The organism is Streptomyces sp. NPDC044106, assembly GCF_056433985.1.
Genome location: NZ_JBWKFZ010000009.1, coordinates 55,232 through 112,902 on the forward strand (window position 1 = coordinate 55,232; position 57,671 = coordinate 112,902).

The 57,671-nt window shown below is 71.4% G+C and carries 43 protein-coding genes and 1 riboswitch (1 of these 44 cut by a window edge); of the genes, 14 read left to right on the top strand and 29 right to left on the bottom strand.

The window, feature by feature from the left end:
* The 4 genes from sucC to AC07DI_RS17525 form a co-directional block, all read right to left on the bottom strand.
* Positions 1 to 901: the 5' portion of an ADP-forming succinate--CoA ligase subunit beta gene (sucC, locus tag AC07DI_RS17510; protein ID WP_478905141.1), read on the bottom strand. The gene continues 278 nt to the left of window position 1, outside the view; 901 of the gene's 1,179 nt are visible here — the first part of the coding sequence; its start codon is at positions 899 to 901; its stop codon lies beyond the left edge, outside the window.
* Between the two features lie 311 nt (positions 902 to 1,212).
* Positions 1,213 to 2,370 carry a VWA domain-containing protein gene (locus tag AC07DI_RS17515; protein WP_478905142.1) on the bottom strand — a complete coding sequence of 386 codons (1,158 nt, stop codon included), beginning with the start codon at positions 2,368 to 2,370 and terminating at the stop codon, positions 1,213 to 1,215.
* Positions 2,370 to 4,901 carry a DUF5682 family protein gene (locus AC07DI_RS17520; protein ID WP_478905143.1) on the bottom strand — a complete coding sequence of 844 codons (2,532 nt, stop codon included), beginning with the start codon at positions 4,899 to 4,901 and terminating at the stop codon, positions 2,370 to 2,372. The genes AC07DI_RS17515 and AC07DI_RS17520 overlap by 1 nt, the downstream gene beginning before the upstream one ends.
* Positions 4,898 to 5,998 (bottom strand): ATP-binding protein, encoded by a 1,101-nt coding sequence (locus AC07DI_RS17525; RefSeq protein ID WP_384250255.1) that lies wholly within the window; start codon positions 5,996 to 5,998, stop codon positions 4,898 to 4,900. The genes AC07DI_RS17520 and AC07DI_RS17525 overlap by 4 nt, the downstream gene beginning before the upstream one ends.
* Before the next feature lie 153 nt (positions 5,999 to 6,151).
* Here AC07DI_RS17525 and AC07DI_RS17530 point away from each other — a divergent pair, with 153 nt between their 5' ends.
* On the top strand, positions 6,152 to 7,504 hold the full coding sequence (locus tag AC07DI_RS17530) for an SWIM zinc finger family protein (protein ID WP_478905144.1): 1,353 nt from the start codon (positions 6,152 to 6,154) through the stop codon (positions 7,502 to 7,504).
* Positions 7,505 to 7,629: 125 nt separating this feature from the next.
* Positions 7,630 to 9,264, top strand: coding sequence for a DUF5691 domain-containing protein (locus tag AC07DI_RS17535; RefSeq protein WP_478905145.1), 1,635 nt, complete (start codon positions 7,630 to 7,632; stop codon positions 9,262 to 9,264).
* 44 nt (positions 9,265 to 9,308) lie between these two features.
* On the opposite strand, the gene AC07DI_RS17540 is transcribed toward AC07DI_RS17535, so the two are convergent.
* Positions 9,309 to 9,494, bottom strand: coding sequence for a hypothetical protein (locus AC07DI_RS17540; protein WP_478905146.1), 186 nt, complete (start codon positions 9,492 to 9,494; stop codon positions 9,309 to 9,311).
* Between the two features lie 468 nt (positions 9,495 to 9,962).
* On the bottom strand, positions 9,963 to 10,379 hold the full coding sequence (locus AC07DI_RS17545) for a coenzyme B12-dependent isobutyryl CoA mutase small subunit (RefSeq protein ID WP_384250266.1): 417 nt from the start codon (positions 10,377 to 10,379) through the stop codon (positions 9,963 to 9,965).
* A gap of 634 nt (positions 10,380 to 11,013) precedes the next feature.
* Between AC07DI_RS17545 and AC07DI_RS17550 the strand changes: the two genes are divergently transcribed.
* Positions 11,014 to 11,844, top strand: a complete 831-nt coding sequence (locus AC07DI_RS17550) for a lipase family alpha/beta hydrolase (RefSeq protein WP_478905299.1) — start codon at positions 11,014 to 11,016, stop codon at positions 11,842 to 11,844.
* A gap of 182 nt (positions 11,845 to 12,026) precedes the next feature.
* On the top strand, positions 12,027 to 13,523 hold the full coding sequence (locus AC07DI_RS17555; RefSeq protein ID WP_478905147.1) for a M23 family metallopeptidase: 1,497 nt from the start codon (positions 12,027 to 12,029) through the stop codon (positions 13,521 to 13,523).
* Positions 13,524 to 13,590: 67 nt separating this feature from the next.
* Here AC07DI_RS17555 and pcrA read toward each other — a convergent pair whose 3' ends face one another.
* Positions 13,591 to 16,083, bottom strand: a complete 2,493-nt coding sequence (gene pcrA, locus AC07DI_RS17560) for a DNA helicase PcrA (protein ID WP_384250274.1) — start codon at positions 16,081 to 16,083, stop codon at positions 13,591 to 13,593.
* A gap of 253 nt (positions 16,084 to 16,336) precedes the next feature.
* Positions 16,337 to 16,492, top strand: a riboswitch (cyclic di-AMP (ydaO/yuaA leader).
* Positions 16,493 to 16,500: 8 nt separating this feature from the next.
* Here pcrA and AC07DI_RS17565 point away from each other — a divergent pair.
* The gene (locus tag AC07DI_RS17565; protein WP_478905148.1) at positions 16,501 to 17,700 is read left to right on the top strand and encodes a C40 family peptidase; all 1,200 of its coding nucleotides are present in this window, start codon (positions 16,501 to 16,503) and stop codon (positions 17,698 to 17,700) included.
* A 147-nt stretch (positions 17,701 to 17,847) separates the two neighbouring features.
* Here AC07DI_RS17565 and AC07DI_RS17570 read toward each other — a convergent pair whose 3' ends face one another.
* Entirely contained in the window at positions 17,848 to 18,201 is a 354-nt protein-coding gene (locus AC07DI_RS17570; protein WP_384250279.1) for a hypothetical protein, read from the bottom strand.
* A 345-nt stretch (positions 18,202 to 18,546) separates the two neighbouring features.
* On the opposite strand from AC07DI_RS17570, the gene AC07DI_RS17575 reads away from it, so the two are divergent.
* Together AC07DI_RS17575 and AC07DI_RS17580 are read left to right on the top strand one after the other, a co-directional pair.
* Positions 18,547 to 19,629 (top strand): C40 family peptidase, encoded by a 1,083-nt coding sequence (locus AC07DI_RS17575; RefSeq protein ID WP_478905149.1) that lies wholly within the window; start codon positions 18,547 to 18,549, stop codon positions 19,627 to 19,629.
* Between the two features lie 120 nt (positions 19,630 to 19,749).
* The gene (locus AC07DI_RS17580; protein WP_478905150.1) at positions 19,750 to 20,391 is read left to right on the top strand and encodes a hypothetical protein; all 642 of its coding nucleotides are present in this window, start codon (positions 19,750 to 19,752) and stop codon (positions 20,389 to 20,391) included.
* A 40-nt stretch (positions 20,392 to 20,431) separates the two neighbouring features.
* Here AC07DI_RS17580 and AC07DI_RS17585 read toward each other — a convergent pair whose 3' ends face one another.
* A complete protein-coding gene (locus AC07DI_RS17585; protein ID WP_384250286.1) occupies positions 20,432 to 21,163 on the bottom strand; it encodes a LuxR C-terminal-related transcriptional regulator in 732 nt (243 codons plus the stop codon).
* Positions 21,160 to 22,449, bottom strand: a complete 1,290-nt coding sequence (locus AC07DI_RS17590; protein WP_478905151.1) for a PspC domain-containing protein — start codon at positions 22,447 to 22,449, stop codon at positions 21,160 to 21,162. The genes AC07DI_RS17585 and AC07DI_RS17590 overlap by 4 nt, the downstream gene beginning before the upstream one ends.
* Positions 22,450 to 22,633: 184 nt before the next feature.
* On the opposite strand from AC07DI_RS17590, the gene AC07DI_RS17595 reads away from it, so the two are divergent.
* Positions 22,634 to 24,022, top strand: a complete 1,389-nt coding sequence (locus tag AC07DI_RS17595; protein WP_478905152.1) for a PspC domain-containing protein — start codon at positions 22,634 to 22,636, stop codon at positions 24,020 to 24,022.
* Positions 24,009 to 24,248 (top strand): hypothetical protein, encoded by a 240-nt coding sequence (locus tag AC07DI_RS17600; RefSeq protein WP_384250296.1) that lies wholly within the window; start codon positions 24,009 to 24,011, stop codon positions 24,246 to 24,248. Before AC07DI_RS17595 ends, AC07DI_RS17600 begins: the two co-directional genes overlap by 14 nt.
* Here the strand turns inward: AC07DI_RS17600 and AC07DI_RS17605 are convergent.
* The 3 genes from AC07DI_RS17605 to AC07DI_RS17615 form a co-directional block, all read right to left on the bottom strand.
* Positions 24,245 to 24,814: a DoxX family protein gene (locus AC07DI_RS17605; protein ID WP_478905153.1), complete on the bottom strand. Its 570-nt coding sequence runs from the start codon at positions 24,812 to 24,814 to the stop codon at positions 24,245 to 24,247. The two genes, AC07DI_RS17600 and AC07DI_RS17605, sit on opposite strands and share 4 nt — an antisense overlap.
* A gap of 174 nt (positions 24,815 to 24,988) precedes the next feature.
* On the bottom strand, positions 24,989 to 26,254 hold the full coding sequence (locus AC07DI_RS17610; RefSeq protein WP_478905300.1) for a hypothetical protein: 1,266 nt from the start codon (positions 26,252 to 26,254) through the stop codon (positions 24,989 to 24,991).
* A gap of 151 nt (positions 26,255 to 26,405) precedes the next feature.
* The gene (locus AC07DI_RS17615; protein WP_478905154.1) at positions 26,406 to 27,191 is read right to left on the bottom strand and encodes a class II aldolase/adducin family protein; all 786 of its coding nucleotides are present in this window, start codon (positions 27,189 to 27,191) and stop codon (positions 26,406 to 26,408) included.
* A 118-nt stretch (positions 27,192 to 27,309) separates the two neighbouring features.
* Here AC07DI_RS17615 and AC07DI_RS17620 point away from each other — a divergent pair, with 118 nt between their 5' ends.
* Entirely contained in the window at positions 27,310 to 27,810 is a 501-nt protein-coding gene (locus AC07DI_RS17620; protein WP_478905155.1) for a pyridoxamine 5'-phosphate oxidase family protein, read from the top strand.
* 71 nt (positions 27,811 to 27,881) lie between these two features.
* Here AC07DI_RS17620 and guaA read toward each other — a convergent pair whose 3' ends face one another.
* A complete protein-coding gene (guaA, locus tag AC07DI_RS17625) occupies positions 27,882 to 29,468 on the bottom strand; it encodes a glutamine-hydrolyzing GMP synthase (RefSeq protein WP_478905156.1) in 1,587 nt (528 codons plus the stop codon).
* Between the two features lie 423 nt (positions 29,469 to 29,891).
* On the opposite strand from guaA, the gene AC07DI_RS17630 reads away from it, so the two are divergent.
* Positions 29,892 to 30,218, top strand: coding sequence for a chorismate mutase (locus tag AC07DI_RS17630; RefSeq protein WP_478905157.1), 327 nt, complete (start codon positions 29,892 to 29,894; stop codon positions 30,216 to 30,218).
* A 692-nt stretch (positions 30,219 to 30,910) separates the two neighbouring features.
* Here AC07DI_RS17630 and AC07DI_RS17635 read toward each other — a convergent pair.
* From AC07DI_RS17635 to AC07DI_RS17645, 3 genes are all read right to left on the bottom strand, one after another.
* Positions 30,911 to 31,621 carry a hypothetical protein gene (locus AC07DI_RS17635; RefSeq protein ID WP_478905158.1) on the bottom strand — a complete coding sequence of 237 codons (711 nt, stop codon included), beginning with the start codon at positions 31,619 to 31,621 and terminating at the stop codon, positions 30,911 to 30,913.
* Positions 31,622 to 31,758: 137 nt separating this feature from the next.
* Entirely contained in the window at positions 31,759 to 32,640 is an 882-nt protein-coding gene (locus tag AC07DI_RS17640) for a hypothetical protein (RefSeq protein WP_478905159.1), read from the bottom strand.
* Positions 32,641 to 32,759: 119 nt separating this feature from the next.
* Complete coding sequence (locus AC07DI_RS17645; RefSeq protein WP_384250314.1) at positions 32,760 to 33,125, bottom strand: hypothetical protein; 366 nt, start codon at positions 33,123 to 33,125, stop codon at positions 32,760 to 32,762.
* Between the two features lie 291 nt (positions 33,126 to 33,416).
* On the opposite strand from AC07DI_RS17645, the gene AC07DI_RS17650 reads away from it, so the two are divergent.
* Positions 33,417 to 34,475 (top strand): LPXTG cell wall anchor domain-containing protein, encoded by a 1,059-nt coding sequence (locus AC07DI_RS17650; RefSeq protein ID WP_478905160.1) that lies wholly within the window; start codon positions 33,417 to 33,419, stop codon positions 34,473 to 34,475.
* Positions 34,476 to 34,661: 186 nt separating this feature from the next.
* On the opposite strand, the gene AC07DI_RS17655 is transcribed toward AC07DI_RS17650, so the two are convergent.
* The 8 genes from AC07DI_RS17655 to AC07DI_RS17690 all read right to left on the bottom strand — a co-directional run bounded on the left by AC07DI_RS17655 (position 34,662) and on the right by AC07DI_RS17690 (position 50,979).
* The gene (locus tag AC07DI_RS17655) at positions 34,662 to 36,485 is read right to left on the bottom strand and encodes a GMC oxidoreductase (protein WP_478905161.1); all 1,824 of its coding nucleotides are present in this window, start codon (positions 36,483 to 36,485) and stop codon (positions 34,662 to 34,664) included.
* 76 nt (positions 36,486 to 36,561) lie between these two features.
* Positions 36,562 to 38,178 (bottom strand): succinic semialdehyde dehydrogenase, encoded by a 1,617-nt coding sequence (locus tag AC07DI_RS17660; RefSeq protein ID WP_478905162.1) that lies wholly within the window; start codon positions 38,176 to 38,178, stop codon positions 36,562 to 36,564.
* Between the two features lie 205 nt (positions 38,179 to 38,383).
* Entirely contained in the window at positions 38,384 to 40,138 is a 1,755-nt protein-coding gene (locus tag AC07DI_RS17665) for a serine/threonine-protein kinase (RefSeq protein ID WP_478905163.1), read from the bottom strand.
* Between the two features lie 88 nt (positions 40,139 to 40,226).
* A complete protein-coding gene (locus AC07DI_RS17670) occupies positions 40,227 to 41,897 on the bottom strand; it encodes a serine/threonine-protein kinase (RefSeq protein WP_478905164.1) in 1,671 nt (556 codons plus the stop codon).
* A 104-nt stretch (positions 41,898 to 42,001) separates the two neighbouring features.
* The gene (locus tag AC07DI_RS17675) at positions 42,002 to 43,723 is read right to left on the bottom strand and encodes a serine/threonine-protein kinase (RefSeq protein ID WP_478905165.1); all 1,722 of its coding nucleotides are present in this window, start codon (positions 43,721 to 43,723) and stop codon (positions 42,002 to 42,004) included.
* A 132-nt stretch (positions 43,724 to 43,855) separates the two neighbouring features.
* Entirely contained in the window at positions 43,856 to 46,546 is a 2,691-nt protein-coding gene (locus tag AC07DI_RS17680; RefSeq protein WP_478905166.1) for a protein kinase, read from the bottom strand.
* A 125-nt stretch (positions 46,547 to 46,671) separates the two neighbouring features.
* Complete coding sequence (locus AC07DI_RS17685; RefSeq protein ID WP_478905167.1) at positions 46,672 to 48,837, bottom strand: serine/threonine-protein kinase; 2,166 nt, start codon at positions 48,835 to 48,837, stop codon at positions 46,672 to 46,674.
* Between the two features lie 432 nt (positions 48,838 to 49,269).
* Entirely contained in the window at positions 49,270 to 50,979 is a 1,710-nt protein-coding gene (locus tag AC07DI_RS17690) for a glycerol-3-phosphate dehydrogenase/oxidase (RefSeq protein ID WP_478905168.1), read from the bottom strand.
* 228 nt (positions 50,980 to 51,207) lie between these two features.
* Here AC07DI_RS17690 and AC07DI_RS17695 point away from each other — a divergent pair, with 228 nt between their 5' ends.
* Positions 51,208 to 52,461, top strand: coding sequence for a nucleotide sugar dehydrogenase (locus AC07DI_RS17695; RefSeq protein WP_384250338.1), 1,254 nt, complete (start codon positions 51,208 to 51,210; stop codon positions 52,459 to 52,461).
* 89 nt (positions 52,462 to 52,550) lie between these two features.
* On the opposite strand, the gene AC07DI_RS17700 is transcribed toward AC07DI_RS17695, so the two are convergent.
* The 4 genes from AC07DI_RS17700 to AC07DI_RS17715 all read right to left on the bottom strand — a co-directional run bounded on the left by AC07DI_RS17700 (position 52,551) and on the right by AC07DI_RS17715 (position 56,889).
* Positions 52,551 to 53,675, bottom strand: a complete 1,125-nt coding sequence (locus AC07DI_RS17700) for a GuaB3 family IMP dehydrogenase-related protein (RefSeq protein ID WP_150171160.1) — start codon at positions 53,673 to 53,675, stop codon at positions 52,551 to 52,553.
* 113 nt (positions 53,676 to 53,788) lie between these two features.
* Positions 53,789 to 55,291, bottom strand: a complete 1,503-nt coding sequence (guaB, locus tag AC07DI_RS17705; protein WP_384250342.1) for an IMP dehydrogenase — start codon at positions 55,289 to 55,291, stop codon at positions 53,789 to 53,791.
* A gap of 165 nt (positions 55,292 to 55,456) precedes the next feature.
* Positions 55,457 to 56,032 carry a sigma-70 family RNA polymerase sigma factor gene (locus AC07DI_RS17710; protein ID WP_055563244.1) on the bottom strand — a complete coding sequence of 192 codons (576 nt, stop codon included), beginning with the start codon at positions 56,030 to 56,032 and terminating at the stop codon, positions 55,457 to 55,459.
* A gap of 245 nt (positions 56,033 to 56,277) precedes the next feature.
* A complete protein-coding gene (locus tag AC07DI_RS17715; RefSeq protein ID WP_003948568.1) occupies positions 56,278 to 56,889 on the bottom strand; it encodes a response regulator transcription factor in 612 nt (203 codons plus the stop codon).
* Positions 56,890 to 57,278: 389 nt separating this feature from the next.
* Between AC07DI_RS17715 and AC07DI_RS17720 the strand changes: the two genes are divergently transcribed.
* On the top strand, positions 57,279 to 57,614 hold the full coding sequence (locus AC07DI_RS17720; RefSeq protein WP_384250344.1) for a WhiB family transcriptional regulator: 336 nt from the start codon (positions 57,279 to 57,281) through the stop codon (positions 57,612 to 57,614).
* Positions 57,615 to 57,671 lie beyond the last annotated feature (57 nt).

The following is a 57,671-nucleotide window of genomic DNA, read 5'->3' on the forward strand; positions in this document are numbered from 1 at the left end:
CCAGGCCGTTCGCCATGACCTCGGCGGAGGCGCCGCCACCGATGTCGAGGAAGTTGGCGGGCTTCACGCCGCCGTGCGCCTCACCGGCGTACGCGACGACGTCCAGGGTCGACATGACCAGACCGGCACCGTTACCGATGATGCCGACCTCGCCGTCGAGCTTGACGTAGTTGAGGTTCTTGGCCTTGGCGGCAGCCTCGAGCGGGTTGGCTGCGTCCTTGTCCTCGAGGGCCTCGTGGTCGGCCTGGCGGAAGTCGGCGTTCTCGTCGAGCGAGACCTTGCCGTCCAGGGCCAGGATGCGGCCGTCCTTGGTCTTGACGAGGGGGTTGACCTCCACGAGGAGCGCGTCCTCGGCGACGAAGGTCTCCCACAGGGTCACCATCGCCTCGGCGACGCCCTCGGCCACCTCGGCCGGGAACTTCGCCTGGGCCACGATCTCGCGGGCCTTCTCGATGTTCACGCCCTCGACGGCGTTGACCGGGACCTTCGCGAGGGCCTCGGGGGTCTTCTCCGCGACCTCCTCGATGTCCATGCCGCCCTGCACCGACGCCATGGCCAGGAAGGTGCGGTTGGTGCGGTCGAGGAGGTACGAGACGTAGTACTCCGCCTCGATCTCCGGAGACAGCTCGGCGATCATCACCTTGTGGACCGTGTGGCCCTTGATGTCCATGCCGAGGATGTCCGTCGCGCGAGCGACGGCCTCGTCCGGGTTCGCCGCCAGCTTCACGCCGCCGGCCTTGCCGCGGCCACCGACCTTCACCTGCGCCTTGACGACCGACTTGCCGCCCAGTCGCTCGGTGGCCTCGCGCGCCGCCTCAGGCGTGTCGATGACTTCACCGGCCAGCACCGGTACACCGTGCTTGGCGAAGAGGTCCCTCGCCTGGTACTCGAACAGGTCCACGCGCGTCCGTCCCTAATCCGTGATCTCGCTGCGATCTCGCTGCTTTGGTGTCAGCTGTCTGCGTGGGCGTGCCGCGGAGGGCAACGTGACTGCGCTGTCACAAGGGAGGCGTAGGACGGAGTCCGGTACGCGGCATGTCCGTCTCGCAGGTTATCGCCGTGGGCCGTGCCTCCCTAAATCGCAGGTCACATTTGGGCGGTGATGACGGTCACAGGTCGCGTGGTCACCGCGGCAAAATCCGCGGCAGCCGTGGTGACCGGGCGGTCTCTGTGGCGTCGGACACCTCTTGTTCGCTCCGGTTGCTCCCGCGATCAGGTGACCGTGTCCGGTATGAGCAGGGGGCGCTTCTCGATCGCCGCCGCCATCACCTCCGGGAAGAGGTCCGGGGTACAGGCGAAGGCGGGTGCGTCCAGCGCGGCCAGCGCCGCCGCGTGCTCGCGGTCGTAGGCCGGTGTCCCCTCGTCGGAGAGCGCGAGCAGCGTCACGAACTGCACTCCGGACGCCTTCATCGCCGCGACCCGCTTCAGCATCTCGTCGCGGATGCCCCCTTCGTAGAGGTCGCTGATGAGGACGACGACGGTCTCGGCGGGCCGGGTGATCTGCGACTGGCAGTACGCGAGCGCCCGGTTGATGTCCGTGCCGCCGCCCAGCTGCGTACCGAAGAGGACGTCGACCGGGTCGTCGAGCTGGTCGGTCAGGTCGACGACGTTCGTGTCGAAGACGACGAGCCGGGTGTCGAGCGACCTCATGGACCCGAGCACGGCGCCGAACACGGAGGCGTAGACGACGGAGGCGGCCATCGACCCGGACTGGTCGATGCAGAGGATGACCTCCTTCTTCACCGACCTGGACGCCCGCCCGTACCCGATGAGCCGCTCGGGGACGATCGTCCGGTACTCCGGCAGGTAGTTCTTGAGGTTGACCGCGATCGTGCGGTTCCAGTCGATGTCGTGGTGGCGCGGCCTGCTGACGCGGGCGCTGCGGTCGAGCGCTCCGGTGAGGGCGGAACGGGTGCGGGTCGCGAGCCGCTTCTCCAGCTCCTCGACGACCTTGCGCACGACAGCACGCGCGGTCTCCTTGGTCGTCTCGGGCATCGCCTTGTTGAGCGAGAGCAACGTGCCCACCAGGTGCACGTCGGCCTCGACGGCCTCCAGCATCTCCGGTTCGAGGAGCAGCGCGGAGAGTCCGAGACGGTCGATCGCGTCGCGCTGCATCACCTGGACGACAGAGGAGGGGAAGTACGTCCGGATGTCCCCGAGCCAGCGCGCCACGGACGGCGCCGACGCCCCGAGCCCCGCCGAACGGTCCCGCCCCCGGCCGTCCTTCTCACCCGCCCCGCCGTACAGCGCGGTCAGCGCCCCGTCCATCGCCGCGTCCCGGCCACCGAGCGCGCACCCCGTCCCGTCAGCGCCGTCACCCCCCAGCACGAGCCGCCACCGCCGCAGCCGCTCCTCATTCACCTCAGCCATCACGCCACCCCCTCGAACTCATCCCCACGGCGACCGGCACGGCCACCGTCGCGACCGCGACGGGTACCGCCACTGTCGGCACGGACCCCTCCCGCCGCCTCTCCCTCCGCTTCCGCTTCCCCGTGCGGCACGACCGAGAGGCCGAGCAGCAGGTGCACGAGCGGCACGACGGCGTCCGCGCGCGTGGGGTCGAGCTCCGCGGCGTAGCCGGGTATGCCGCCGGCGCCGCTCGGCACCGCCGCGTTCGCAGCCACCGGCCCGCGCCGCACCAGTTCCCCCAACGTCCGCCGCACTCCCGGCTCGTACGCCGAGAAGGTGCGCCGCAGCAACGGCAGTACGTCGGTGAAGGCGCCGTCCGACACCCCGCACAGCCAGTCGTCGACAAGGCCGAGCAGCCGCTCGTCGTGCACCAGCAGCATTCCGCCGCCGGTGCCGCCTCCGACGAACCCCTGGATCCAGGCGGCGCCTTCCGCGGGCGCGTTTCCCCGGGAGAGCGCGAGCCCCATGAGCCGGGCCACCTCCTCGTCCCCCAACTCCCCGCCGTCCAGGAGCAGCCGCACGCACCGCCCCCGAACGACCCCGGCGAGGCCCTCGCGTTGCGCGAGCACGCGCAACACGGAAACCCACCGGGCGCGCACACCCTCCCGAGCCGCCGGTGCCGAAGCCGGTGGCGCCGAAGCCGGTGGCGCCGAAGCCGGTGGCGCCAACTCCCCCAGCAGGCCCACCGCCTGGTGCACCGCGTCGACGTGCCCCCGCATCTCCAGAGCCGCGTCCGCGTCGAGCCCCGCGCACGCGGGCGGCAAGCCGACGAAGATCCGCTCGGCGAGGCCGAGGGCCACTTCGCCGAGAGCCTCCGTATCGGTCCCCCGGACGTCCCCGTACCTGAGGGACCGTACGAGCGCGGGCAGGGCCTGCGCGAGGTGCCCGACATCCGTGTCGAGCGCGGCCCGGTCCGCGAGGACCCGCATCACCACGGGCAACGCGTCCGGCAACTCCGCCAACAGGCACCGCTCGGCGAGCGCGGTGACCTCGGCGAGGGCCCGCGCTTCTACGGCGTCGGACGAGGCCTTGCCCGTGGCCGCGCCCAGAACCGTGGTCCCCCACACCCCGGCCTCCGCGACCCGCACGGACAGCTCCGGCTCCCACCGCAGCCGCCACGTCTCGCGGAACGTCCCCGTGCTCCCCCGGGACACCATCGGCTCGCCCCAGCCGATGCCGAGCAGTCGCAACCGGTGCAGCAGCCTGCTGCGCGCGGCGTCGTTCTCCTTACGGAGGTCGAGCTCAAGCTCCCGCTCCAACGCCTCCGGCGCCAGGCGCAGCCTGCGCTGGAGCCGCGTCAGGTCCCGCTGCAACGGCACCGCGGGCGCCGCCTCCGGCACCTCCCCCAGCACGTCCCCGACGACGAGCTTGTCGTGCACGAGGGCGAGCGGCACGTCGGACCCCTCGCACATCACCGCCCGCACCGCGTCGGTCGTCTCGGTGAGCCCGGCCAGTGGCCTGCCCCGCATCGCGGCCAGCGTGTCGGCGAGCCGTACCGCTTCGATGACGTGCGCGGACGAGACGAGCCGGTCCTCGTCGCGCAGCAGCCCCGCGACCTTCGTCATCCAGCGTTCGAGGGGCCGGTCGGGTGCGCCGAACAGGTGGCCGTACCACCCGGGGGAGTCGATCCCCGCGCCGTACCCGCTGGCGCGGGAGAGCCTGCGGTGGGTCCAGGGCACCCACGTCATCTCGGCCTTCACCTTGGGAAGCCCCTTGAGCAGCGCCCGGTCGGCGGCCACGGTGGTCCTGCGGCGCAGCGCCGGGACGTGCCAGGCCCCGCACACCACGGCGACCCGTCCGGCGCCGAACTCCTTGCCCGCGGCCCGCACCTGGATCCGCATGTACGCCTCGCGCACCAGGTCACGGCCGTGCCCGCCGTCCCCGTAGGCCTCGCGCAGGGCTTCCATCGCCTCGCTCAGTGCCTCGAACGGAGCGAACGCGTCGCCCCCCGACCCCCGGTGCTCGACCACGTCCTCCCACCAGCGCTCGGGGTCGTCGTACCCCGCGGTCCCGGCGAGCACGGCGATGGGATCGATCCGCACATCACCCCCACCGCCCCCCTTCTCGCCCTCCTTTTCGCCCTCCTTTTCGACGCCCCTCCCCTCACCACCGCCATCGCCATCGTCCTCACCCTCCTCCGCCTCCTCCTCCGCACGCAGGGCGAGCGAGTGCGCCGCCGGGAGGTCGATGAAGCGCACCGGCACCCCCTGCGCGAGCGCCCACCGGATGGCGACCCATTCCGGGGAGAACTCCGCGAGCGGCCAGAACGCGGAACGGCCCGGCTCGCCCACCACGTGCGCGAGCAGCGCGACGGGCGGCCGCATCCCCTCGTCGGCGGCGAGCCCCACCAGTCCGTCGGCCTCCGGGGGCCCCTCCACGAGGACGACGTCCGGCCGTGCCTCCTCCAGCGCGGCCCGCACCGCGCGCGCGGAGCCCGGCCCGTGGTGTCGCACCCCGAGCAGCAGCGGTTCCCGCGCCCCCGCGTTGGTCATGCGCTCACCTCGCGGCACGCGCGGTAGAAGTCCTTCCAGCCGTCGCGTTCCCGCACGACCGCCTCCAGGTACTCCTGCCAGATCACCCGGTCCGCCGCGGGATCGCGCACGACGGCGCCGAGGATGCCGGCCGCCACGTCACCGGCGCGCAGCACGCCGTCTCCGAAGTGGGTCGACAGCGCGAGCCCGTTGGTGACGACGGAGATGGCCTCGGCGGTGGACAGCGTGCCGCTGGGCGACTTCAGCTTCGTACGCCCGTCCGCCGTGACGCCGTCGCGCAGTTCGCGGAAGACGGTGACGACGCGGCGTATCTCGTCGATGCCCTCCGGGCCGGTCGGCAGGTCGAGGGAGCGGCCGATCTGGTCGACCCGGCGCGCGACGATGTCGACCTCGGCGTCCGCGCTCTCCGGCAGCGGCAGGACGACGGTGTTGAAGCGGCGGCGCAGGGCGCTCGACAGGTCGTTGACACCGCGGTCGCGGTCGTTGGCGGTGGCGATGAGGTTGAAGCCGCGGACGGCCTGGACCTCCTGGCCGAGCTCCGGGATCGGCAGCGTCTTCTCCGACAGGATCGTGATCAGCGTGTCCTGCACGTCGGCCGGGATGCGGGTCAGTTCCTCGACGCGCGCCGTCATGCCCTCGGCCATCGCCCGCATGACGGGGCTGGGCACGAGCGCGTCGCGGCTGGGGCCGTGCGCGAGCAGCTGGGCGTAGTTCCAGCCGTACCGGATCGCTTCCTCCGGTGTGCCCGCCGTGCCCTGCACGAGCAGCGTCGAGTCACCGCTGACGGCGGCGGCGAGGTGCTCGGACACCCATGTCTTGGCGGTGCCTGGCACGCCGAGCAGCAGCAGGGCGCGGTCGGTGGCGAGCGTGGTGACGGCGACCTCGACGAGGCGGCGCGGGCCCACGTACTTCGGCGTGATCACTGTGCCGTCCGGCAGGGTGCCGCCGAGCAGGTACGTCGCGACGGCCCACGGCGAGAGCTTCCACCGCTGCGGCCTCGGCCGGTCGTCCTGCGCGGCGAGCGCGGCCAGTTCGGCGGCGAAGGCGTTCTCGGCGTGCGGCCGCAAGGCCTGCGCACCGTCGACGGAAACGGTCATGGAGCGATCCCCCTCCAGCTCGTCCGGGCGCATCTGGCCCGGATGTGTCTCCACCGTGCACCACGCCACTGACAATCGACCGCCGCACGGCTCTGACCTGCCCAGATACCGATGGCAAGGTCGATTGTCAGTGGCAGCGCCTACCTTCGAGACATGACTCAGCAGGGGGTGCGCTGGACGGCGGATCAGGTGCTCGCACTGGCTCCTGACGCTCCGTCACGCAAGGCGGGGAGCAAACTCGGCGTTGCCGGCCCATGGTCGGAGGCGGGCAGTACCGACGAGGGGACGGTGTGGGGGCTGTGCAAGGGCAGTGGCAGCAAGCCGTATCAGACGGTCGTCGACCTGGCGGACGCGACGGGCCCGGCGTACAAGTGCAGTTGTCCGAGCCGCAAGTTCCCGTGCAAGCACGCGCTGGGACTGCTGCTGATCTGGGCGGGGGCGGACGGCACGGTTCCGGAGAACGCCGAACCGCCGGCCTGGGCCGGGGAATGGCTGGCCGCACGCTGTAAGAGAACGGAGACCGACCGGAGTTCCGCCCCGGCGCCCACCGCCCCCGCCGACCCGGAGGCGGCACGCAGAAGGGCGGAGAAGCGAGCCGCACGGATCACCGCGGGCGTGACGGAGCTGGAGCAGCGCCTGTCCGACCTGCTCCGCGGCGGCACCGCGTCGGCGGAGCAGGCGGGGTACGGACTGTGGGAGGAGACAGCGGCCCGCATGGTCGACGCCCAGGCCCCGGGGCTGGCAGCGCGGGTAAGGGAGTTGGGGGCCATACCGTCGTCCGGTCCTGGCTGGCCGGTGCGTCTCCTGGAGGAGTGCGCGCTGCTCCACCTCCTCGACCAGGGCTGGCTCCACCGCGACCGGCTGCCGGCCGAGCTGGCCGCGACGGTCCGTTCCCGTGTGGGCCTGCCCGCCCGGCCGGAGAGCCCACCGGTGCGGGACCGCTGGCTGGTCCTCGCGCAGTACGACACGGCGGACAGCAGACTCACCACTCGCCGCATCTGGCTGTACGGCACGGAATCCGGCCGCACCGCGCTCCTCCTCTCCTACGGGGCGGCGGGCCGCGCGCCCGACCTCGCCCTCCCCGTCGGCCTCGCGCTCGACGCCGAGGTGACCGGCTATCCAGGCGCGGGGCAGCTCCGCGCGGACCTGGGCGAACAGTTCACGGCGCCGGCGCCCACCTCGCACCGCCCACCGGGCGTACGGACGGACGAGGCAGCCGCCAGGTACGGCGAGGCATTGCGCGGGGACCCGTGGCTGGACTCGTGGCCGGTCACGCTCTCCGAGGTGATACCGACCCAGGCCGAGGGGGCCTGGCAACTGGCGGACGCCGGAGGCGGCTCGGCGCTGCCGCTGACGCCGTCCGCCCTGTCGAGGCCAAGCCTGTGGCGCCTGGTAGCCGTCTCCGGAGGCGCACCGCTGACCGTGTTCGGCGAGTGCGGTCACCAGGGCTTCACCCCGTTGGCGGCCTGGCCGAAGGAGTCGGAAGGGACGGTGTCGCTGTGCTGAGGGCCTGCCTTTGACCCCCGCCTGCGCCCCGGCGCAGGCACGCTCTCGCCCAGGGCGGACCCTCATGCCACACGAAGCCCCAGGACAGGCAACTCTGAGGAACGCACCCCAGGAGACAGACGGACATGACCACCACACCCGCCGCCCCCGCCCCCCACCCGTCATGGGACGACCTGGTGACAACGGCGCTGCTGGGCACCGACCGGCGCGCCCTTCCGGCCGCACTGCACCCGCCCGGCAAGGAGGCGCCGATCGCCCTCCTGGACGCGGCGGCGGTGCAGACGGTGCGCCGCAGGGCCGGACTGCGCCCGGCTCCGGCCGCCGCCCCGCCCGAACCGGCGGCGGACGACCCGAGGCCACCGGTGCCGTCCGCCGCAAGGCGCAGGCTGGCGACGCTCCTCACCGACCAGCCCGGAACCGGCAGCGGCGGCCGCCGGGGCGCGGCGCCGGACCTGATGGAGCTCCTCCCCCAGTGGCTGGCCCTGGCCAACTCCCGGGGATACGGAGCGCCGCCCGAACTGCTGCCCGCCCTCCTGAACGCGGCACGCGGTCGCACGGACCTCCGCCCCCAGGCCCTCACCTTCGCCGGCCCGCGAGCCCTGTGGCTGGCCCGCCTGAACTCCGACTGGAAGTTCGCACTCCGCGCGACCCCCAGCGGCGGCGTGGCGCTCCCCTCCACCGACGACGAGCTCGAAATCCGCCGGCTCTGGGAGGAGGGCCTCTTCGCCGAGCGCGTCGCCCTCCTCACGGCGCTGCGCGCCCACGACGCCCGTACCGCCCGTGACCTGCTCACCTCCACCTGGTCGACGGAGCGGGCGGAGGACCGTCTGATGTTCCTGGACTCGCTGCGCACCGGCCTGTCGGCGGAGGACGAGCCGTTCCTGGAGCAGGCCCTCACCGACCGCAGTCGCAACGTCCGCTCCACCGCGGCGGAGCTGCTCTCCGCGCTCCCCGGCTCGGCCCTGGCCGGCCGGATGTCCGCACGCGCGGCCTCCTGCGTGGCCCTCGACCACACATCGGACACGCCAACGCTCACCGTCGAGGCCCCGCACGAGTGCGACGCGGGCATGGAGCGGGACGGCGTCACGCCGAAACCCCCCACCGGCCGCGGCGAACGCTCCTGGTGGCTCGGTCAGTTGGTCGACGCGGCCCCGCTCGCCACCTGGCAGCCCCGGCTCGGCAACCGCACGCCCGCCGAGATCGTGGCACTCCCGGTGGCGGACGACTGGCGGAGCGAACTGCACGCGGCCTGGTGCCGTGCGGCGGTACGGCAACGGGACGCGGTCTGGTCCAGAGCGCTGCTCGGCGTCCCCGCGTCTCCCGACGCAGCGGGACCGGGCGCCGTGTCGCTCGCGGAACGCGCCAAACTGCTCGCCTCGCTGCCCGCCGCCGAACGGGCCGACTGGGTGGCCGGCTTCATCGCGGCGCACGGCCTGTCCGAGGCGTTCCAGCTGCTCGGCGTCTGCGCGGTGCCGTGGGCCGGACCACTGGGCCGCGCCGTGGTGGACGCCTTGAACATCGCGCGCGACGCGGGCAGTTACCCCTGGAGCTTCAGCGGAGTGATGGGCCTCGCCGAACGCTGCCTGGACCCGGCGGAGGCGGTCCGCCTGGAAGCGCTGACGGCCGTCCCCGACGAGCCGGAGGACGCGTCACCCGGCGCGGGAAGCTACTGGTCCGAAGCGTTCCAGCGCCTGGTGACCACGCTCCGCCTCCGCGCGGCGATCCACGACGAACTCACCCCGCGACACGAGGCCCCCTAGGGCCTGTCTTTCGGATCTGTCCGGGGTCGGCGCTCCGGTCTGCATCATCTTGGGGCGGCGCGGTCTACCTGCTGCGACTCCACCGCTCCCCCCGGCACCAGGACAGCAAGGGTGCTGCGCGCTTCACGCCGCAGCGTGCCACGCCGCGCAAAGGTCGCAGTCAGGGCGAGGATCGAGACCGTGCCCCCGTAGAACACGGCAGCAATCGTGGAGAGGAGCCCGACCGTCATCGGGCACGCACCTTTCTTCCCCCGCTCGGCCCGCCCGGCTCACAGCCTTGACGGGCGTTGATGCGTTTCCTCTCCACCATACGCGCGACGTCAACTCCCCCTGCGGGCAGGCTACCTGGCCTACCCGGCGAACCTTCGAGGTCACGGCCCTGGCCGACCGGCAAAAGCAGACCCCACCGGCCCGCAGCCGAGAACGGCCCCCGGGGCCAGCAGGTGCACCCCCACCGGCTCGCAGCCGCGAAACCGGCCGGAGGGGACGTGGGGGTATGTGCGAACGGAGCACCGAGCACGCTGTAGCCCCGTTGTTCGTGCAGCGTGACGCAGGGATAACGAGTACGCACATACCCCCGCGGCCCCGCCCCACAGACGCAGAACCGGCGCAGACCCGAGCCCAAACAAACCCGCCCACGCCGCCGCGAGGCCCCGCCTCGGCCGACCCCAAAGCGCCCCCCGCCCAAGCGCAGCCGCCTACGCCCCCGCAGCCTGCCGCACATTCCCCCGGACCCACTCCACGATCGAGGTGGTCGTGGCCCCCGGCGTGAAGATCTCCGCGACACCCTTCTCCTTCAACGGCGCGATGTCCGCCTCCGGGATGATGCCGCCGCCGAAGACCTTGATGTCCTCCGCGTCCCGCTCCTTCAAGAGCTCCAGCACCCGCGCGAACAGGGTGTTGTGCGCACCGGAGAGGATGGAGAGACCGATCGCGTCGGCGTCCTCCTGGATCGCGGTGTCCACCACCTGCTCGGGCGTCTGGTGCAGCCCGGTGTAGATGACCTCCATACCGGCGTCACGCAACGCCCGCGCGATCACCTTGGCCCCGCGATCGTGCCCGTCGAGCCCCGGCTTGGCGACCACCACGCGGATCGGCCCGGCTGCCACACCCATCACTGCCTCCATGTACCGATGTCCGTACCGTCGACCGACAACAGCCGGTCCCGGTACAGATACCCCGCACCGCACCGGCCGGGGAAGTGAACGAACGTTATCTACAGCATCGCTCAAGCGGCAGTTTCACGGTGTGGAGCGAGGGGGAAATCACACGTTGGGACACGTTCGCTGCGCGCCCGTCCGTTGCCCAGGGGCTCACGCTCCGCTTCGGGCCAAGCGCGAGGGGAGCCACATCGAGATCGCCGGACCACCGCGCCGGCAGCCGCACGGCGTGGTGACACCGCACGTCGGCGGGGCAACGGGGGCACGGGGGCACGACTCCGCGGAGCCCGGATCGCCGACGCTCAGCCGACTCCTCGACCGCGACTCCCCCTAGGGCACACGGGGGACAGAGCCGTCCTTCCGTGCGCCAATCGGGAGGTCGACGATGCCGGTCACAGGGGCCCGCCCCTTTCGCCCACTCACCGCCCTGCTGCCGAAACTCCTCGGCCTCGGCCCACCCTCCACACACTCATCCCCCACACGTCCACCCTCCACACGCCCATCCCCCGCACGCCCGTCCCCAGCGAACCCACCCTCCGCACACCCACGCCTCCTCCCCCTCGCGCTCCCCCTCCTCGCGCTCCCCCTCCTGGCACTCCGCCTCCCCGCCCTGCCGACGAAGGTCGCGGGCCTCTCCGTGGCCCTCCTCAAAGCGACGGCTCTGGAGCTGACGATCCTCACGGGCCACCTCCTCCTCTACCCCTCGGGCATCACCCAGGAGCGCAGGGCCGCGCCCGTCCAGCCGCCCCCGGACGCTCCGCGCCTCCCGCCGAACGGCAGGCCGCCGGTCCTTCTCCTGCACGGTTTCATCGACAACCGCTCCGTCTTCGTCCTGCTCCGCCGCGCCCTGTCACAACACGGCGGCCGCCGTGTGGAGTCCCTCAACTACTCGCCGCTGACCTGCGACATCCGCGTCGCCGCCGAGCTGCTCGGCCGGCACATCGAGGAGATCTGCGAGCGCACGGGCCACGCCCGGATCGACGTCGTCGGGCACAGCCTCGGCGGCCTGATCGCCCGCTACTACGCGCAACGGCTCGGCGGGGACGCACGGATCCGCACCCTGGTCACGCTGGGGACACCGCACTCCGGCACCCGCGTCATGCCGCTCGCCGACGCGCACCCGATCGTCCGCCAGATGCGACCGGGCTCCGACGTGATCGAGGAGCTGAGGGAACCGGCGCCCGGCTGTCGCACGCAGTTCGTCAGCTTCTGGAGCGATCTGGACCAGATCATGGATCCGCTGAAATCAGCCTGCGTCGACCACCCCGACCTGACCGCGCAGAACGTCCGGGTAACCGGAATCGGCCATCTCGCACTGCCGGTGCATCCGGCGGTCGCGACCGGCATACGCCAGGCGCTCGACCTGGCGAACCCGGGAGCCGATGCCCGGAGCGCACCGGGCGGGCTGACGGTCGCCTGACCCGCGGAAACATCGAACGCAGATCGAACGCAGGGCCAAGGCTGCGCCCGCAGTCCCCCGAAAGACGGCCGAATGCCCGTTTCCTGAAACCATGAAACCTGCCGAAGATTGTCGTGTCCGTATACCGCCGGGTACAGTCACCGCACTGCTCTGCCCCTGCTGCCGAGGCGAAAGAGAAGTTGGTGAACGACCGTCACCCGTCGGGGAGCTCGACTCCCCCGTCCTCGGCTCCCGGCGCCGACTACGCGCACTACGCGCCGTACGACCAACAGAGCGCCCAGCACGGCGGCTACGACTCGTACTCCGCCGGCGCCTACGACACCGGCACGCTCGACACCGGCACTTTTGACACCGGCACCTTCGCGACCGACCCCCTTTTCGGCGACCTGCCGGGCGACCAGCAGGACACGGGTCAGTGGGCGACCACCACCGGCCCGCAACAGACGCTCACCCACGACGCGTACGCCGCGCAGTACTACGCCGCCACGTACGACGGCGGCGGTCATGGCACGGGCGGTTTCGACACCGGCAGCTACGAAACCGGCAGTTTCGACACCGGCAGTTTCGACACCGCCTCGATGTGGGCGACCGGCGGCCATCGGCAGCTCGCCGACATTCCGTCGCAGCCGGGCCCCGAACCGGCCGGCCAGTGGGACACCGCCGCCTGGGACCAGGGTCCGGGAACCGGCCAGTGGGACACGCAGACCTTCGACACGGGCGCGTACGACGCGACGACGTGGAACTCGGCGGGCGAAGCGCAGGACATGGACCCGTCGTCCGAATCCACGCACCCCGAGGACGCCCCCGAGACCGACCCCAATGCCCGGAGCGCCTCCCCCGACGCGGCCGAGGAGCCCCGGACCCCCGGCCGCCGCGCCTCCCGAGGCAAGGGCAGCGGCACCCCCGGCGCAAACGGAAGCGGAAGCGGAACCGGAGGCGGATCACGCACCCGACGCCGCTCCCCCGCCAAGCGCTCCGCACTCCTCACGGTCGCGGTGCCCTCGGCCTGCGTGATGGGCGTGGCCGGCGTGGCCGCCGCCTCCGTCGGCAACTTCAGCGGGGACGAGACCAAGGACACGACGGCGTCGGCCCCGGACCCCACGTCCGTGCAGCCCTCCGCCGCCAACAACAAGCTGGACACCCAGCTGGCGAACCTCTCGGCGGACGCGGGCGACTTCGCGGACCGCGCGAGCCGCACCCAGGAACGCATCGACCTCAAGGCGCAGAAGGTCGCCGCCCAGAAGAAGGCGGCCGCCGAGGCGGCGCGCAAGGAGCGGCTGCGACCCAAGTTCGTCCTGCCGGTGAAGCAGCACGGCCTGAGCGCGTACTACGGACAGGCGGGCGTCAACTGGATGTCCGCGCACTCCGGCATCGACTTCCCGGTGTCGTACGGCACGGAGGTCCTGGCCGCGACCGACGGCACCGTCTCCACGAAGTGGAACAGCGCCTACGGCAACATGGCGATCGTGACCGCCAAGGACGGCACGGAGACGTGGTACTGCCACCTCTCCACGCACAAGATCTCCAGCGGCCCCGTGAAGGCGGGCGAGCCCATCGCCTTCTCCGGGAACTCCGGCAACTCCACAGGACCGCACCTGCACTTCGAGGTGCGGCCCGGCGGCGGCTCGGCGATCGACCCGCTGCCGTGGCTGCGCAGCCACGGCCTCGACCCGACGTAAGAGCCTGCCCGACAGACCCGCGAGAGCCTGCCCGGCAGACCTCAGAGCCTGTCTCCGAACCGCCCTGCTACAGCTTCTCCACCGGCGCGTACCGCAGCAGCAGACGCTTCGGCTTGGGCTCTCCGAAGTCCACCGTCGCCTCGGCGTTCGCCCCCGTGCCCTTCACTCCGACCACCGTGCCGAGGCCGAACTGGTCGTGCGTGACACGGTCGCCGACGGCCAGCGCGACGACCGGCTTCTCCGAGGCACGGCGCGTGGCGAAGCCCTGTGCGCCCCCGGAACGCGAGCGCGAGGACGACAGCGTCGAGGCGATGCCCCCGGCCGGGCCCGAACCACCGGAGCCGGACGACGCCAGTGCGCCGACGGAACCCGTCCGCTTCCAGTCCAGATGGGCGTCCGGGATCTCTTCGAGGAAGCGCGACGGCGGGTTGTACGACGGCTGGCCCCAGGCGCTGCGCATGGACGACCGGGTCAGGTAGAGCCGTTCCCGCGCGCGCGTGATGCCCACGTAGGCGAGGCGGCGCTCCTCCTCCAACTCCTTGACCTGGCCGAGGGCGCGCATGTGCGGGAACACGCCGTCCTCCATGCCGGTCAGGAACACGACGGGAAATTCGAGGCCCTTGGCGGTGTGCAGGGTCATCAGCGTGATGACTCCGGAGCCGTCGTCCTCCTCGTCGGGGATCTGGTCGGAGTCGGCGACCAGGGCGACACGCTCCAGGAAGTCGGAGAGCGTACCGGCCGGGGCCGCGGCTCCCTCGTCACCCTCCGCCCGGCTGTTCTCCTGCTCGAACTCCAGGGCCACGGCGGCGAGTTCCTGGAGGTTCTCGATGCGTGTCTCGTCCTGCGGGTCGGTGGAGGCCTGCAGTTCGGCGAGGTACCCGGTGCGTTCGAGGACGGCTTCCAGGACGACGGCCGGGCCCGCGCCGGACTCGACGACGGTCCGCAGCTCCTCCATGAGCGTGTTGAACCGCTTGACGGCGTTGGCCGAGCGGGCCGCCATTCCGTACGCCTCGTCGACGCGGCGCAGGGCCTGCGGGAAGGAGATCTTCTCGCGCTGCGAGAGCGCGTCAATCATCGCTTCCGCACGGTCGCCGATGCCCCTCTTCGGTACATTCAGGATGCGGCGCAGCGGGACCGCGTCCTCGGGGTTGGCGAGAACGCGCAGGTAGGCAAGGACATCGCGGACCTCCTTGCGCTCGTAGAAGCGGACTCCGCCGACGACCTTGTAGGGCAGGCCGACGCGGATGAAGATCTCTTCGAAGACACGGGACTGCGCGTTCGTCCGGTAGAAGATCGCCACGTCGCCGGCCTTGGCGTCGCCCGCGTCGGTGAGGCGGTCGATCTCGTCGGCGACGAACTGTGCCTCGTCGTGCTCGGTGTCGGCGACGTATCCGGTGATGCGCGCGCCCGCGCCCTGGTTGGTCCACAGGTTCTTCGGGCGGCGGCTTTCGTTGCGCTCGATGACCGCGTTCGCGGCCGTCAGGATCGTCTGCGTGGAGCGGTAGTTCTGCTCGAGGAGGATCGTCGTCGCGTCGGTGTAATCCTCCTCGAACTGGAGGATGTTGCGGATGGTGGCGCCGCGGAAGGCGTAGATGGACTGGTCCGCGTCGCCCACCACGCACAGCTCGGCGGGGTCGTCGCCCTCGCCTCCGGAGGGGCCGACCAGCTCGCGCACGAGTGCGTACTGCGCGTGGTTGGTGTCCTGGTACTCGTCGACCATGACGTGCCGGAAGCGGCGCCTGTAGTGCTCGGCGACGTCCGGGAAGGCGCGCAGCAGGTGGACCGTCGTCATGATCAGGTCGTCGAAGTCCAGCGCGTTCGCCTCGCGGAGGCGTGACTGGTACATCGCGTAGGCCTGGGCGAGGGTCTTCTCGAAGCCGTCGGCCGCCCGGCCCGCGAAGTCCTCCTCGTCGATCAACTCGTTCTTGAGGTTCGAGATCTTGGCGCTGAAGGACTTCGGCGGGAACTTCTTCGGGTCGAGGTCGAGGTCGCGGCAGACCAGGGCCATCAGCCGCTTGGAGTCCGCGGCGTCATAGATCGAGAAGGAGGACGTGAAGCCCAGCTTCTTGTACTCGCGGCGCAGGATGCGGACGCAGGCGCTGTGGAAGGTCGACACCCACATCGCGTTCGCCCGCGGGCCCACGAGCTGCTCGACGCGTTCCTTCATCTCGCCCGCGGCCTTGTTCGTGAAGGTGATCGCGAGGATCTGGCCGGGGTGCACACCGCGCTCGGCGAGCAGGTACGCGATGCGGTGGGTCAGTACGCGGGTCTTGCCGGAACCGGCACCGGCGACGATGAGCAGCGGGGATCCTGCGTGCACGACGGCCGCGCGCTGGTTCTCGTTCAGCCCGTCGAGGAGCGTCGCCGGGTCGATGACCGGGCGCGGGGCGCCGTCGCGGTAGTGCGCGTCCCGGGTCATGGGCGCGTCGAACTTCCCGTCGAACAGATCGTCCGGAATGGGCTCCGGGGCGCTGTCCTCGGGGGGCGGCGGGGGCGCTTCGTCCGCGGCCCGGGAAGGCTGCAGGTCCGCCAGGAAGCTGTCGTCAAAGAGGCTGCTCATCGCCTACCGAGTCTAGGCGGCCCCACTGACAACCCGCTGCGGGTTCCGGTCACCTCACACCTCGCCTACCCCCCGCCTCCGGACGGTCACGCTCCGCATGCGCTTCGCATCTGTGCAGCATGACCGCGTCAAGGCCGTGAAAAGTCACGAAAATGTATCGGGCATATCGAACATCAACCTTCACAGCGGCCACACGAGTTGGCTAGCGTGCTGCCCGGGCCGCTCGTCCCCCACCGGCGAACCCGCCGGGAACGGGTGGCCTCCGCCGAGTCCGACCCGTTCGGAGCCGGGGACCCACCGAAAACTTGGGGTGAATCGGTCCCGTACGCAGTACGGGACCGTAGGGCAACCTTCCGTACCATCCGCCCGAACCCGACAGCTAACCCGGTAGGCGGTCTACGGAAGGAGTCGCCTCCCTTGGCGTCGCACCGCAAGCCGCGGACCCGCTCGACCGGCCTACGCACGGCCCCCGCCCTCGGCATCACGACGGCGGCCCTCACCTCCGTCGCCCTCCTGTCGCAGAGCGCTCAGGCAGCGCCCTCCCCGCCGGCGAAGCCCACCCTCGAAGAGGTCCAGAAGAAGGTCGACGAGCTCTACCAGCAGGCCGGTGTGGCCACCCAGAAGTACAACTCGGCCAAGGAACACACCGACAAGCAGCGCAAGCGGGTCGACCGGCTGCTCGACGACGTGGCCAGGCGCACCGACAGGCTGAACGACGCCCGCAAGGAGCTCGGCTCGTTCGCCGCCGCGCAGTACCGCACCGGCGCCGTCTCCGGGACGGCCACGATGATGCTCGCCGACGACCCGCAGGGCTACTTCGACCAGAACCACCTGGCGGACCGGCTGACCACACGCCAGAAGAAGGCGGTCGACGACTACCAGACGCAGCAGGCGTCGGCGACCAGGCAGCGCGCGAAGGCCGCGAAGAGCCTCGAGACCCTGAGCGATGCGCGGGACGACCTGAAGACGAGCAAGCAGACCGTCCAGAAGAAGCTGGGCGACGCGCGCGAACTCCTGTCGAAGCTGACGGCGGAGGAGAAGGCGCGGCTCGCGGAGATCGAGCGGAAGAAGAAGCAGGAGGCCAAGCGCAAGGCCGAGAAGCTGGCGCGCCAGCAGGCGGCCGAGGCGGAGCGCAAGCGCAAGGCGGAGGCCGCCCAGGGGGAGAAGGAACGCGAGGAGGGCCAGGGCTCCGGTTCCGGTTCGGACGCGGGCAGCGGCTCCGGCTCGGGTTCCGGTGCGGGCTCAGGCAGTACCGACGGCGGCTACGCCACCAAGGCCGCCAAAGTGATCGCCTTCGCGCAGGCCCAGATCGGCAAGCCGTACGTCTGGGGCGCCACCGGCCCGGACTCCTACGACTGCTCCGGACTCACCCAGGACGCGTGGAAGGCCGCCGGAATCTCCCTGCCGCGCACCACCTGGGACCAGGTGAAGGTCGGCACGACTGTGAAGACCGCCGACGCCAAACCCGGTGACCTGGTCTTCTTCTACGACGACATCAGCCACGTGGGGATCTACATCGGCAACGGCAAGATGATCCACGCCCCCAAGCCGGGCGCGAACGTCCGCGTCGAGTCGATCTACTACATGCCGATCCACAGCGTGGTGCGCCCCGCGTAACGGCGCCGGGCCGCCCCACGGCATCCCGCCCGACGGCACCCCTCGCAACGGAAAGCACCCGCTACGCGCGCGTGGCCCGCATCCCCGGAGGGTGCGGGCCACGCGCGCGTAGCGGCGGAAACGCGTAAACGCATAGAGGCGGAAACCCTACGTCCACAGCACCGCGATGAAGATGTTCGCGATGGTCAGCAGGCCGACCGCGCCGAACACGCTCTTGTCGACCTTCTCCTCGTCCCGCTTCACATAGACCAGCGCGAGGATCACGATCAGCAGGCCCAGCTTGATGCCGATCTTGACGTTGTTGACCGGGTTGTCGTCCGCCTGGTTGAGGCCCACCAGGACCACACCGGTCAGGAGCATGACGAGCGCACCGTGCAGCATCGCGAAGTTGAAACGGGCGACACCCTGGCCCATCTGCTTCATCTGGGTCAGGAAACCACCCAGGAGCGAGGCGATGCCGATGATGTGCAGGCCGACGAAGAGATGGATGAGTAGGTCCATGAGGCCGGAGCCTAGCCGGGGCGTCCGGCGCTCCCGATAACCGCCCCTGTACCACTACTCCGCGACAGGCACACCGCAATCGAGCCATCGGTCACAGCCACACCCGAAGCGACAACTACCCCGCGAGCGACCCGGTCACGGGCGGTCACTGGGCCGCCCGCTTCCGCCACTTGCGCGCAATCCGTCACCAACCCGTGACGGTCAGGTTTAGCGTCCTTCCTCAGGTGACCGGCTCCCCAACGCCGTCCGGTCCGGGACGGCCGTCGGTCACCACCGCCGAGAAACCCGGCGGCGGCCTGCTCCCCCTGTGCGGGTCGCCGCCGGACACGTAAGGAGCCCCTCTTCGTGGCAGCGCACCGCAAGCCCAGACAGCGCTCGCTCAGCGGCAGCACAGTCCGTACCGCCGCCACCCTCGCCCTCGCGGGAGCCGCCTCGGCCACCGCCTTCGACGGCACGGGGCACGCGGACCCGCAGCTCAGCCCCACCGAGGTGAAGTCCAAGGTCGACGCGCTCTACCGCGAGGCGGAGACGGCGACCGAGAAGTACAACGGCGCGAAGGAGAAGGCCGAAAAGGCCGAAAAATCGCTCGGCGAGCTGCGCGACGAGGCGGCCCGCACGACAGAGAAGCTCAACACCGCCCGCAACAGCCTCGGTTCGTACGCCGCCGCGCAGTACCGCGCAGGTGGCATCGACCCCTCCGTCCAACTCGTGCTCTCCTCCGACCCGGCCCAGTTCCTGGACCGCGCGTCACTCGCCGACCGGGCCGGCAGTCGGCAGGCCGTGGCCCTTCGCGACGTACGCGAACAGCTCCAGGAGCTGCGCCAGCTGCGCGGCGAGGCCGACGACCGCCTGGCCGGCCTCCGCGCCCGCCAGGCGGAGCTGAGGAAGCACAAGAAGACGATCACCGGCAGGCTCGGCGAGGCCAAGCGGCTGCTTTCCCGGCTCACCGCCGACCAGCGCGCCGAACTCACGGACCCCGAGAACGACCCCGCAACCGCCCCCGCCACCGGCCGCGCCACCCGCTCGAGCACCCGCCACGCCCTTCTGGGCGCCTCTCCGGGCCCCTCCAAGGCACCCAACGCCCGTGCCGCCTCCGCGGTCTCCTACGCGTACAAGGCGATCGGCAGCCCGTACGTCTGGGGCGCCACGGGCCCGAACGCCTTCGACTGCTCCGGCCTCACCCAGGCCGCGTACCGCTCCGCGGGCGTCGCACTCCCGCGCACCACCTACGCCCAGATCGCCTCGGGCAAGCGCGTCTCCCGCTCCGAACTGCGCCCCGGCGACCTGGTGTTCTTCTACTCCGGCATCAGCCACGTCGGCCTCTACGTCGGCAACGGCCAGATGATCCACGCCCCCAACCCGAGCGCTCCGGTACGACTCGCGCCGATCGACCAGATGCCGTTCGCGGGAGCCACGCGCGTGGCATGAGCCTCCCACCGCCACCGCCACCGCCACCGCCGCCACCGCCACCGCCACCGCCACCGGCGACGGGTCCACGCAACCGGCCCCCGGCGATCAGGAAACACCGCCGCCAGTAATGTCACGCACATGCCTAGCCGTACGCTGCCTCCGCCCCCGCCACCCGTGTACCTACGCACCTGGCCGGACCGGCAGACGCTGCTCACCGACCGCGGCATGGCCCTCATGGAACTGCGGAGGCGGCACCTCGGGGTGGGACGTCTGCTGCTGTGGTGGCTGTGCGGTCTCGGCTGCGCCATCGGCTGGGCGCTGCTGATCCTGCCGTTCCGGATGCTCGCGGGCGACGACACCTCGGGCTTCCTCCTGGGCCCGGTACTCTCGGTCCTCGGCCTGGCGGTGCTGGCCCCCGCGGTGACCGGCGCCGTCCTCTCCATCCGCCACGACCGGCGCATCCGCCACCTCACCGACGCCTGGTTCACCCTGGACAGCCACCCGCTGTCCGACGCCCGGCTGCGCTCCCCCGGCCTCAGCCTCCTCTGGCTCCTGTCCTCCCTCGCGGTGTGCACGCTCGGCCTCTGGTCGTCCTTCACGGCCGCCGCGTACGCCGAACCGGGCCGCGACACCTACGCCGACGTCGTCCTCGGCATGGGCGCCGGCCTCGTCCTGTGGCTGACGGGCCTGCTCGGCGCAGCGAAGGCCGTCGGCCACTACCGGTGGGCGCTGCGAAACCTGGGCCCGGCGGCGCCCAGGTCCACCGCCACACACCGCTAAGACCCTCACCGGCCGACTGGCCGCGCCGCGACGGGGCCGGTCAGACCAGTCGTCGCGCCGTCGCCCATCGCGTCAGCTCATGACGGTTGGACAGCTGCAACTTCCTCAGCACCGCCGACACATGCGACTCCACCGTCTTCACGGAGATGAAGAGCTGCTTGGCGATCTCCTTGTAGGCATACCCGCGCGCGATGAGCCGCAGAACCTCCCGCTCGCGCTGGGTGAGGCGGTCCAGGTCCTCGTCGACCGGGGGCGCGTCGGTGGAGGCGAAGGCGTCCAGGACGAATCCGGCGAGACGCGGCGAGAACACCGCGTCGCCGTCCTGCACCCGGAAGATCGAGTCGACCAGGTCGGTGCCGGTGATGGTCTTGGTGACATAGCCGCGGGCGCCGCCCCGGATGACGCCGATGACGTCCTCGGCGGCGTCGGAGACCGAGAGCGCGAGGAAGCGCACCGGGTTCTCCGCTGCGGACATCAACGGCGCGCAGCGGCGCAGCACTTCCACGCCGCCGCCGCCCGGGAGGTGCACGTCCAGGAGGACGACCTCCGGCCGGGTGGCCGTGATGACCGTGACCGCCTGATCGACGTCGGCGGCCTCGCCGACCACCTCGACGCCGGTGATGTCGGTACGGCCGATCTCGGCCTGCACTCCCGTACGGAACATCCGGTGGTCGTCGACCAGGACGACTCGCACACGACGCCCGTCCGCACCGCCGCCCTCGTCCGAACCGGTCGGCTCCATGGGCCCGTTCGCCCCGGTCGCGTCGCTCATGTCGTCGCCGTCCTCTCCATCTCCAGCTCGACTTCCGTACCGCCGCCCGGCACCATGCGCAGCCGCGCCGTGCCGCCGTTGCGCTGCATGCGGCCGATGATTGATTCTCGTACGCCCATGCGATCGTCCGGCACGGAGTCCAGATCGAAGCCGGGGCCGCGGTCCCGGACGGACACGAACACCGTCTCCCCCTCGACTTCGGCGAAGACCTGCACGGCACCGCCCTCGCCACCGTACTTGGCGGCGTTCACCATCGCTTCCCTCGCGGCCTGCATCTGTGCGGTCAGCCCCTCGTCGAGCGGGCAGTCGCCGACCACGACGACCTCGATGGGGACGCCGTGCTTGTCCTCGACCTCTGCGGCGCTGCGGCGGACCGCCTCGGCGAGGGTGTCGGGCTCCTCGTCCTCGTCCTTGCCGGTGCCCTCCGGTTTGTAGAGCCAGGCCCGCAGGTCGCGCTCCTGGGCGCGGGCGAGGCGGCGCACCTCGCCCGCGCTCTCCGCGTTGCGCTGGATCAGGGTCAGGGTGTGCAGTACGGAGTCGTGCACATGGGCGGCGACCTCGGCTCTCTCCTGGGCGCGGATGCGCATCAGCCGCTCCTCGGAGAGGTCCTGCATCATGCGGACGAGATAGGGGCCTGCGAGCAGCGCGACGCCGACGAGCACGGCGAGCGAGGCCTGCAGTACGGCGCCCAGATGTGCGGCGGAGCCCTGGAGCACGAAGATGCCGGAGACTCCGGCGCCGACCAGAAGCACTCCGGCCGCCGACCGGGCGAGGGTCAGGATGCGTCTGCGGCGGCCGACGGCCATCCAACGGGCCCTGCGGGCATTGTCGGCCTGCCGCCAGACGAGGGCGACACCGGCGGCGACGAGCAGGGTCGGGATGACATAGGCCCTGGTCGAGCCGTCGAGGTCCACATTGCCGACGAAGACCATGGCGACGACGACCATCGCGAGGAGCGCGACGAGCTGTCCCTTGTCGGGCTTGCGGGCCACGAGTCTGCGGCGGCCGTCCGCCGAAGTCTCGCTCGTGACGGCCGCGGGCGGGCGATCGGCGTCCACGCCGCCGATACCGAGCGGGACGAAGAACCAGAACGCCGCATACAGCAGAGCGCCGAGGCCGTCGGCCGTGAACAGGCCGACGAAGATCAGCCTGACCCATACGACGGGCAGCCCGAGGTGCCCTGCCAGGCCCCGCGCGACCCCGCCCAGCCAGCGTCCGTCACCGCTGCGGTAGAGCTTGCGCAGCGGTCGGGCGTCGTCGAGGGGCGGTGCGGCGGCTTCCGGCATGTCATCGATATTCACACATGAGCACGGCGGTGAGCATCAGGGTCGATCCCCGAGACTTCCCTGATCTCAACCCCTGCGCCGGCCCTGTCAGGGGTGCGGCCCGAAAAGTCTCAGGGGCGATATCAGGGTTCGTCCAGGGTCCTCCCGACTGCCGCGGCGGGCCGTCGGCCGTCACCATGGACGCATGACAGATCAGCAGCCCGCCGAGACGGAGACCGAGGCCGCCCTCCGCGATGCCCTGCGCACCGCGCACGGCGAGCCGGGTGGTCCCGCGAGCAGTCGAGCGGGCAGTCACGCGGCGGACCTGCCCGCGGTGGAGCGGAAGTTCCGCCGCGACCGCCGGCAGAAGAAGATCGGCGGCGTGTGTGCCGGACTGGGCCGGCAGTGCGACATGGACCCGGTGATCTTCCGTATCGGCCTTGCCGTGCTCGCGATCACCAGCGGCCTCGGCCTGGTTTTCTACGGCTTCGCGTGGCTCTTCGTGCCGGACAAGGACGAGGAGGAGAACGAGGCGCGCAGGCTCCTCTCCGGCCGGGTCGACGGCCAGGCCCTGACCGCCGTGCTCTTCGCGCTCGTCGGCTGCGGCGTATTTCTCACTCTGTTGAAAAACGGCGGGGCGCTGACCTTCGCCGCCGTCCTCGCCCTGCTCCTCGCGGGCGCGGGGTACTGGTCGCAGCAGCGCGACACCCTCGACACCGACCCGGTGGCGGCACAGGCGGCGGCGGACGCCCCGCCCGAGGCGAAGGCGCCACCTGTCGCCGGAAGCCCCTCGTGGTGGCGCGACCCCATAGTCAAGGACGGCACGCACGACGGAATGACCGGCTACTTCTGGGGCCCGGACACCCTCCCAGGCCTCGAGGTCCGGTACGGGGTGGCGGGCCACCGGGGCAGGCCCCGCAAAGCGACCGAGGCCGTCCCCGCTCCCCCGCCGAAGCCCCGCGGGCCACGGTGGATCGGCGGCTGGGTGTTCCTGTCCGCACTCCTCGCGGGCGGCCTCGGCACTGGCCTGACCTGGGAGGAGCAGCCGCTCGGTACGACGCTGCAGACCGGCCTCGCGTGCGCGCTGGCGGTGTTCGGCCTCGGGATCGCGATCAGTGCCTTCCTCGGGCGCACGGGCGCGGGATCGATCGTGCTCGCCGTGGTCACCGCCGGGCTGCTCGCGGGCTCGGCGGCCCTGCCGAAGAACATCACCACGCATTACGCCCGCACGGACTGGATACCGGCCGCGGCCACGGACGTCCGGCCTCGGTACGAGGTGGGGCTGGGCCGGGGCACGCTCGACCTGAGCAGGATCGAGATCGGCAGGGGCAGGACGCTGACGACCGGCGCCGAGGTCGGCGCGGGTGACCTGAGGGTGATCGTGCCGAAGGACGTCACGGTGCGGCTGAACGCGGAAGTGGGCGTCGGCGACATCGTGTTGCCGGACGACAAGAGCAAGGACCTGGACATCGCTCCGGGCCGCGAGAAGAAGGTGACGCTGCGGCCGCCCTCGGGCAGCAAGGACGGCGGAACAATCGATCTGCACCTCGAAGTCGGCATCGGACAAGCGAAGGTGACCCGTGCTACGTCATGAATTCCACCCCGGCAAGCTGGTGGCAGGCCTCTTCCTGCTGGCCGTCGCCGTCGTGTACGCGGGTGATGCGGGCGGTGCCTGGGACGCACCGTGGTTCGTCGCTCTGCCACTCGTGATGGCCGGCCTGTTTCTCGCGGGCGTGGCGGCGGCTGTCCACGGGATACGCCCGAGGGGCGCCGCCCGCGGAGGCGAGCGCGTCCGGGGCGCCAAGGCGTCGGGGGACTAGGACCCGGAGTCGGAGTCGCGGGCAGGGCCAGGGTCGGAGGTCCTTCCGCGGCGGGCGGCGAGCAGGGCGTCGACCGAGTAGACCGAGGCCCCGGCGAGCACCAGCGGCAGCCATGCCATCAGGTACGCCAGGTCGTTGCCGTAGTAGTAGGGCTCCTCGTGCCAGCTCATGGTCAGCCAGAGGCTGAGGGAGATGAGCGCACCGCCGAGCGCGGCGACCCGGGCGAAGAGTCCGATCAGTGTGCCGATGCCGACGGCCAGTTCACCGAGGGCGATGGCGTAGCCGAAGCCGACGGGGCTCTTCAGGGCCAGATCGACGAGAGAGGGGATGGCGGAGATGTCGCGGATGCCCTCCATTTGTGCGCCGATCGAGCCCGCGCCGCTCGCCTGCAGGAAGGTGCTGTCGGTGAGTTTGTCCAGGCCGGCGTAGATGAAGGTGATGCCCAGGAAGATCCGCAGGGGGAGCAGGGCGTAGCGGGAGGCGGCTGCCCGCCACGTATCGCGCCTGAGGTGGCCGGTGGGGCCGACGTGGCTGGTGTGACTGTTCGTCCGTATGCCGTGTGCCATGGCACTCCGCCTCTCGCGTTGTCCCGTCTCTGACGATACGTACGCGGCAGAGTCGCTGCTCATCGGCGGGCGGCGTGTTCCACACCATCGATCCGAAAAGCCCGGGGGAGTTCTGATGTGTGTTGAGGCAGGACAGGAAAGGCGAGGTCAGGGCAGGGTCGATGGGCCGGTGGGTCAGTCCGTGACGTCGATGGTGACGCGGTTCGTCTCCACGCCCGCGGCTGTGACGACCTGGACGTCGACGCGGCCGGGTTCGACGTCGACCGGGACGGGGACGGTCAGCACCGCGTCGCTCGGGTTGGCGAAGCCGCCGGGCACGGGGACGAGTGGCACGTGGACGTGGACGGTGCCGATGCGGACGACGGTGCGGGCGAGCCGGTCCGCTTCCCCGGCGCCCGGCGGTACGAATCCCGCGCCGCGGATCTCGATGTCGTCGCCCGTGCGGATGGGGGCGTCGAGGTCGCCCGCCTCCCTGGCGCGGACGACGGAGAGGATCACGGGACGGCCGCCCTCGGCGTATTTCCCGGCCAGGTATGTCGCGGCCGAGACCAGCACGAGTACGGCGAGGCCCCACGGCAGGTCGGGCAGCTGCCCGGGGCGCCGGGCGAGGCGTACGGCGGCGAAGACCATGGCGACGGCGCTGACCAGGACGTACTGCGTGTCGGTGAAGCTGCCGCGGCCCGCGTCGTCGGTGAGCGGGTCGGCGGCCCGCGGCCGGTCCGCGCGCACCTTCTGCAGGCGCTGGCCGAGCACCCGCAGACTGACGATCCTGCGCACCAGGACGGCCACCGCGCACGCCACGGCGAGGACGGTCACCGTTCCGGCGGCGCGGGCGAGTTCCAGGCCGGCGATCAGTTCGTCGCGGTCCCGATGCCCCGAGGCGGCGGCAAGTTCGCCCGCGAGGACGAGGACCGCGAAGACGACGAAGAGCACCCAGCAGGCGGCCACGGCACGCGAGGTCGAGAGCCGGTTGTCCTCGCCGATCACCGGCGCGAGGACACCGCCGCGGGCCCGGTGCGCGTACGCCGCGCACGTCAGCAGCCCGCCCGTCAGCAGGGCCGCCAAGAGCCCGGCCGTGCGGGCGGACGTCCAGCCGAAGCCGATCGCGGTGAGCGCCTGGACCAGGAGCAGGACCGCGAAGGAGCCCCAGACCACGCCGAGTGTGCGCGTCCACAGCCGCCGCAGCCAGGCCTCGCCCTCGGCCCTGGAGCGCTCGGCGACGTCGCGTGCGGACTGTGTGAGCTCGTCCGAGACCCACTGCCGTGAGGCGCCCGCCGAGTGGGCGACGGCCGCGGGCAGTCCCTGGCCGGCCGCGTACTCGTCCCGCTTGGCGACGAACACGGACACGGCGCGCCGGTGCCCCTCGCGCGCGCCGTGCGGACAGCCGCCGCACGTGCAGCCGCCCCCGTGCGCGCCCTGTCCCGCCTCCTGCACCGCCACCGTGTACGCCGCCTTCCCCACCCACGAAGCCCTCGGGGCTCCTCACGAACTTCCTTGCAGAGAAGGGGAATTGTGCCGTACTGAAGGGCGAACGAATCGCCGGGGTCAGGTCAGCGGGGGTGAAAGGCCGGGGCCTGCGTTGACGTCCGGGTCAGGCCAGCAGATCCGGCTCGCTGCGGCTGATGTCCTGCCACAGCGACTGGTAGTTGATCCACGCCACCAGGTCGCTGCCGAGTTGCTCGCGGGTCTGCACCGCCTGCTTGTGGCCGATCAGCACGGGCCGTCCGGCGGCCCGTGCGCTCAGCTGGACCTGGCAGGAGCGTTCCATGGAGATGAACCACCAGGCGGCGGCGTCGACGGAGTCCCCGACCGTGAGCAGACCGTGGTTGCGCAGGACGACCGCCTTGTGACCGCCGAGCGCGGACGCGATCCTGCGACCCTCCTCCGCGTCCACGACGACGCCCGTGTAGCCGTCGTACAGCGCGTGGCTCTCGTAGAAGGCGCAGGCCTCCTGCGTGATGGGGTCCAGGAGTTCGCCGAGCGTGGAGAGCGCGCGGCCGTGCAGCGAGTGGCAGTGCGCGACGGCGACCACGTCGGGCCGCGCCAGATGAGCCTGGGCGTGGACGGTGAAAGCGGCCTGGTTGACGTGGTGGCGCCCCTCGACCACCTGCCCTTCGGCATTGGCGAGGACGAGGTCGCCGACGGTGACGTGCTTGAAGGGCACGCCGAAGGGGTTCACCCAGAAGCAGTCGGTGTACTCGGGGTCGCGCGCGGTGATGTGTCCGGAGACGCCGTCCTCATAACCGAGCCTGCCGAAGATCCGCAGCGCCCCGGCGAGCCGCTCCTTGCGGTGCCGGCGTTCGTCCGCCACGGAATCGTGGACGGGCGGCATCGCGAACTGCAACCGCTCGACGGGTATCGGTGTGGGCGCCTGCATGTGTCCTCCATCCCTGGCTGTACGAGGCGGAAGGTACCGGTGGTGCGTACAGGAGAACAGGGGGGCGGCTCACGCAAAGGCGACAGGGGATGTCGGGTATCGGCGCCACACTCGGCGCATGACCTTCAACACCCGGAGCACGACGTTCAACTGGGCCGCGTTCACCGCGGCGGAGCCGGACCTCGCCGAGACAGTGGAGCAGCGCTTCGCCGCGTTTACCCATCATGTCCTCGCGACGCTCCGCAAGGACGGTTCCGCGCGCACCACCGGGATCGAAGTCCGGTTCCGCGCCGGGGAGTTGTGGTTCGGGATGATGCCGAACTCCTTCAAGGCGCTCGACCTGCGCCGCGACCCGCGGTTCGCACTGCAGGCGAATCCGGGGCCCGGCGCGGAGATGGCGGGCGGCGACGTCCGGATCGCGGGCCGCGCGATCGAGGTGCGGGACCGGGAGACCGTCGCGCGCTACGTGGAGGCGGTGAATCCGCCGGACCCGGACGCGTTCCACCTCTTCCGTACCGAAATGGCGGAGGTGGTCCGCACGTACATCGAGGACGGGACGTACCTGGCGGTGCGGTTGTGGAAGCCGGGCATGCCGTCGCGTGTCACCAGGCGGAGCTGACAGGGCGGGCAAGCGGACGGCGCCGCCCACAGGTCTGTGGACGGCGCCGGCTCAAGCGTGCGGGGAGGCGGTCACTCCCACTCGATGGTGCCCGGCGGCTTCGACGTCACGTCGAGCACCACGCGGTTCACGTCGGCGACCTCGTTGGTGATGCGCGTCGAGATCTTCGCGAGGACGTCGTACGGCATGCGGGTCCAGTCGGCCGTCATGGCGTCCTCGGACGAGACGGGGCGCAGGACGATGGGGTGGCCGTAGGTGCGGCCGTCGCCCTGGACGCCGACGCTGCGGACGTCGGCGAGCAGCACGACAGGGCACTGCCAGATGTCCCGGTCGAGACCGGCCGCCGTCAGCTCCTCACGGGCGATGGCGTCGGCCTCGCGCAGCAGGTCGAGGCGGTCCTTGGTGACCTCGCCGACGATGCGGATGCCGAGGCCGGGGCCGGGGAACGGCTGGCGCTGGACGATCTCTTCCGGCAGGCCGAGCTCGGCGCCGACCATCCGGACCTCGTCCTTGAACAGCTTGCGCAGCGGCTCGATGAGCTGGAACTCGAGGTCCTCGGGGAGTCCGCCCACATTGTGGTGCGACTTGATGTTGGCGGTGCCGGAGCCGCCGCCGGACTCGACCACGTCGGGGTAGAGCGTGCCCTGCACCAGGAACTCCACCGGCTGGTCGCCGGGGGCCTCGGCGATGATCTCCGCCTGGGCCTGCTCGAAGACGCGGATGAACTCGCGCCCGATGATCTTCCGCTTCTCCTCGGGGTCGGAGACCCCGGCGAGCGCGGCGAGGAACCGCTCCTGGGCGTCGACGACCTTCAGCTGGACACCGGTCGCGGCGACGAAGTCCTTCTCGACCTGCTCGGTCTCGTCCTTGCGCATCAGGCCGTGGTCGACGTAGACACAGGTCAGCTGCGAGCCGATGGCCTTCTGGACGAGGGCAGCGGCGACGGCGGAGTCCACGCCGCCGGACAGGCCGCAGATCGCACGCTTGGTGCCGACCTGCTCGCGGATCGCGGCGACCTGCTCGTCGATGACGTTGCCGGTCGTCCAGTTCGGCGTGAGGCCGGCGCCGCGGTAGAGGAAGTGCTCGAGGACCTGCTGGCCGTGCGTGGAGTGCATCACCTCGGGGTGGTACTGCACGCCGTACAGCTTCTTCTCGTCGTCCTCGAAGGCCGCGACCGGCACGACGTCCGTGGACGCCGTGACCGTGAAGCCCTCGGGCGCCGCGCTGCACGCGTCGCCGTGCGACATCCACACGGACTGCTCGGTCGGGGTGCCCTCGAAGAGGGTGGACCCGGCCTTGGAGACGGCCAGCGGCGTGCGGCCGTACTCCCGGGCGCCGGTGTTGTCGACGGTGCCGCCGAGGGTCGTCGCCATCAGCTGGAAGCCGTAGCACATGCCGAAGACGGGGACGCCTGCCTCGAAGAGCTGGCGGTCGACGGTGGGCGCGTTCTCCGCGTACACCGACGAGGGGCCGCCGGACAGGATGATCGCCGCGGGCTTCTTGGCGAGCATCTCGGAGACGGGCATCGTGCCCGGCACGATCTCGCTGTAGACGCGGGCCTCACGGACGCGACGGGCGATGAGCTGGGCGTACTGCGCTCCGAAGTCGACGACCAGAACGGTGTCGGGAGCGGCGGCAGCGGGGGGCGCTGATGGCACGGCGGCGGCCTTCCGGCGTTGAGCTTGAGCGGTGCGTGAGCAGAGGCTCGTGCGTGAGCAGGGGGTCTGTGTTTGTCGATTCTACCGGGCGCGGCAGGACCGTCCTCGTCGTATCCGACAGGCCCCGTGCCCGTGCGGCGGCGCGGGGGGCGGGGCCTGGACGTCCGTCTCAGCATGCGAGCCGTACGAGAGCGGGATTGACCCGGCGTACGCGGTTGGGTCCATACTGGTCCCGTGACCAAGCACCTCAGCTTCCTCTTTACCTATGGCAACCGGCCCACCGGCTGCCATGGTCGAGCTGCTTGATCCACTGACAAGCGACTTACCGGGCGCCCCGGGCCGACAAGGCCCGGGGCGCTCTGTCGTACGCGGGACTTGCCGCTCCGGGGCACCACGGTCACCACGGACCACAAGGAGCCCCGCATGACCGCCACCACCGCCCCCGCCCCCACCGCATCCGCACCCGCTGCCGCTGCCGCCGACAAGACCGGTGCCCGCACCCCCGAGGCCGCGGGCGTCATCGAGAACGCCAGGGAACGGATCGACGCGCTCGACGACCGGATCATCGGCCTCGTCCAGGAACGCATGGCCGTCTCGGCCGTCATCCAGGAGGCGCGGATCACCTCCGGCGGCCGCCGTGTGAACCTCTCCCGCGAGATGGAGGTTCTCGGCCACTACAGCGACGCGCTCGGCAAGCCCGGCACGACGCTCGCGATGACGCTCCTCGAACTGTGCCGGGGCCGCGTCTGAGCGCCGCCGTGAGGGCGGCGGGTGCCTGCGGAACTGAGTTCGGATCCGTTCTCACCCGTACGGCGCGTGACCGGTTCCGGGCGGGCTTCGTTGGTCCCGGTGTCCGTGTCAGCCAGGGGCGGGCCCGCAAGAACCACGCGTGGCTCCGCTGGAGCGATGAGGCGTGCGGATCATGCCGTGCGCCGTGGGACCTCGCTCCAGTGATTGTGACCGGACGGCAGGGGACAGCAGCCCGGTCACCCAAGAGAACGGTCGGCTCCGGGGACGCCTGGAGCCGGCCGGCCTCCGTCCCGTAATCCGCACCCTTTACCCCTGTGGGTGTGGCCGAAACAGGTGCGGTCGAAATGGTTGCGCCGCCGTCAGCACTTCCAGCACGATGCGTAGAGGGCGGGCCCAAGCCCTCCGTCCACCGTTCCATTGCCAATGGTCGATACCACGCGAGCGCCCCCAGTGCGCCGGGTCGGCCACCGGCACCTCGACCAAGCGGCGCACTCCCCCCGGCGCCGCCCCGAGGCACCGACGCGGCCCTGACGTCGGTGCCGACAGCCAAGGGCCCCGCGGTTCCGTCCCGCGGGGCCCTTCGCTCTGCCTCTTACCGGTTCTGCGCGCCTACTGGTTCTGTGCTCTTACCGGTCCTGCGCTCTCACTGGTTCTGCGCTCTCACTGGTCGTGCCTTCTCCGGCGTTCTGCCGCTACAGGCTCTTCAACTTGTCCACCTGCGCCTCGACGATCTTCTTGGGCACGCCGAACTTCTTCGGCTGGAGCAGGTTGATCGAGTAGAAGGCCGCGAGCGTCGAGCCGCTGCGTACGACGGTGAAGCTCATCGGCGTCTTCTGCCCCTCGATGAGGCCCACCACCTTGTACGAGACGCTTTCGTCGCCCGCCTTCGGGGTGGGCAGGGCGGCGACGTCGCGGTACTTGGAGTCGGCGTGCTCGTAGGCGGTGCACTTCTTCGTGGCCGTCCGCAAGCCTTCCATGATCTTCCCGGCGTCGTCCTGGCCGTGTGCCATCAGGGCGAGGGAGACGACCATGGCGTCCAGTTCATCGGCGTCGGTCAGGGTCCGGCCGACGCGGGACTTCGCCGCCGGTTGGGTTGCGAACATGAACATGTCAGCCAATGGCTGGCAGGCGGCCGGGTCCGCGGGCACGGGCTCCGACGGCATCTCCGCCGCGGAGATCTTCTCGAACTTGTAGCCCTTGATGTCGTCCTTGGAGAGCACCGCCTTCTCCAGGGCGGCGGCGGACAGGGCGGGCGCCTTCTTCTCGGCCGGCGCCTGTGCGGACTTGGAGGGTTCCGACGACTTGTCGCCGTCGTCGCCGTTCCCGCCGCCGCACGCTGCGGTCAGGCCCAGCGCGGCCGCGACGGACGCGGCCACGACGGCCCGAGACACAGTTGACTTCACGTTTCCTACCTTCAGATGCCACCGCGCGGACGACGGCCCGCGCCGAGGCGACATGAAAGCGGCTGAGTCACGGCTGCCACCAGCGTTTTCCGTAACGATCGGAAACCGCTGGAAAGGTTGTACGCGGCGCGTGTGACTTAGGCCGTCCCGCGCCCGAGCTTGGCGAGCTGGGCGTCGATGATCTTCGGGGCCACCTTCGGGTCCTCGTCCGCCGTGGGCGTTCCGGTGCCTTCCATGCCGTCCTTCGCGGCGTCCTTGTCGCTCTGGACGCCCTCGGGGTCGTACAGGTTCGACGCGTCGAAGACCACGAGCGTCGAACCTCTGCGCACGACCGTGACGCTCTCCCGCGTGACGTAGTCGCCCTTGCGGTGGGCGGCCTTGTACGAGACGGCCTCGTCGCCCTTGTCCGGCGCGGGCAGTGACGTGACGCCGGTGTAGCGGTCGTCGCCGACGCGGAAGCTGGCACACTTCTTCGCCTTGACCGCCGCGCGCAGGTCGGCCATGGCGCGCACGGCGTCGGCTTCGGCGTAGCCCGACAGGTCGACCGCGGTTGTCGTCGATCCCTTGCCCCCGGCGAGGGTCAGGGTGCGGCTGACGTGGGCCTTCGGCGCGGTCTTCGCCGAGGCGCCGGTGCCGGTGCCGGTGCCGGTGCCGGTACCCGTTCCCGCGCCGGCACGGAGCGGGGCGGCCACCGGGCCGCACTCCGCTGGTGACGGCTTCGCGGCGGGCGGCGCGTCGGCCCCAGGGCCCGACCCGTCACGCCCGCCCTGCTCGCCCTGCGCGCCCGACTCGCCCTGCGCGTCCGGCTTCACCACCTCAAAGCCCTTGACGTCACCCGCCGCGAGGGCCGCCTTCTCCAGCTTCGAGGCTCCGGCACCCGCACCCGCACCCGCACCCGCACCGGCATGCGGCTTCGTCGGCTTCTTGTCGGCGCCGTCGCTGCCACCGCAGGCGGCGCTCGCACCGAGGGCGGCCACGATCGAGACGGCCACCACGGCACGCGACACAGCTGACTTCACGTTCTGTTCCCCCGCTTGCTCTTGCGCTTGCTGTTCCTGCCCATGGGGCTACCGAGTCCTACGACGGGAGAAGATCAGTTCTGGTTCCGCGGCGGCGGGGTGCGCCTCGCGACCGGAGCTCACCAGCCCCAGAGCCAGAAGCGGAACGGGCTGAGCAGGACGATCGCGAGGGCCATGCCGCCGATGACGATCACCACGCTCCACACCCGGCGACTGCGCTCGGACCTGGCGCTGCGGCGCGGGCCCGTCGGCGCCGACCGCCAGTCGTCCGGGCTCCACCGCGCGGACTCGGCCTCGCGCCTCGCGCGCCTGCGGCGCAACCGCCCGGCCTGCTCGACCTGTTGGCGCGCGGCCTCCTCGTCGAGGCGCCGCAGCCTTTCGGCCACCATGCGCGCCCGCGCGGACGGCTCCTTCGGCGCGGACGAGCGGATCTCCCGCTCGCTGTCGTTCTCGAATCTCTTCCACACCTCGTCGGGTATGGCCACGCTGTCCCCTCCCCTGGATCTGCCTGGGTCTACTCGGATCTGCCTGGGTCTACACGCGTCCATTTCACTGCGTGCTCATGCCACCTGAGCGGGGCAGTTCTACGGCACCCCGCCACGGCGGCACAAGCGATGTGAGTCACGCCACATAAGCGTGCTGTGAGATCGAGACAACCATTCACAGGGACCACAGGTCATGCATGCGTAACAACGGCCACACCCGCGTCCCCACCGCGGAGGCCTCCACCTCCGTACTGCCGCCCAGGGCAGTGCGCCGGACTTCCTGAGGTCTTCATGAAGCTTCGTCGTGCCGTGGCCGCCGCGGCTGCTACGGCTGCCATCGCCCCGGCCGCACTGCTCTCCGCTCCGACCGCTTTCGCGACCGAGGGCACCGTTCCCGCTCCGCCCGCGGTGACCGCGGACACCGCCAAGACTCCGGAGGCTCCGGAGACGCCGACCGGCACGCCCACCCCACCCGCGACGGTCCCGTCGCCGGACGCTCCGACTCCGTCCAAGTCGACGCCGGGCCCGGTCTCGCAGCACGAGGAGCCCACGAAGGCGGGCAAGACCCCCGAGGTCCCCAAGGGTGCCGACGCCCCCGAGGACCCGGCGGATGAGCCCGACGAGCCCCTTCCGGCCGACTGCCCGACCAACAGGGACGGTGTGGACGCGAACTCGGTGCTTGAGGTCGATCTGGTCGGGCTGCCCAAGAAGCTCGTCCCGGGAAGCGGCTGGCACCGGTTCGAGCTGACCGCCGCCAACCCCACCGATGATCCGCTCGGTGAGGTCAGGTGGACCGCGTTCGTGAACAACTTCCCCGGGAGCAAGGACAAGAAGGACGCGCTGCGGACCTACGCGGACCTGCAGTTCCGCGACCCCGAGACCGACGAGTGGACGACGATCGACAGCAAGCTCAACGACGGCCTCGCCTACGGCACCACCGAGCTCGACGCCGAGGACGAGGCCACCATCGAGCTGCGGGTCAGGATCGGCGCCAAGGCTCCGCTCGGCAAGGGCTACGCGTTCGGCCGCGCCAAGTACGTCGACGCCGTGGACGACTGCGTACACAGCTCGGACAAGTACCACCCGCTCACGATCGCCAAGGCGGGCGGTGACCACGAGAGCCCGGCCACGCCGACGGCCACGCCCACGCCGAGCCCGTCCAGGACGCCCGCCGCGGTGAAGAAGCAGCAGGGCGGCGCCCAGGACACCCCGGTCGCCGACGGCAGCCTCGCCGAGACCGGCGCCGGTTCGATGCTGCCGACCGTCGGCCTCGTCGGTGGTGTCGCCGTCGTCGCCGGTGCGGGCGTGATGTTCGCGGTGCGGCGCCGCAAGACCGACTCCGCCGTCTGAGTCCGCACGGCACCTGATCACACGTAAGGACCTGCGCTCGGAGGGGGGCGCAGGTCCTTACGTGTATCCGGGGGCGGGCGGCGCCGCGGGCTACTTCCTGGGCGGCACCGCGGGCTACTTCCTGGGCGGCACCGCGGGCTACTTCCTGGGCGGCACCGCGGGCTACTTCCTGGGCGGCACCGCGGGCTACTTCTTGGGCGGCACCGCCGGCATCCCCAGGAACGGCAGCTTCAGCGCGCCGAAGGCGTCCGCGGGGACCGCCGGGGTCTTCGGCTCGACGGCCGCCACCCGTACGTACCGCAGGCCCTGCGCCGGACGCGGGTCCTCGCCGCCCTTGTTGGGCCAGAACGACATCGCGCGCTCGGCCTGCGCGGTGATCGTCAGGGACGGGTTGACGCCCAGGTTGGCGGAGACCGCGGCGCCGTCGACGACCGAGATCCCGGGGTGGCCGTAGAGCCGGTGGTAGGGGTCGATGACGCCGGTCTCCGCCGAGTCGCCGATGGGGCAGCCGCCGAGGAAGTGCGCGGTCAGCGGGGTGCCCATGAGCTCGCCGATGTTCGAACCGGGGAAGCCGTTGATCTCCTGGGCGAGGAGGGTCGCCGCGCGCGTGGCCTCGGGAATCTGGTCGGGGTTGGGCGCGCCGTGGCCCTGGCGGGCGGTGAGCAGGCCCTTTCCGAGCCCCTTCTCCTTGCGGTACGTGGTCAGGGAGTTGTCGAGCGACTGCATGACGAGGCCGATGATGGACCGCTCCGACCAGCGCCGGTTGGAGAGCGAGCGCACGGCGAGGAGCGGGTGGCGCGCCATGTTGCCGAGCCAGCCGCCGACGCGGTGCTTGCCGCCCTTGAGGCTGTACGGGACCTGGAGCAGCGTCAGGCTGCCCATCGCGTTGGACTTCTTGCCGTAGCGGACGGGCTCGATGTGCGTGTTGGCGTCCGGGTGGATCGACGAGGTGATCGCGACGCCCTGGGTGAAGTCGGCCTTCGCAGCGCCGTGGCGCTTGCGGTAGCGGCGGTCGGTGGTCTGGGCGCCCACCAGGGCCTCGGAGTTGGTTCGGGTGAGTGTGCCGAGCCGCTTCGAGATCCGCGGGAGCAGGCCGGAGTCCTTCATACGGTGCAGGAGGGTCTGGGTGCCGTACGTGCCTGCGGCGATGACGACCTTGCGGGCCTTGAACGTCCGGCCCCGGCCCTTCCGCTTGTCGTCGGTGGGCAGCGTCGCGACGGCGAAGCCGCCCCGCGAGTCCTCGGTGACGGCGACGACCGACGTCATCGGGTGGACGACCGCGCCGGCCTTCTCCGCGAGGTACAGGTAGTTCTCGTTGAGGGTGTTCTTCGCGCCGTGCCGGCAGCCGGTCATGCACTCGCCGCACTCGGTGCAGGCCCTGCGGGACGGGCCCGCGCCGCCGAAGTAGGGGTCGGGAACTTCCTGGCCCGGCCCGGCCGTTGTACGACCGTCCGCGTCCTTCGCGTCACCGAAGAAGACGCCGACGGGTGCCATGTGGAAGCTGTCGCCGACCCCCATCGCCTGGGCGGTGGCCTTCAGGTGGACGTCCGAGGGCGTCGTCGTCGGGTTGAGCCGCACCCCGAGCATGCGCTTGGCCTGCTCGTAGTAGGGGTGCAGCTCGTCCTGCCAGTCCGTGATGTCCTTCCACTGCGGATCGTTGAAGAACGGCGCGGGCGGTACGTAGAGGGTGTTGGCGTAGTTCAGCGAGCCGCCGCCGACCCCGGCGCCCGCGAGGACCATCACGTTGCCGAGCAGGTGAATGCGCTGGATGCCGAAGAGGCCGAGCGCGGGCGCCCAGAGGTAGTTCTTGATGTCCCAGGAGTTCTTGGGCAGCGTCGCGCGCGTGAAGCGGCGGCCCGCTTCCAGGACGCCGACGCGGTAGCCCTTCTCCGTGAGGCGCAGCGCGGAGACGGCACCGCCGAAGCCGCTGCCTACGACGATGACGTCGTAGTCGTACGCGTCGTCGGACACGTCGGCGCCCTGGTTCTGGGCAGAGCTCTCCTGTGACATTGACTCTCCTCATATGAAAACGCGCGGGCCGATGGTGGCTGAGCGCGCAGCTCCCCACGCCCCTTACGGGACGCTGCTAGCGCAGCCGGAACGCCTTCATGACCTTCAGGCTCGTGTTCATGAACGCCGCGTACTTCTCGTCGTCCAGGCCGAAGGACGGCGCCAGCGGCATGACGCGCTGGGTGGCGACGGTCTGCGCCTCGGTGAACTTGAGGATGCCCTCGGAGCCGTGCCGTCGGCCGAGGCCGGAGTCCTTCATGCCGCCCATCGGGGACTGCACGCTGCCGTAGGCGGGCGCGAACCCTTCGTTGACGTTGACCGTGCCGGTGCGCAGGCGGGCCGCGACCTGGCGGCCACGCTTCGCGTCCTTCGTCCAGACCGAGGAATTGAGGCCGTACGGGGTGGCGTTGGCGAGCTCGACCGCCTCGTTCTCGTCGGTGAAGCGGTAGAGGGAGACGACGGGGCCGAAGGTCTCCTCGGTGCAGACCGACATCGGGGCCTCGACGCCGTCCAGGATGGTCGGCTCGAAGAAGTAGGGGCCGATGTCCGGGCGCGCGACGCCGCCCGCGACCAGCGTGGCGCCCTTGGCGACGGCCTCCTCGACGTGCCGGGTCACGGTCTCCAGCTGCCGTTCGCCGACGAGGGAGCCCATGTCGGCGCCGTACGCGAGGGACGTGCCGAGGCGCATCGCCCTCGTCCGCTCCGCGAAGCGCTCCACGAAGCGGTCGGCTATGGACTCGTGGACGTACAGCCGCTCGATGGAGATGCACAGCTGACCCGCGGACGAGAAGCAGGCGCGCACCGCGCCCGCGGCGGCCTTGTCGACGTCGGCGTCGTGCAGCACCAGCATGGCGTTCTTGCCGCCGAGTTCGAGGGAGACGCCGACCAGGCGGGCCGCGGCGCCCTGGGCGACCTCGCGGCCCGTGCGGGTGGAGCCGGTGAAGGAGACGTAGTCGGCGCGGCTGACGAGCTCGGGGCCGACGACCGGGCCCTCGCCGAGGACGACCTGGAAGACCTCGGACGGCAGGCCCGCCTCGATGATCAGGTCGCGGGCCCACAGGGCGGTGAGGCAGGTCTCCGTGTCGGGCTTCATCACCAGGGCGTTGCCCGCGACGAGGGCGGGCAGCGCGTCGCCGATGGACAGCTCGAAGGGGTAATTCCAGGGGGCTATCTGCCCGACGACACCGCGCGGCTGGCGGTTCTCGGTGACCTTGGTGAGGACCGGGACGACGCCGGTGTGCCGCTTGGGGCTCAGGTACGCGGGGGCCTTGCGGCCGTAGTGCCGGGCGGCGACCGCGACGGCCTGGATCTCCTCGTGGGCGTGCAGGCGGGCCTTGCCGGTCTCCAGCTGGATCAGGTCGAGGACCTCGGCCTGGCGCTGGAGCACCAGGTCGTGGAAGCGCAGGAGGACGGCGGCGCGCTGCTTCACCGGGGTCCTCGCCCAGGCGGTCTGCGCGGTGCGGGCCCGCTCGAAGGCGGTGGCGACGTCCTCGGGGGTGGACTCGGGCAGGTCGGCCAGCTTCTCGCCGGTCAGCGGCGTGTGGTTGGCCGTCCGCCCCGAACCGATGACGTCACGGGTGAGCTGGGCGATCAGCTCGGGCGTGACCACGTCGGCGGCGGTGCGCGCGCCTGCGGGGGCCGGGGCGGTCGGGTTCGTTCCGAGGGGCGCTGCGGTGGCCTGCGAGTCCGTCATGCTCGTGAGAGTAGGCCTACGCCAGGGATTTGGGTACCCATCGGTAACGGGGTTCACGGGTCACTCATACAACGCCAGTGATTGCTGGCGTCAAAGCCGCTGATCAGGGCGTTGTCGCGGGGAGTGGCCACGGAAAGTTGCCGCAGGCGCGTGGAGCGATCCGTGTGGAGCGATCCGTGTGGAGCGATCCCCGCGACGACACGGCTCAGCGCTCGTCGATCTCCAGCTTCTCGATGGCGGTCCTTGCCACGTCGCGACCGCGTTCGGTGAAGTCGCCCTTGCCGGGATAGTCGATCCAGAGCCGGTACATGTCGCCGGACTTGGTCCGGTAGTAGAAGATCTTGGCCTCGTGCGGCAGCGTGGAGTTCGAGTCGGTGTACGTGATCGTGTTCTCCGCGGAGCTCCGCCCCTGGTACTTCGTCTCCTTCGTCGTGCCGCGCGGAGCGGGGTCGCTGGACATGCTGCTGTACGTCGTGTCCCCGCTCTCCTCGAAGTTCTCCACGTCGGCGTAGGCCTGGGCCGCCGCCGTACCGGCGATCTCCAGCGAGGTGTTCGCCTTCTCGGCGCGGTCGAGCGTGATGAAGACGGCGCCGCTCGGATCGGTGTACCTGATCCAGGACTTGTCCGTGTCCGTGGCCTTCGGCTTGCTCTCCACATAGTGCTCGGGCGCGGAGAGGGTGGCCTCGACGATCTTCGCCTGGTGCTCCTTCCAGGCCTCCGTCCCCGAGCCCCCGAAGGGGTTCACGGCCACCAGTACGCCCGCCGCCACCGCCGCGACGACCACACCGGCGACGACAGCGAGCGCCTTGCGGCTCAGGAAGACGCCCTTTCCGCCACGGATGCCGCTGCGGTCGCGGCCGTCACCCGCGACGGTGACGACCTGTGTCGGCGTCGGCTGCGGCGGCTTCGCGGCCTCCTCAAGGAGGGCGCGTACTTGTGCCGCGTTCGGGCGCTGTGCCGGGTCCTTGACCAGCAGCCGGTTGATCGCCTCCGCGAGCGGGCCCGAGGCGGAGGCAGGTGCGGCGGGCGTCGCGTTGAGCACCGACTGGAGCGTCGCCGGGGTGTTGTTGCGGCGGAACGGCGAGACGCCCTCGGTCGCCGCGTACAGGACGACGCCCAGCGACCAGAGGTCGGAGGCCGGACCGGGGCGTCGGCCAAGCACCCGCTCCGGGGCGATGAATTCGGGCGAGCCGACAAAGCCGCCCGTGTCCGTCAGGTTGGTCTCGCCCTCGATCTGGGCGATGCCGAAGTCGGTGAGGACGACGCGGTCGTACCGGCCCAGCATGACGTTGTCCGGCTTCACGTCACGGTGCAGGATGCCCGCCTGGTGCGCGGCGTCCAGGGCGTTCAGGACGTCGAGACCGACGCGCGCGGCCTCGCGGGCGTCCAACGTGCCCTCCTGCAGTGCGGCGCCGAGCGAGCGCCCCCGGACCAGCTCCATCACGATCCACGGCTGACCGTCCTCCACCGCCACGTCGTGGACGTTCACCACGGCCGGGTGGTCGAGGCGGGCCGCGGCCCGTGCCTCGCGGCGCATCCGCTCGAAGACGTTGGCCCGCTCGCGCTTCGGGAGGTGGTCGGGGACGCGCGGCTCCTTCACCGCGACCTCGCGGTCCACCGTCTCGTCCTTGGCGCGCCACACCGTTCCCATGCCGCCGTGGCCGAGCTTGGCCAGCAGCCGGTAGCGGCCCGCGATCAGCCGCCCGGCGCCCGGCTCGGGTTCGGAGCCGGGGCTGGAACCGGAGCCGGAGCCGGACGCTTGGTCCGGCACGACCGGGACGGGCTGAGGTGCGGGCGGCTGCTGCGGTTGTGACTGGGGCTGCGGCTGCGCGTACGGGTTGCCGGGGTGTGCGCCGCCCACGTGGCCGGGTTGCCCCGGTACACCCGGCTGTTGCGGTGGCTGAAGGCCGAAACTGGTGGGTTCGTACGGCCCGTAGGAGGCTCCCCCGTCATTACTCATGCCCCCATGAGTACCGTGCCGGGCACCTCGGTATCCAGCCAGGCCCCCCACTTGTGACCGGGGTGATGCACGCGGCACACCGCCGGGCTCACCTGCGTACGAACGTGTCCACCGCCGCGTCGAAGTACCGCCGCGCCTGCGCCGCCTCCCCGACAGGCGCCGACACCCACACGTCGAACATCCGGCCGCCCTCCTCCCAGCACAGGTCGAACGTGTGCCGGTCGCCCTCCGCCGCGGTGAAGCCGTCCCAGGTGAACTCCCACAGCGCGGCCGGTCTGCCGTTGCGCGTGGTCTCCGTGATCCTGCCGCCGCGGTAGCCGGGGTTGTTCCGCGGCCCCGCGGCGTCGGCGCGGCGCTGTGCGGCGAGTGGGCCGCCGGGCTCGCGGCCCGTCTCCTTGATGCCGATGCGGTACGTGCCGTCGGGCGAGACGTAGAAGACGCGGGGGCCGTCGATCTCGCGCCGGAAGCCTTCGGGGACGGCCAGCGCGAAGCCCCTGGGGTCGTTCGCGATGCGGTAGCCCTTGGGCGCCTGGGGCGAGGACGGTCGCGCCGACGGGGACGTGACGGTGACTGTGGGCGTCGGCGCACCGTGGGGCGTGGCGGAAGACGCGGCGGGCGGTGTGCCGTTGGCGTCATCTTCCCTGCTCAGCAGCAGCGCGGCGCTGGCACCGGCGCCCGCGACGGCGGCCACGAGCGCGGCGGCGATCAGGACGATCCGGCCGTGCCCGCCGTACGGCTTCGCGGGCGCCGCCGTCGGCAGAGCCGCGGGCAGGGCCACCGGGATGTCCCGCTGGGTCGGCGGATGCCCGCCCCGCCCCGGCCACCCCGGAAGCCCGTGCAGCCCCGGCCGCCCCGGCCGCCCGGACCCCGGTCTCTCCCGCGCCACCGCAGGCATCCGCCCCGTCTCGACGTACGCCCGCAGCAGTTCCTCCGCCTCGCTCGCGTCGAGGCGGCGCTCCGGGTCGCGCTCCAGGAGGCCGAGCACCACGGGCAGCAGCGGCGCGGCGGCCGCGGGCGGCCGTATCTCGTCGTAGACGACCGCGTGCAGGACCCCGCCGATCGAGTCGCGGCGGAACGGCGACTCACCGGCAAGCGCGGTGGCCAGGAGCGCGCCGAGCGACCACAGGTCGGACTCGGGCCCCGTCCGCTCCCCCGCCATCCGCTCGGGCGCGGTGAACTCGGGCGAGCCGACGAACGAGCCGACCTCCGTGAGCGTCGTCGCCCCGGTCAGCTGCGCGATCCCGAAGTCGGTGAGCACGACACGGCCGGTCGCCCGCTCCAGGAGTACGTTGGCGGGCTTGAGGTCGCGGTGCAGGATGCCCGCCTCGTGCGCGGTGCCCAGGGCGCCGAGCAGGTCGATGCCCATCCGGGCGACGGTGAGCGCGTCCAGCGGGCCGCTCCGCGCGATCCGCCCGGCCAGCGAGCCGCCCTCGATCAATTCCATGACGATGTACGGCTGTTCGTCCTGCACGACGACGTCGTGGACGACGATGACATGCGGATGCCGCAGCTGCGCCACCGCCCGTGCCTCGCGCAGGGTCCGCTCTCGCCGGCCCTCCGCCTCGGCGTCGGAGAGCGTCTCGTCGCGCGCAAGCTCCTTGACCGCGACCTGGCGTGCCAGGAGCAGATCGGTGGCGCGCCACACGACCCCCATGCCACCCCGGCCGAGCGGCGACTCCAGGCGGTAACGTCCCGCGATCACACGGGCGTCGTCCCCACCGGCGCCCGCCCCGCCGGCGTGGTCTCCCAGGCTCCCCATGCGGCCATCATGCCCCACACGTGCGCGAACGGTACGGGTGCGAGCGATCGGCGGGGCCGGTTCCGGCCGCTGCCATCAGGCACCTCAGAGGTGGGCGTACGTGCTCAGGGCTCACGCCACCCGAGGACCATCGCGTCGAACTGCTCCCGCGTGGCCGCCCAGTTCGCGGCCGGAGCCGACATGTAGAGCACGTACTCGACGCCGTCACGGCTGACATAGGACTGCGAGATGGCGCGGCGCGGCCCCGCCGTGGTGTCGTTGGCGCCCGCCTTCCAGCTGAACTCCCAGAGGGCGCCGTGCTGGTCGCGGAACGTGTTGGAGTTCATTTCCAGCCGCCGGTACCCGGGGAGCTTCACCCGCAGGTTCTTCTCCAGCGCCACCTGGTGCGCGTACGGGCTCTCGGACTGCGGGTTCTTGTCGACAGCGATGCGCAGGAAGCGGCGGCCCCCGTCGGGCGTGTAGTCGATCTGGTTGCCGTTCGCCTCGCGCTTCCAGTTTCTGGGCAGCCTGAGGCTGAAGCCCTCGGGGTCCTTCACCCGCTGCCAGTCGTCGGGGATGCCGCCCACCACCCTGGCCGGCCCCTCGCTCGCGCCCGGGCCCCGGTCCTTCGTACCGGCGTCGGCGAAGCGCAGGTAGCCGAGCACGCCACCGCCGCCGAGCAGCGCGGCCACGACGGCGAGGGCGGCGATCGCGGGCCAGCGTCGGCGGCGGCGCGGGTGCGCGGCTCCCTGGTGGGCGAGGGTGTGGAGATCGCCGCCGCCGCTGCCGGGGACCGGGGTGGGGTCGTAGCCGTGGGGCGTGGGGGCCTGGGGGTGCGTGGCGTGCGTGTACGGGGAGGGGATGTGGGTGGGCGTGTGAGGTTCGGAGGGTGCTTGATGCGCGTGCCCTTGCGCGACCGCGTACGGGCCGGTGGTGGGCTGGGGGCCGTTGGCGGACTGCGTGCCGGTGGCGGGCTGCGGGCCTTCGGCCGGGTGCGCCTGCGTCGGGACGTACGCGTGCGCCTGCTGCGGAGGCCTGCCCTCCGCGGCCTGGGCCAGCATCAGCTCGGCCTCCTCGGCGCTCGGCCGGGCCTGCGGGTCCTTGTGCAGCAGCGCGCCGATGACCGGCCCGAGGACACCCGCGTACCGCGGCGGCGCAGGTTCCTCCGTCACCACGGCCTGCATCGTGCCGAGCGGTGACGTGCGCCGGAAGGGCGAGTGCCCCTCGACCGCCGTGTACAGCGTGGCGCCGAGCGCCCACAGGTCGGAGGCGGGGCCGGGGTTGCCGCCGCTGACCCGCTCGGGCGCCAGGTAGTCCACGGAGCCGACGACTTCACCGGTCCGCGTGATCGTCGAGTCCCCCTCGATCGCGGCGATCCCGAAGTCGGTGAGCAGGATGCGCCGGTCGTCGGAGAGCAGGACGTTGCCGGGCTTGACGTCACGGTGCAGGACTCCGGCGGCGTGCGCGGCGCGCAGGGCCTTGAGGGTCCACAAGCCGATGCGGGCGGCCTCCGTGGGCTCGACGCGGCCGTCGTCCTTGACGGCGTCGGCCAGCGAGCGGCCCTCGACGAGTTCCATCACGATCCAGGGCCGGTCGTCGTACTCGATGACGTCGTGGACGGTGACGACGGCGGGGTGGTTGATGCGGGCGGCGGCGCGCGCCTCCGTCTGCGTACGTGTGAAGAGGACGGCGCGGTCGGCCTCCTGCACGAACTGGGCGGCCGTCAGCTCCTTGACGGCGACGGCCCGGTGCAGCACCTCGTCCTGCGCGCGCCACACCCGTCCCATGCCACCGCGCCCGATGGATTCAGCGAGTCGGTAGCGGCCCGCGAGGAGCTGGCCCTGCATCTGATTCACGTTCCCCCGCAATGGTCTGGTCCCGCCCAGGTTAAGGAGCGGGCGACGTGCAGGGAACCACAGGGGGGCTTAGGAGACCGCACTGTGACGCATGCCGTGCATGTCCAAAGTGCCGGAATCGGCTCAGTCCGTGACCCGATAAGTGGCCGAGGCCTGCTCGTAGAGCCGCGTCACCTCGTCCCGTTCGGCCTCGGGCCCGCGCACCTGCACCACGTGGTACTTCCCGCCGACGACCATCGCGAGATTGCGTACGAAGACCTCGCGGCCCGCGCCGTCCTGCCAGGTGAACTGGCCTTCCGCCATGGTCCGTCCGCCGACGTCGATGCGCCGCATACCGCTGGAGGTCGCCCAGGAGGAGTCGCGGAACGGCTGCAACTCGCGCTCGTGCTCGCGCTGGTACTTCATCGGGTCGCTGCCGTACCCGTCGGTGGTGTCGCGGCCGGGGACCAGGAGCAGCTCGAAATCGCCGTGCGTGTACCGGACCTGGCCCCGGCCGTTCTTGGGCTGCCGGTCCCAGCCGCTCGCGACGGCGACGTGGAAGCCTTCGGGGTCCTTGCGCAGGGTGAAGCCTCGCGGGAGTTCGGGCGCGCCGGTCTGCGGCTCCTGCGAACTGGGGTTCTTGCCGTCCTTGCCCTTGCCCTTGTCGTTCTCCTTGTTCTTGTTCTTGGAGCTGCCCTCGTTCCCGCCGGGGCCGGTGCCTGTCCCGTTGCTCGCGTCCGGCGCCGAACCGACCTCGCCCGCGGCCCCCGTACGGTCACCCGAAGCATGGTCACCGCTCTTGGGCATGAACACCATGGCGTACACGACGGCCGCCGCGAGTCCCAGGAGGATGGCGATCAGCAGCAGCTTCCCCAGCGAACGGGGACGGCCCGGGGCGCGCGGCTCGCGGGGCAGCTCCGGCTCGTGGGACAGCCGGGGTTCCTCCACCGTCCCGGTCTCCCTCGGCGCCTGCGGAGGGAGCAGCCCCTTGCCGCCTGCGCCCTTGGCGCCCCTGCCCTTCCCGCTTCGGCCCTTCCCGCGCTTGTGGCGCCCGTGTGCCCCCGGCCCGCTCCCCGCGGCACCTGCCACCACGCCTCCGCGCCGCCTGCGGACGACCTCGCCCCGTCGGCGTACGACAGGCAGCCGTCCCGCGTCGTACGCCGGGACCGGTACGACATGCGCACCGGCTTCCGGCTCGGGCGCGGAGCGCACGAGGGAGCGCAGCCAGCCGCTCAGCTCCTCGAAGTCGAGCCGGTCCGTCGGGTCCTGACGCAGCAACGACTCGACGACCGGCCGCAACGGCCCGCACTCCTCGGCGAAGGCGGGCGGCTCGGCGCACACGAGCTGGACGAGTTCGGCCGTGCTGTCCTCCGGATACGGGGCATGGCCCTGCACGGCACGAAACAGCAGCGCGCCCAGGGCCCACAGGTCGGTGGCGGGGCCGATCGGTGCGGCCAGCTGCCAGTTCTCGTGCACGGGCCCTGCCTGCTCGGGCGCCCACCGCTCAGTGACGGCGCCGACGACGACCATGCGCGCGTGGCGGGCGCGCTCGGCGGCGAGAGCGGTGGTGGGGCCGCGGACGGCCCCTTCGGCGGGACCTTCGTCCCAGGCCCCGCGCCCGTTCCCCGGCCCGCTCTCCGGCCCATTCCCCGGCTGGCTCTCCGGCTCGCTCTCCGGCCCGTCCTGGTGCGCGTGCTCGTTTTCGTGCGTGGGTTCGTTCCGGTGCGTGGGCTCGTTCTCGTACGTGTGCCCGTACGCGCTCCGTGCGGCCGGGACGCCGCCCCTCGGCACAGCACCGTGCCAGGGCCTCGTCTCCGCCACGCCGTAGGGGTCCGGGATCCGCCCGGCCGCCGCCTCGCTCTCCCCGGTCGCCCGCGCGGCGGCACGCGTCCCCGCGCGGTACGCCGCGACGGCGCCGGTGGCCCCGGCCCGCGCGTCCCGCCCGGCGGACTCCGGCGCGGGATCGAGAGACATGTCCCCGGCGTCGTCTCGGGACTCACCCCACGCACGGGACGCACCGGACGCACGGGGCGCACGTGATGCGCGGGCCACACCAGCGGCCCCAGGAACCCCAGGAACCCCAGAGGCCCCAGGGGCCCCGGAAGCCTCAGCGACCCCCGTCTCCCCGTACCCCGACACATTCCCGACCGACCCCGCCGAGCCTGCCGCCTCCCCCGCCTCCACCGGTCGCGGGTCGTACCCGCAGAGCGCCTCCTCGGCCGCCCCGGCCGCCAGACCCGTCAGCATGACCCGGCCGTCGTCGCAGATCAGCACGGTCCGCGCGGTGATGTTCCGGTGCACCCAGCCGTACGCGTGCAGCACCCGCAGCGCCGCGAGGACGTCCGCCGCGACCTCGGCCGCCCGGTACGGACTCAGCGGCCGGTCGGCGAGGAGCGCCGCGAGGGGCCGCGCCGCCACCAACTCGCTGACTATCCACAGCGAGCCACCCTCCGCGAACACGTCGAAGACCTGGTCGAGGCGCGGGTGGTCCGGTATCTGCGCGGCCGTCTGCGCCGCCTCGATCGCGCGCCGCACCGCCGGGTCCGTGGGCCTGCGCGTCGTGCGCGACGCGGCCCTGCGCACTCCGCTACCGCCCGTCCTCGCCCGCGGCACGAAACCCTCGGGCAGGTCGTCCACGACCGGCTCGGCCTCGGCAGGACCGCCCTCGCCGACCACCTCGGCCTCGACGATCTCGGGTAACGGCACCTGGCGGACCAGGACTTCCTGCCCGCTGTACGTGTCGAAGGCGCGGGACTCGGCGAACTCGTACTCGTCCGAGGGCGGCAGCGGCAGGCGGTAGCGGTCGGCCAGCACCCGTCCCGCATAGTCGTCCACGTCGCCTCCCGTCCGCCCGGTGGTCAAATCCGTTCGTCTTGTGGCTCGTTGCGGCTGCTTACGGTCCGCAAGCACTCACGATACGTGCCGGAGGCGAACCGCAATGAGGGATACCAGATCTCGGGCTAGGACTTCGGCTCGAACGTCCTGGTGAACGTGCGCCATGTGTCGCGCCGCTTCGCGCTTCCCCAGTCATCGGCCTTGGCCGTGTACATCATTCCGTAGCCGAGGCCGTCGTTGACGACGAAGCCACGGTCTATCGACCGGTACTTGGTCCCGCCGTCGACATAGGTGAACTCCCAGTCCGCCGTGTTCCAGCCGCGGAAGCCCACCTTCTCTATGCGGATCCGGTGGTACTGCGACCGGACCATGCCCTTCTCCTGGTTGTTCCAGTCGCGCACCGGGTCGTCCTTGGGCGTGCCCGTCCAGCCGAGCAGCAGCTTCTGCCCGTCGGGCCCGCCGAACCGCGCGCCCGCGGCGCTCGTGGACTGGTACTTCCACCCCTTCGGCAGCCCGATCTTGAAGCCCTGGCTGTGCTTGTACGTCGACTCCGCGCCGTCACCCGGCTTCTTGTCCCCGTCGTTCTTGCCCGGGTCGTCCTTCTTGCCCTTGTCCGGGTCGGAACTCGCGTCCTTCGTGGGGTCCTTGGACCGGTCGCCGTCGGTACCCGCGGCGGTTCCCTTGTCCCCTTCCTTCCCGGCGCCCTTGTCCGCTTCCTTGCTCTGGTCGCCGCCCGCGTTCGCCCCGCTGGACGCGGCCTTGTCGCCGCCCTTGTTGTCCTTGCTGCCGGAACCGTCGTCACCGAGCGCGAGGGCGAGCACGGTGCCGAGCACCGCGAGCACGACCACCACGGACAAGATCACCAGCGTCCGCCGCGGCACCACGTCGGTGAGTGACGCCTTGACGGGCGGCCGCGACGACGGGCCCCCCGGACCGGACGGCGATCCCGCGGACGAACCGGTGCGCGACGTCGTGGACGCGGACGTCCCCGCGGCGCGCGCGGCGGCTGCCTTGCGCAGCGACTGCACGGCGCCCTTCAGCCGGTCGGCGGCGACCTCGGCTGTGCGCCCCGCGGCGGCCCCGACGGCGGAGACACCGGAAGCGCCTCCGGCCTTCCCACCGGAAGTACCGGTACTCCCGGAACCACCAGCGCTACCGGCAACGCTCGAATTGCCGGAACCGCCCAAACTGCCGGAACCCACAGCACTACCGGCCCCGGCGGCACCGACAGCCCCACCAGCGGCCCCCGCGGCCCCTGCGGCCTTGGACGGCTTGGTCAGCCTGTCGGTCAGCGGAGTCTTCGGGCCCTTGGGAGCCTTCGAGGCCCACGGAGTCCTCGGCGACTTCTGCGCCTTCGGTGACTTCGACGGCGCGGGCGGGACCGGCGGCAGCGGCACCACCTTGGTGGCCTCCACCGGCTCCGGCTCCCGCTTGATCTCCGGAGAGTGGATCACGTCCATGAGGAGCGCCCGCGCGCCCGCGTCGTCGAGCCGCTGCTCCGGGTCCTTGGCGAGCAGGCCGTAGATGACCTTCTCCAACGGGCCCGCGTTCGTGGGCTGTTCGACGTCCTCGGTCATCACCGCGGTGAGGGTCGCGATGGCCGACCCCTTGTCGTACGGCGGGACGCCCTCCACGGCCGCGTACAGCAGGCCGCCCAGCGACCACATGTCGGCCGCGGGCCCCGGCTTGTGGCCGCGGGCGCGCTCCGGGGAGATGTACGAGGGCGCGCCGACGAGCATGCCGGTGGAGGTGATCGACGGGTCGCCCTCGACCTGGGCGATGCCGAAGTCCGTCAGGACGACCCGGCCGTCCTCGGCGATCAGCACGTTCGACGGCTTCACGTCGCGGTGCAGGATGCCCTCGCGGTGCGCGGACCGCAGCACGTCGAGTACGGCGAGGCCGACCTCGGCCGCCCGGCGCGGCGTGAGCAGTCCGTCCTCACGGATCACCTCGGCGAGCGACTTGCCCTCGACCAGCTCCATCACGATCCACGGCCGGTCGTCCTCGTCGACCACGTCGTAGACGGTGACGGCGCTGGTGTTGCGGATCCGCGCGATCGCCTTCGCCTCGCGCAACGTCCGCGTGATGAGCCGCCGCTTCTCCTCCTCGTCGATGCTCGAGGGGAACCGCAGCTCCTTCACCGCGACCGTACGGCCAAGGGTTTCGTCCTTGGCGCGCCAGACGGTGCCCATGCCGCCGCGGCCGAGCACCTCTCCCAGCCGGTACCGGCCGGCGAGGAGACGTGCGCTCTTGTCCCGACGGGCCTCACCCGTCTGCTCCGCGTCCGACATGCGTCCCCTCTGCTGCTACCGCTGCTACCCGAGCAACCCGCCCTGACAGAGCCTTCATTGTCCCTTACTCAAGGACCGGCCGACGCCCAGGGTCCACAGGCCCCCAAGACATGGTCCGCGGCCCCCCATCACGCCTCTCATGATGGGCCGCGCACGAGGACGGCGCCGCTCGACAGCGTGCCGCCGGGCCGCCCGCGCCGTGCGGATCCGGCCACGGACGCCACTCTTCCGCTGGTCACCGGCCGAAGCAAGGCCTCGGCCCCGGCGCACGGGAGCCGTACCGCACGCGGACCGGCCGGTTGAGCCGACGGGTCGTCACCTTCCAGACCAACATGGACATGCCGACCCATTGGGGAGCGAATCGACTGTGCCGACGGGTGAGTTCCGCCCCCGTGCCCTGGATGGGCGCGGCCCCCGCCCCCCCCTCGTGACCTAGTTGAGCGGCACGATGTCCGGCGCCCCCAGGCGTGCCGCGTCCGCCGTGAGGTCGTCCGGCTGGCGCTGCGACTCGCGCTCGGCCTCCACCCGCTTCTCGTAGTGCTGCACCTCCCGCTCGATCTGGTCCTTGTCCCAGCCGAGGACGGGCGCCATCAGCTCGGCGCACTCCCTGGCGCTGCGCGTGCCCCGGTCGAACGTCTCGATCGAGATGCGGGTGCGCCGGGTCAGTACGTCGTCGAGGTGGCGGGCGCTCTCGTGCGACGCGGCGTAAACGATCTCGGCCCGGAGGTAGTCGTCGGCTCCGGGCAGAGGCTCGCCGAGCTTCGGGTCCGCGGTGATGAGTTCGAGCACCTCCTCGGCCAGCGAGCCGTACCGGTTCAACAGGTGCTCCACTCGCACCACATGCAGGCCCGTCCGCGCGGCGATCCTCGCCCGGGCGTTCCACAGCGCCTTGTACCCTTCGGCGCCGACGAGCGGGATGTCCTCCGTGACGCATTCGGCGACGCGCTGGTCGAGGCCGTGCACCGCCTCGTCGACGGCGTCCTTGGCCATCACGCGGTACGTCGTGTACTTGCCGCCCGCGACGACCACGAGGCCGGGTGCAGGGTGCGCGACCGTGTGCTCGCGGGACAGCTTGCTCGTGGCGTCCGACTCGCCGGCAAGCAGCGGGCGGAGCCCCGCGTACACGCCCTGGACGTCGTCCCGGGAGAGCGGCACCGCGAGGACCGAGTTCACGTGCTCAAGGAGATAGTCGATGTCGGCGCTGGAGGCGGCCGGGTGCGCCTTGTCCAGGTCCCAGTCCGTGTCGGTCGTGCCCACGATCCAGTGCCGGCCCCATGGGATGACGAAGAGGACGCTCTTCTCGGTCCGCAGGATCAGTCCGGTCGACGCGTTGATCCGGTCCTTCGGCACGACCAGATGGATGCCCTTGGACGCCCTGACGTGGAACTGGCCGCGCTCGCCCACCATCGCCTGGGTGTCGTCCGTCCACACGCCGGTCGCGTTCACGATCTGCTTGGCCCGGACCTCGTACTCCCCGCCGCCCTCCACGTCCTGCACGCGGGCGCCGACCACCCGCTCGCCCTCGCGCAGGAAGCCGGTGACCTTGGCGCGGTTGGCGACCTTCGCGCCGTACGCCGACGCGGTGCGCACCAGCGTGGCCACATAGCGCGCGTCGTCCATCTGCGCGTCGTAGTACTGCATGGCACCGACCAGGGCGTCCTTCTTCAGACACGGGGCGACGCGCAGGGCGTGGCGGCGCGTCAGGTGGCGGTGCACGGGCAGGCCGCGGCCGTGTCCGCGCGACATCGACATGGCGTCGTAGAGGGCGACGCCGGAGCCCGCGTACAACCTCTCCCAGCCCTTGTGCTGCAAGGGGTAGAGGAACGGCACCGGCTTCACGAGGTGCGGGGCGAGCCGCTCCAGGAGCAGGCCGCGCTCCTTCAGCGCCTCCCGCACGAGGGCGAAGTCGAGCATCTCCAGATAGCGGAGGCCGCCGTGGATCAGCTTGCTGGACCGGCTCGACGTGCCCGAGGCCCAGTCCCGCGCCTCGACAAGGCCGGTGGACAGGCCTCGGGTCACCGCGTCGAGCGCCGTGCCCGCACCGACCACGCCCGCACCCACCACCAGGACGTCCAGCTCCCGCTCGGCCATTCCCGCAAGTGACTCGGCACGCTCCGCCGGCCCCAGTGTCGCTGTCCTCACCGCTGCCTCCCGTTGAGCTCGGGTGTGGTCGGACTCACATCATGCCCAGATTTCCCCGCCGCCCGCTGATCGTGACCCCCGGCCTGTGGACAACACTCCGGAACCCCACGCAACGCAATACCGCAAATCGGTCATATTTACTCCTAGTCTGACATTGCGCTGCTCCGCCTTGTCCACAGGGCTTGCGCACTCGTCCCACACCGGCTATTGGGAGGACGGCCCACCGCCATGCCCGCAGATCTCGCCGTCATCGGTCTCGGCCACCTCGGCCTGCCCCTCGCCCAGGCCGCCGTCGCACGCGGCATCGCCACCATCGGCTACGACCCCGTCCGCGCCGCCGACCTGGCCGGCGGCCGGCTCCCGTGCGACGGCGCCGAAGGCACCCTCACCGCCGCCGAAGTCCGCCGGATGCTCTCGGGAGGCTTCCGGCCGACCGTCAACCCGGCCGAACTCGGCCGGGTCCGCACCGCTGTCATCTGCGCCCCCACCCCGCCGGCCGCCGACCGCTCACTCGACCTGAGCCAGGTGGCCGAAGCCGCCCGGGCGCTGGCCGCACGGCTGCGCCCGCACACCACGGTGATCCTCGAATCCCCCGCGTACCCGGGGACCACGGAGGAATTCCTCCGTCCGATCCTCGAATCGGGCTCGGGTCTGCGGGCCGGCCGTGACTTCCACCTCGCCTACTCCCCCGGCCGCCTCGACCCCGGCAACCGCACCCACGGCTACGCGGGCACCCCCAAGGTCATCGGCGGCCTCACCCCCGCCTGCACCGAATCGGCCGCCGCCTTCTACGGCCGCCTCACCGACAAGGTCGTCCGCGCGCGCGGCCCGCGCGAGGCCGAGACCGTGCACCTCCTGGAGACCAACTACCGGCACGTGAACATGGCCCTGGTCAATGAGATGGCCGTGCTCTGCCACGACCTGAGCATCGACCTGTGGGACGTCATCCGCTGCGCCGAGACCAAGCCCTTCGGCTTCCAGGCCTTCCGCCCAGGACCCGGCGTCGGTGGCCACGGCGTCCCCCTCGACGTGCCGAACCCCTCCCGCGGCGCCCGCCCCCTGCGCATGGTCGAACTGGCCCAGCAGGTCAACGACCGCATGCCCCAGTACGTCATCCAGCGCTCGGCGACCCTCCTCAACGAACACGGCAAGTCCGCCCGCGGCGCCCGCGTCCTGCTCCTCGGCGTCACCTACAAGCCCGACCTCGCCGACCAGCAGGGCGCGCCCGCGCAGGAGGTGGCCACCCGCCTCATGGAACTCGGCGCGTCGGTCAGCTACCACGACCCCTACGTGCCCAACTGGAGCATCCTCGGCCGCCCCGTCCCGCGCGCGGACTCGCTCTACGAGGCCGCGGCCGACGCCGACCTCACGATCCTGCTCCAGCACCACCGCACGTACGACCTGCAAGGCCTCGCGGTGAAGGCCCAGCTCCTGCTCGACACCAGGGGCGCGACCCCGGCGGGCGCGGCCCACCGCCTGTGACACGCACAGGGGCACGCAAGAAGGGCCCCGGTACGCATACCGGGGCCCTTCTTACAGAGACAGACGATCAGCCTTGCAGAGGCAGACGATCAGCGCTTGTGCTGCGAGTCCGCGACCGTCACCTCGACGCGCTGGAACTCCTTGAGCTCGCTGTAGCCCGTGGTGGCCATCGCGCGGCGCAGCGCCCCGAAGAAGTTCATCGAGCCGTCCGGGATGTGCGAGGGACCCGTGAGGATCTCCTCGGTCGTGCCGACCGTGCCGAGGTCCACCTTCTTGCCGCGCGGCACGTCCTCGTGGACGGCCTCCATGCCCCAGTGGTGGCCCTTGCCGGGCGCGTCCGTGGCGCGGGCCAGCGGGGAGCCCACCATCACGGAGTCGGCGCCGCACGCGATGGCCTTGGGCAGGTCGCCGGACCAGCCCACGCCGCCGTCGGCGATGACGTGGACGTACCGGCCGCCGGACTCGTCCATGTAGTCACGGCGGGCGGCGGCGACGTCGGCGACGGCGGTGGCCATCGGCACCTGGATACCGAGGACGTTGCGCGTGGTGTGCGCGGCGCCGCCGCCGAAGCCGACCAGGACGCCCGCGGCGCCGGTGCGCATCAGGTGCAGGGCCGCGGTGTACGTGGCGCAGCCGCCGACGATGACCGGGACGTCGAGCTCGTAGATGAACTGCTTCAGGTTCAGCGGCTCGGCGGCTCCGGAGACGTGCTCGGCGGAGACGGTGGTGCCGCGGATCACGAAGATGTCGACGCCCGCGTCCACGACGGCCTTGGAGAACTCGGCGGTGCGCTGCGGCGAGAGCGCGGCGGCGGTGACCACGCCCGCGTCGCGCACCTCCTTGATGCGCTGCCCGATCAGGTCGGCCTTGATCGGGGCCGCGTAGATCTCCTGGAGGCGGCGGGTCGCGGTCTCCGCGTCCAGCTCGGCGATCTCGTCGAGCAGCGGCTGCGGGTCCTCGTACCGCGTCCAGAGGCCTTCGAGGTTCAGGACGCCGAGGCCGCCCAGCTCACCGATGCGGATGGCGGTCTGCGGGGAGACCACCGAGTCCATGGGAGCGGCCAGGAAGGGCAGCTCGAAGCGGTAGGCATCGATCTGCCACGCGATCGAGACCTCCTTCGGGTCGCGGGTGCGCCGGCTCGGTACGACGGCGATGTCGTCGAAGGCGTACGCGCGGCGGCCGCGCTTGCCGCGCCCGATCTCGATCTCAGTCACGTTGTGGGGCCTTTCCCTCTTGGTCTGCCTGTCCAGTATCCCCGACACACACGGAAGGGGCGGCCCCGGTCGTCCGGGGCCGCCCCTGCACGCACGCGTGCGGGTGCCGGCGGCTACTTGCGGCTGTAGTTCGGTGCCTCGACCGTCATCTGGATGTCGTGCGGGTGGCTCTCCTTGAGGCCCGCGGACGTGATGCGGACGAAGCGGCCCTTGCGCTCCATCTCCGCCACGCTCGCCGCGCCCACGTAACCCATGGTCTGGCGCAGGCCGCCGACGAGCTGGTGCAGGACGTTGGCCAGCGGGCCGCGGTAGGGCACCTGGCCCTCGATGCCCTCCGGCACGAGCTTGTCGTCGGAGGAGACCTCCGCCTGGAAGTACCGGTCCTTGGAGTACGAGCGGCCCTGGCCGCGCGACTGCATGGCGCCGAGCGAACCCATGCCGCGGTACGACTTGAACTGCTTGCCGTTGATGAACATCAGCTCACCCGGCGACTCCTCGCAGCCCGCGAGCAGCGAACCGAGCATCACGGTGTCGGCGCCTGCGGCGAGCGCCTTGCCGATGTCACCGGAGTACTGCAGACCGCCGTCGCCGATGACCGGGACACCGGCCGCGCGGGCCGCGACGCCCGCTTCGTAGATCGCGGTGACCTGCGGGACGCCGATACCGGCGACCACGCGCGTGGTGCAGATCGAGCCCGGGCCCACGCCGACCTTGACGCCGTCGACACCGGCGTCGATGAGCGCCTGCGCGCCGTCACGCGTCGCGACGTTGCCGCCGATGACGTCGACGCCGACGCTCGACTTGATCTTCGACATCCAGCTCAGGGCGTTGCTGTTGTGGCCGTGCGAGGTGTCGACGATGAGGAAGTCGACCCCGGCCCCGGCCAGCGCCTGCGCGCGCTCCAGCGCTTCGGGGCTCGCGCCCACGGCGGCACCGACGAGCAGCCGGCCCTCGGCGTCCTTCGCGGCGTTCGGGTACTGCTCGGCCTTCTTGAAGTCCTTGACGGTGATGAGGCCCTTGAGCACACCGGCGTCGTCGACCAGCGGAAGCTTCTCGATCTTGTGGCGGCGCAGCAGCTCCATGGCGTCGACGCCGCTGATGCCGACCTTGCCGGTCACGAGCGGCATCGGCGTCATGACCTCGCGGACCTGACGGCTGCGGTCGTTCTCGAAGGCCATGTCGCGGTTGGTGACGATGCCGAGCAGCTTGCCCGCCGCGTCGGTCACCGGCACACCGCTGATGCGGAACTTGGCGCACAGCGCGTCGGCCTCGGCGAGGGTCGCGTCGGGGTGCACGGTGATCGGGTCGGTGACCATGCCGGACTCGGAGCGCTTCACGAGGTCGACCTGGTTGACCTGGTCCGCGATGGACAGGTTGCGGTGCAGCACGCCGACGCCGCCCTGGCGGGCCATGGCGATCGCCATCCGGGCCTCGGTGACCTTGTCCATCGCCGCGGAGAGCAGCGGGATGTTCACCCGGACGTTCCTGGAGATGCGGGACGAGGTGTCGACCGCGTTCGGCAGCACTTCCGACGCGCCCGGCAGCAGCAGCACGTCGTCGTAGGTCAGCCCGAGTGTCGCGAACTTCTCGGGCACTCCGTCGACGTTTGCAGTCATGACACCTTCCCCAAATGGCCTTGATCGGTGCGGATGTCCATGCTAACGGCCGTGGAGGGTGTCTCATTCCACGAGCAAGATCATCGGACAGCTTTGTACGTTCACACGTACGCCGACGGCGGACTCCCCGCCGTCGTGCCACGCGCATGCCACGCGCGCGGGGCGCTACTGCTCGGCGAGCGCCCTCAGGCGGCTCAGTGCCCGGTGCTGCGCCACCCGCACGGCGCCCGGCGACATCCCCAGCATCTGCCCCGTCTCCTCGGCCGTCAGCCCGACGGCGATGCGCAGGAGCAGCAGCTCGCGCTGGTTGTCCGGGAGGTTGGCGAGGAGCTTCTTGGCCCACTCGGCGTCGCTGCTGAGCAGCGCGCGCTCCTCGGGACCGAGTGAGTCGTCGGGCCGCTCGGGCATCTCGTCGGAGGGCACGGCGGTGGAACCGGGGTGCCGCATCGCCGCCCGCTGCAGATCGGCCACCTTGTGGGCCGCGATCGCGAAGACGAAGGCCTCGAAGGGGCGGCCGGTGTCCTTGTAGCGCGGCAGCGCGAGGAGGACGGCGACGCAGACCTCCTGCGCCAGGTCCTCCACGAAGTGCCGTGCGTCACCCGGCAGCCGGGAGAGACGGGTGCGGCAGTAGCGCAGCGCCAGGGGGTGCACGTGTGCGAGAAGGTCGTGCGTGGCCTGTTCGTCGCCCTCGACCGCGCGAAGGACGAGGGCACCGATCACCGTCGTCTTGTCATCGCGCATCGGTCCATGGTGCCTTGACGGCGAAGAATCCGTGGCACCGCGTCCGTAGTTGTGCACTGAAGCGTTATGAGCAGGTGCGCCGGAACTCATCTCCTGCGCCCTCCCCTCCCGCTCGATCGACTCGTCCCCGAGGAACTCCACACCTCAAGGATGCGGCATCGGCGACGAAACAAGCAGCGGCGGGCATCCGACGCCCCGCCCACCGCGTGGCGGGCGGGGAACGCGGGGCCCCCGCGGCAGCACACTCAGCGGACCAGACCCCAGCGGAAACCGAGCGCCACCGCGTGTGCCCGGTCCGAGGCGCCGAGCTTCTTGAAGAGGCGCCTGGCGTGCGTCTTGACCGTGTCCTCGGAGAGGAAGAGCTCGCGCCCGATCTCCGCGTTCGACCGGCCGTGGCTCATGCCCTCGAGGACCTGGATCTCACGCGCGGTGAGGGTGGGCGCGGCGCCCATCTCGGCCGAGCGCAGTCTGCGCGGGGCGAGCCGCCACGTCGGGTCGGCGAGCGCCTGGGTGACGGTCGCGCGCAGCTCGGCGCGCGAGGCGTCCTTGTGCAGATAGCCGCGGGCCCCGGCGGCGACCGCGAGGGCGACCCCGTCCAGATCCTCGGCGACGGTGAGCATGATGATGCGCGCACCGGGGTCGGCGGACAGCAGCCGCCGGACGGTCTCGACGCCGCCGAGGCCGGGCATGCGTACGTCCATCAGAATCAGGTCCGAGCGGTCGGCGCCCCAACGGCGGAGCACTTCCTCGCCGTTGGCCGCCGTCGTCACGCGCTCGACACCGGGCACGGTCGCGACCGCGCGGCGGAGCGCCTCTCGGGCAAGCGGGGAGTCGTCGCAGACGAGGACCGATGTCATGAGTGTCCTCCGCGGCTCTCACAGCTGCTGCGCGTCACCTTGAGCCTCCAGGCTGGTACATATTCGTCACCTGTGCGGTTGACGCTCTCGGACACCTGCCCGAGCGCTTGTTCTTTCAACCGCCTCGCACTCTCAACGACGGTCACCCGAAAGAGTTACGGGGCAGTCAGCCACCTTCGGCACTCTACGTGAGGGCGCGGACACAGCGGAGAGCGCGCGGAAGACCCTCAACCTTTCATCACAAGCTATGCCCCATTTAGCGGCTTTTCTTCCCTTTTCCTGGTGTCTATGGCTAGATTCGCAATGAGTCATATTTTCATCTCCTTAGACAGTAGATGTACGGTCATGGGCACCGTATCCGCGTCAGAACGGCACCAAGGGGACCAGCAATGGCAGATTTCTCCCGCCTTCCCGGACCGAACGCAGATCTGTGGGACTGGCAGCTACTCGCGGCCTGCCGAGGGGTCGACAGCTCGCTCTTCTTCCATCCGGAGGGCGAACGGGGAGCCGCGCGCAGCGCGCGTGAGAACTCCGCCAAGGAGGTCTGCATGCGGTGCCCGGTACGCGCCGAGTGCGCGGCTCACGCGCTGGCGGTGCGCGAGCCGTACGGCGTGTGGGGCGGCCTCACCGAGGACGAGCGGGAAGAGCTCATGGGGCGGGCGCGCAACCGGCTGGTCACGGCGTCCGCGCCGGCGCCGGTGGGCAGAGCTGTGTCGCACAGCTGAAGGAACTGAAGGAGCTGAAGGAACGTTTCTTCGAACAGGCTCTCCGGCGGGCGGGCC

What these genes read in the sequence shown, in the direction of transcription:
- AC07DI_RS17515 (WP_478905142.1), bottom strand. Translation starts at nt 2,370, where the DNA reads ATGGCTGAGGTGAATGAGGAGCGGCTGCGGCGGTGGCGGCTCGTGCTG.
- AC07DI_RS17520 (WP_478905143.1), bottom strand. Translation starts at nt 4,901, where the DNA reads ATGACCAACGCGGGGGCGCGGGAACCGCTGCTGCTCGGGGTGCGACAC.
- AC07DI_RS17525 (WP_384250255.1), bottom strand. Translation starts at nt 5,998, where the DNA reads ATGACCGTTTCCGTCGACGGTGCGCAGGCCTTGCGGCCGCACGCCGAG.
- AC07DI_RS17530 (WP_478905144.1), top strand. Translation starts at nt 6,152, where the DNA reads ATGACTCAGCAGGGGGTGCGCTGGACGGCGGATCAGGTGCTCGCACTG.
- AC07DI_RS17535 (WP_478905145.1), top strand. Translation starts at nt 7,630, where the DNA reads ATGACCACCACACCCGCCGCCCCCGCCCCCCACCCGTCATGGGACGAC.
- AC07DI_RS17540 (WP_478905146.1), bottom strand. Translation starts at nt 9,494, where the DNA reads ATGACGGTCGGGCTCCTCTCCACGATTGCTGCCGTGTTCTACGGGGGC.
- AC07DI_RS17545 (WP_384250266.1), bottom strand. Translation starts at nt 10,379, where the DNA reads ATGGGTGTGGCAGCCGGGCCGATCCGCGTGGTGGTCGCCAAGCCGGGG.
- pcrA (WP_384250274.1), bottom strand. Translation starts at nt 16,083, where the DNA reads ATGAGCAGCCTCTTTGACGACAGCTTCCTGGCGGACCTGCAGCCTTCC.
- AC07DI_RS17570 (WP_384250279.1), bottom strand. Translation starts at nt 18,201, where the DNA reads ATGGACCTACTCATCCATCTCTTCGTCGGCCTGCACATCATCGGCATC.
- AC07DI_RS17580 (WP_478905150.1), top strand. Translation starts at nt 19,750, where the DNA reads ATGCCTAGCCGTACGCTGCCTCCGCCCCCGCCACCCGTGTACCTACGC.
- AC07DI_RS17585 (WP_384250286.1), bottom strand. Translation starts at nt 21,163, where the DNA reads ATGAGCGACGCGACCGGGGCGAACGGGCCCATGGAGCCGACCGGTTCG.
- AC07DI_RS17590 (WP_478905151.1), bottom strand. Translation starts at nt 22,449, where the DNA reads ATGCCGGAAGCCGCCGCACCGCCCCTCGACGACGCCCGACCGCTGCGC.
- AC07DI_RS17595 (WP_478905152.1), top strand. Translation starts at nt 22,634, where the DNA reads ATGACAGATCAGCAGCCCGCCGAGACGGAGACCGAGGCCGCCCTCCGC.
- AC07DI_RS17605 (WP_478905153.1), bottom strand. Translation starts at nt 24,814, where the DNA reads ATGGCACACGGCATACGGACGAACAGTCACACCAGCCACGTCGGCCCC.
- AC07DI_RS17615 (WP_478905154.1), bottom strand. Translation starts at nt 27,191, where the DNA reads ATGCAGGCGCCCACACCGATACCCGTCGAGCGGTTGCAGTTCGCGATG.
- AC07DI_RS17620 (WP_478905155.1), top strand. Translation starts at nt 27,310, where the DNA reads ATGACCTTCAACACCCGGAGCACGACGTTCAACTGGGCCGCGTTCACC.
- AC07DI_RS17630 (WP_478905157.1), top strand. Translation starts at nt 29,892, where the DNA reads ATGACCGCCACCACCGCCCCCGCCCCCACCGCATCCGCACCCGCTGCC.
- AC07DI_RS17650 (WP_478905160.1), top strand. Translation starts at nt 33,417, where the DNA reads ATGAAGCTTCGTCGTGCCGTGGCCGCCGCGGCTGCTACGGCTGCCATC.
- AC07DI_RS17655 (WP_478905161.1), bottom strand. Translation starts at nt 36,485, where the DNA reads ATGTCACAGGAGAGCTCTGCCCAGAACCAGGGCGCCGACGTGTCCGAC.
- AC07DI_RS17660 (WP_478905162.1), bottom strand. Translation starts at nt 38,178, where the DNA reads ATGACGGACTCGCAGGCCACCGCAGCGCCCCTCGGAACGAACCCGACC.
- AC07DI_RS17665 (WP_478905163.1), bottom strand. Translation starts at nt 40,138, where the DNA reads ATGAGTAATGACGGGGGAGCCTCCTACGGGCCGTACGAACCCACCAGT.
- AC07DI_RS17670 (WP_478905164.1), bottom strand. Translation starts at nt 41,897, where the DNA reads ATGGGGAGCCTGGGAGACCACGCCGGCGGGGCGGGCGCCGGTGGGGAC.
- AC07DI_RS17675 (WP_478905165.1), bottom strand. Translation starts at nt 43,723, where the DNA reads ATGCAGGGCCAGCTCCTCGCGGGCCGCTACCGACTCGCTGAATCCATC.
- AC07DI_RS17685 (WP_478905167.1), bottom strand. Translation starts at nt 48,837, where the DNA reads ATGTCGGACGCGGAGCAGACGGGTGAGGCCCGTCGGGACAAGAGCGCA.
- AC07DI_RS17695 (WP_384250338.1), top strand. Translation starts at nt 51,208, where the DNA reads ATGCCCGCAGATCTCGCCGTCATCGGTCTCGGCCACCTCGGCCTGCCC.
- guaB (WP_384250342.1), bottom strand. Translation starts at nt 55,291, where the DNA reads ATGACTGCAAACGTCGACGGAGTGCCCGAGAAGTTCGCGACACTCGGG.
- AC07DI_RS17710 (WP_055563244.1), bottom strand. Translation starts at nt 56,032, where the DNA reads ATGCGCGATGACAAGACGACGGTGATCGGTGCCCTCGTCCTTCGCGCG.
- AC07DI_RS17715 (WP_003948568.1), bottom strand. Translation starts at nt 56,889, where the DNA reads ATGACATCGGTCCTCGTCTGCGACGACTCCCCGCTTGCCCGAGAGGCG.
- AC07DI_RS17720 (WP_384250344.1), top strand. Translation starts at nt 57,279, where the DNA reads ATGGCAGATTTCTCCCGCCTTCCCGGACCGAACGCAGATCTGTGGGAC.